Source organism: Empedobacter brevis NBRC 14943 = ATCC 43319 (assembly GCF_000382425.1).
Classification (GTDB): Bacteria; Bacteroidota; Bacteroidia; order Flavobacteriales; family Weeksellaceae; genus Empedobacter; species Empedobacter brevis.
This window is the reverse complement of record NZ_KB908295.1, coordinates 230,686-288,356: the sequence shown is the minus strand read 5'-3', so window position 1 is coordinate 288,356 and position 57,671 is coordinate 230,686. Positions and strand designations below refer to the sequence as shown.

Here is a 57,671-nt window from a genome sequence, read left to right as displayed (position 1 = left end):
TCACGAAATGAAAAAATGAAATCATGAATAATAACGCAGAAATATAGAAATAATATGAAAGAGTATTTCAATAAACAAAAAAATATGAAAAGCATTTTCATGCTACTTAGCATCTTTATAATGAATATTGGAATTCAATCTTGTACAAAAAAAGTAACTTTAAAAGCAGCGAAAGATGATATTATTGAAGTAATATATTATAAAGGAGACTCTATCGATTTGAAGGTAAAAGGTATTTATGAAAAATATTATGTAAATACAGGTTCTATTGTAAAAATTGACAATGAGTTTTATTCTGGTGATGGAAATGACAATAAGCACTTAATGTTATCAACTAAAAAAGATACAATTTTTCAATACGAAAATGAGTTAAAATATAAAGTAGAAATAAAAAAGATATCCAAAGATACCTTTAAATCAACCTCAATTTATGTAAATGAATATGGAGAAGAGTATATCTTACAAGCTATCTATTACGATAAAGATTATAATATTTTCAAAATAGTTCGAAGGAATAGAACATATGTGAAATAAAAGAAATGAAATTGCTTTAGTTCCACGCTGTCGCGAGTACGATGTATTCTTATCGTTAGAATATATGGAAACGCTAATACAAATGGTCATATAGTTTTTGATAAAATCATAAAGCATTAATAATTGAAAATTATGAAAGAAATAAATATCGATTCTTTTTTCAAAAAAGCAGTTAATTATCTCGAGAAAACTATAAATAATAAAGATATAAAAAGTGAATTAAGAGACTCTTTTGGAGAAGAATACTTATTGGATTATATTAATAAATCTATTGATTTAATTATTTTTAATGAAAATTCATATTTAGAAAATAAATATAAAATCACAATAAATATCTTAAATCAAAGTAACAATATAGGAAATTATATATTGTATTTAGATTCAGAAGGAGAATTTATAGACGAGTTTCTTGTATGGCAGTAGGAAGAAATATACAGTAAAGTATTTTACAAAACACAAATTTCTAATAAAACCAAAAGCATATTTTAGTTTTACTATTATTGTTTTTTATAGTTTTAGTGAATCTTTTATAACTAATATCTCCTAAAAAAATTGCACACAAACCCTACAACAAAATTATTGAGCTGGAGAATAAAAACAATTTCAGAAGGAAAATATAACATAGGAAGAATACATGGAGTTAAATAGAAAACCTACAAATCAAGAAGTAAAACTTATTACATTACTTCTTGATAAATCAGGACTTTCATTTCCTGATGATTGGTATAAAAAATTATTGGTTTGTCAAATAAATGATGGTGAAATGAGAAGTCTACATCTCTTTCCCGAAGGGAAAATTATAGAAAACAGAAGTTTCGGAGAACAAATTAGTGAATACCAATTTAAAGATTCTGATGGGGTAGATGTAATTGTTTCATTAAATATAGATGATAATGGAGAATTATTTGAACTTGACATTTGGAAAACTAACTTTGAAAAATTAATTCAACTACCTGATTAAATAGTATGTCAGTACCGTTCTAAACGAATTATTTCAAAACAAAATTCACAATAACACCAAAGGTAGACTAAAGTCTACCTTTGGTGATTTTATATATTCGCTTCATTCTTCAAAAAAAGAATAAACCACTAATAATCAATCATTTACTTTATATAAATTTAAAAGACAGAAGTTCTTTGCATCGATTTTTAAGAAAGGTCTGCATCAAATTTATAACCGCTTAAAAATGATATTAAACTCTTGAAATTAATTAACACTTAAATATTTAACACATGAAAAAAATCTTATTTACTCTTTTTTTAATTTTGGGTTCCCTGCTTTTTTCCCAATCTTCCTACACGATTTACGACCGTATCATTTTCTATGACGGGTATGCAGCAACTGTTGATGAACCTGTTCCAAATGGAGTAACCCGTATGAACAATGCAAAATACACGACTAAGCTAACCAATGACATGATTCATAACCTTTCAAAAGGAATGCTGTCCATGGATGTAACGATTGGAGCTCTTTGTGATAATTATGATCGTTTAGGAGAAATCTTTTTAGCCTTTGTCCCAAAAGGAGCTACTGAATATAATTCAGACCATGTCAGCCGAATTGAAATAGCACGTATCATCACACCGTTTATGAATAAAAACAGAAATCCCAAAGAAGTCCCTTATCACTTTACATTGGATAATGTTTCTGAGATTTTTAAAGACAATACATTGAATACAACTTATGATTTCTGGTTAGAATTTGAGGTTTTTGGTGTTCCTTATGCTGCTCAGACGCAAGTAGCAGGATGTACAGGAAGAATTGATGTATTTGAGGGTACATTATCGTTCACTGTAGATACAGGTGCTGAAATATATGATGACAGCCATTTTCTATTACCATTAGCCGATTATGAATCTTTGAACAATTACAACTCAACAGATGTTCCCGGAGCAACCACCAAAATCATCGAGTTTACATTGGATAATCCTGTTGAAAATGCAATATTATACCTGATTAGTTCCAATCATGGTGCAAATTCAGGAGGAGAAGAATATGCACGAAGAAATCATAATATCTATTTAAACGATGACTTAATACATCGTTACATCCCGGGAGGAAAGTCTTGTGAACCTTGGCGACAATACAATACGCAAGGCAACGGAATTTATGGAGCAAGCCCTAGAACAACAAGGCAATGGTTAAGTTTTAACAATTGGTGCCCTGCCGATAAAATTCCAAACCGAGAAGTGTATATCGGTCATTTGGCAGCAGGAAAGCATACCATAAAATTAGATGTCCCAGATGCCGTATTTAATCAAGGTCAAGGGAATATTCCTTTCTCTATGTACCTACAAAACCGGAAAAGCGGACAGACTATCTGTCAACCCCCAACTGATTTTGTGATAACGGAACAAATTGGAAATACTGTTACGGTAGATTGGACAGAAACCGGGGAGGCTACAACATGGGAAATCATGTATGGAAGGCGTGAAAATATAGCTGATGAAACTTTTTTGGATGATACAGATGGTGAAACCGGATTCCAACTGACAGATTTAAAAACCAATTGGTATTACTCCCTGTTTGTTCGCTCAAAATGTGATGGTGAAATGAACAGCTCCTGGGTTGGTCCGGTCGATACTTCTCGAATAACTCTTTCAACAGATGATATAAATTTATCTGAACTCAAAATTTATCCTAATCCGGTAAAAGATATTTTAGAAATCCAATCGGAAGACAAAATTTCTATGGTTTCTGTTTTTAGTGCTGATGGAAAAAAATTGATAATGGAAAAAACTTCCAGTTTAAATATTTCTTTCCTTCCCGCAGGAAACTATATTGTAAAAATAGAATTGAGCAATGGGAAAATTCTAACAAAAAAAATAATCAAACTCTAATTAATAAAAAAACAGAAAAACCGAATCATATGATTCGGTTTTTCTGTTTTTTTAATTTTTCTGAGAGCAAATTAAATAATAATATTTAACCAATCGTTTTAAACCATTATCAATAATTCAATTGCTACTTTATTTTTTCTGAACATATTTCTTGATGGCTTGCATCATATTTATCCAGGCATTTTCAGAATGTGAACGATCAAATTCATTTACAAAATCTTTTCCTTCTATCGTTAAATAAGTAAAATTTCCCGAAGGTTTTAAGCTAAATGTCACTTCAATTTCGTGGTTAGTATTCTGTTTTTTATAATTGTATCGTAAGCGTTCATTTTCAAGAATAGACGTAATCATCGCTTCATCAACAATAATTTCATTATTTTTTTGAGATTCAAATTTCACCGTCTCTCCTACTCTCCATTCTTTGCACTTCATTTTTATATGCTCAAAGCATTCGTTAAATGTAGATTCATCAACCAAAACTTTCCAAATATTTTCTACAGAACCGTCTATCGAAATATTTAGCAAAACGTTATTATTGTCCATTCTATTCTTCTAATTTAGTATATTGTTCTAACTTGTATTTATAGTTTACCGAAACTCGTATTGCCAACAAACCATTTATTCCTTGTAAATCATCAACCTCTAAATACTCTATTTCTTTCTTCAGAAATTTTTTATCAATCAATAAATTGATGTAGCTGGTATATTCTTCTCGCAAAATATCTTCTGTGTAGATAATACATATTTTTTGAGGCTGGTTGATCCGTTCATTTGTTCCTTTCACAAAAGCTTTGCTTAATCTTTTCTTTATAATCTCATACTTCGCATTATTGTATCCATTCACATCAAAACGTTTTTCATCTAATTTGAATAGAATATCCAATGTTGTATTTGTTGCATAAAGCAAAGAAGCGACTTCTATTTTTAATGGTGTTTTCTTCTGAATCTCTTTGTAAGACTGTTCTAAAGCAATCATTGCTTGCAATTGCCAGTATCTAATTTCTCGAATATTTTGATACGAAAACTTTTTAAGCGGCGCTATGCTTCGCCCAACATAAAGGTTGTAATCAATACCATCTGTCTTGAAACGTTCGTAATAATGTGGAAAAATTTCTTGCGCATCCTTCTGAAAAGTATCCAATTTATTTGACAAAAACGAATTTGTCATCACAATCGATTGATCAAATTTTTTACGTTCTACATAAAATAATCCTGTTGTTGCATCCAATTTTTTCAGGTATTCTTCTATAACTGATTTTTCATCGTCTTGCACATATTTCGGAATTTCCGGATGAATATGAAGAGTAATATAATCAAACAGCTCACTTTCAAAATAGATTTTATCAACATGATCAATTCTCTCCAAGAAATGATTCAAATCATCAATATAATTTAAAAATTGATCTTTCTTTGTCCGATTATACAATTCGTTGCAAACCAATACCAAATAATTGATCTGATTTGTATAATCTTGTTTCAAACACTGATTGCGAATAATAGACGAATTTCTGACATCCAATTCACCATAAATAGGATACACATTTTGAAAAGAAATTTGAGATTTTTGTCTCGAGTTTTCCGGATGCAACAAATGTTCTCTTGCTTTCTCTCTAAATTTCCAATCCACACTTGGATGCAGAGAAGTATATTCCGTCTGTATATAGGCGTTGATTTGATTTTCAAATTCGACTGTGTATCGGTAAATAGATTCTTCTAAAAGCGGTGTGATTTCCCGCAAAAGATTTGCATTAATGCGATTGAATACACTTGCTTCTCTGGATGCAATTTCCAAAATTCCCAAACAAGAGTTTCCATTTTTCAATGGATATAAAATCAAACTTTTAATCCCTGAATTATTTGCAATTCTAAGCATTTTATCTTGTGGATACTTTGACAAAGCAGAATCGACATTAGAAACAACATAATAATCTGATTTTGAAATTTTATGCTCTAAATCCGCACAAGCAATTTCGTTCAGCTTTAACTTTTTGCGGTCATCAACCAATAAACTGTCATTCAACTGAAGAAGATGACTTACTTCTATTTGGTTTTTATCAGAATTATAAGCTGAAAATCCGACTTCTAAATCATTGATTCTAAAAATGGATTTTAAAGCAGAAATAATATCCGTTCGAACCACTTCAAAAGATTCTCCATACGATAAAAGTTTAGTTTTCAAATTGGACAACGCTATCTCCGTTGTATTGTCAAAAAAAGAAACAAGATTAAACCCTTTTGCTATCCACGAACCAATTGGAATTTTTTTCATCCATAATTCTGTGTCTTCGTAATTATTTAATAACTCTTCTATTTCATCCTCTGTTAATTCGAACTTTTTATCAGAAGGGAAAATCTTAAAATAATCATGGTTGATATCTGTTCCCAAATAAGTTTTATACCCGTTTTCATTCTCAATCACCAATTGGTTTGACAGATTAAAATCTAAATTCTTATGGTAATATTTCGATAAAATAAAACAGCTACAAAATTTATAAAGTGTTTCGTAATCAAGGTCTTCATAATTAAATTTCAACCGCGATTGTTTTTTATCAATCAATTCTTTAAGACGATCTGTCGCAAAAATAAATTTATCAGAAAAAGGAAAGGTAATGGCCTTGAGATTGTATTTGACCAAAGGTTTCGGAATAATTTTTTCGATAATCGGCTCAACGTTCTTGATTAATTTCTCAAAATCGTCAAACGTCTCTACCCCTTCTATCAACTCCGGTCTGGCAACTTTCAGGTATTCCAAAAAAGCATTAAATTCTCCGAAGTTGTATTCAGAACGTTCCAATTCTTCGATTAAAGATTCGAACGAGTAAATAATTTTAATGGGCAATATATCGATAAAATTTCCTTCCATATTTTTATTTTAAATAACGAAAGACTACTTATAAAGCAGTCTTCAAGTTTTTACAACTATTTTGTTATTATCTTGTAAACACTAACGTTTCTTCTGAAGAAAGGTTATCATCGTAACGATAACCATCGACATCAAACGCTTTTACTTCATCCAATGTTTCAACATTATTATTCGCACAATAACGTGCCATTGCACCACGAGCATGTTTAAAATACATCATGATTTTTTTTAATTCTCCATTTTTATAATCCTGGAATTCAACATCAATGATTGGAACTTTCAACTTTTTTTTATCTAAAACTTTTGCATATTCATTACTTGCTAAATTTAAGATAAATTCTCCATTTTTCAATTTAGAATTTAAAAATGGAGTCAAAATTTCTCTCCAGAAACCATACAGATTTTTAGACCCGTGTACATCAAGCTTCGATCCCATTTCCAGGCGATACAGCATTACTTTATCTGAAGGACGCAACATTCCATACAAACCAGACAATAAAAAAGCATGTTTGTTAAAATATTCTAACGATTTTCCATCCAGTGTTTCAGCATTCAAACCTCTGTAAACCTCACCTTTAAATGCCAAAGCCGCCGGAATTGCTTGCTTAGCTGTTGGCTTCACATTCCACACCTGATTACGTTCAACATTCATTTCAGCAATCTCTTTCGAAATTTTCATCAATTTCTCAAGATCTGTTCTGTCCATTTTTTTCATCACATCCATAATTTCTTGTGAATGCTCTAAGAACTGAGGTGTCGTTGCTCTCCATTTTGCGTTTGTTTCAAGATTCATCATCTTCGCCGGAGAAAGTAATATTTTCATGTTTTGTTTTTCTTAAAATAAATTATAGATAATCTTCAATATTGCCTTTACCTTCACGCAATACCTCTACTCCGTCTGTCATATCAACAACTGTAGAAGCCACGTTGTCACCATATCCACTATCGATTACAGCATCTACTAGTTTTTCCCATTTCTCAAAAATCAATTCAGGATCAGTTGTATATTCTACAATTTCATCCTCATCATAAATCGATGTTGACGCAATAGGATTTCCTAATTTCTCTACAATCATTTGAGGTACAGCATGATTCGGAACACGAATACCTACGGTTTTCTTCCCTTTATAAGCAACTGGTAAACTGCGGGATGCATTCATAACGAAAGTAAATGGTCCGGGTAAAGCCCGTTTCAAGATTTTGAACGTACTATTGTCAATTGGTAAAGTATATTGAGACAAATGACTCAAATCGTTGCACACAATCGAAAACTGAGATTTTTCGAGCTTAACGCCTTTCAATCTTGCTAATTTTTCCATTGCTTTGAGATTCGTAATATCACATCCTAATCCATACACCGTATCGGAAGGATAAATGATTAAACCTCCATTTTTCAAAATTTTAACCACTTGATCAATTGCTTTTTCTTGTGGATTCTCCGGATGAATTCTGATATAATCTGCCATTTGTAAATCTTTATTCAAAGATACAAAATTGACATCAAATCTATTCGTTCGTGAATTTTAGTTTTTGATTATGCAATTGTTAAAATCAATGGACACAAAAAACTCCTTTGACAGCAAAGGAGTTTTTTATAATAGAATAATCTAATTATTTATTTTTCAATATTTCATGGAATACTGTCTGAGCAGAATAGATACGGTTTGTCGCTTCATCGATCACAATTGAATGATCAGAATCCAGCACTTCATCAGAAACAACAACATTACGACGAACAGGTAAACAATGCATGAATTTTCCATTATTTGTTAAATTCATTTTATCCATTGTAACTTCCCAATCTTTGTCTCCTTCATTCGCTTGTCCATAATTTTCGTAAGAAGACCAGTTTTTGGCATAGACAAAATCAGCATCTTTCAATGCTTCGTCCTGATCATACGAAATAGTTGCTCCTTCTGTAAACTTCGGATCCAATTCATATCCTTTTGGTTGAACAACAGTAAAATCGACCCAATCTACCTTAGAAAACCATTGTGCAAATGAGTTTGGAACAGCTTGCGGCAAACGTCTTGGGTGTGGTGCCCACGTCATCACAACTTTTACTTTTTTTGCTGGTTTTTCAATTGGATTATAGTTCACTTTTTCAGCAATTGTAATTAAATCGGCAAAAGACTGTAAAGGATGTAAAGTTGCACTTTCTAATGAAACCACAGGAACTGAAGACAATTCTTTTACTTTATTGAACATGATTTCATTATAATCCTCATCACGGTCTACTAATTTCGGAAATGTACGAACACCCAATACATCACAATAAGCACTCATCACTTGAATCGCTTCTTTGATATGCTCTTGAGAATCTCCGTTCATCACAGCTCCATCAGCCATTTCTAAAGTCCATGAATCTGCTCCTGCATTCAAAACCCACGCATTTGCACCTAAATTATAGGCTGCTTTAATAGAACTTAAACGCGTACGTAAACTTGGATTGAAGAAAATTAAACCAATTGTTTTGTTTTTACCAACTTCTTGCTGAGCAAATGGATTTGCTTTTATTTCTAATGCTGTTTTTAGTAATTCATCGATGTTTTCTACATCATAAACCGAAGTAAATTGTTTCATAATTTTAGAAGAATCTTTTGTTTTATTTGTCTCACAAAATTAGGGGAAACAATCGAAGTTTAAAGAATTATTTTAACTAATTTTCACTTAAAACAACGTCAATTCATCCTGAGGACCACGAATATTTAAACCTAAATCTTTATTCAATTTTTTAATAAAATATTTGGCTAACATTGGCGATTCTAATTCTAAATTTTGATGAATAAAGAAGTACAATTTCTGCAAACCTTCTGCTTTCCATAATTTGATGATCTCAATCCATTCATCTAAACGTTCGTAATCAGATGGAATATTTGCTCCAACAAAACGCACAAAGGCTTCATTAGAAGTCAATCGCATATGTACCATATCTCTTCTACCTGCCGTATCGACAATGATATTCGAAATATGATGATCTTCAAATAATTTTACCAATTGATTAAAGTTTTCTTCATTTGAAAACCACTCTTCATGACGAAGTTCAACAGCTAAAGGATAACCTTTGGGAAAATTTTCGATGAAGTTTTCTAATTTTTCAAAATCTTTTGGTGCAAAATTTTCGTGCATCTGCAAAAAAATCATCCCTAACTTATTTTCAAATAACGCAACAGCATCCAAATACTGATTCAATTTATCTGTTACATTTTGCAAACGTCCATAATGACTGATACTTTGTGGTATTTTTGGAAAGAATTTAAAATCCTTTGGTGTTTTCTTCGCCCAGGTTTCTACATTTTCTTTGCTGGGTGAACGGTAATATGTCGCATTTAATTCGATGCTATTAAACTGAGTAGAATAATAACTCAATTCGTCTTTTGTTTTGGGAGGATAAAAATTCTTCAAATCCTGCTTGTTCCATTTTGCACAGCCTACATACACTTCAAAATTGTCTGTTTTATCAGCTTTGTTCAACAAATCGATTGTTTCTTTTGGTGTTTTTGGCAAGGTAAAATCAACCAGCTCAGGATTTTCTACTTTTCCGAATTTCATCTTTCTAAATTTTAAAACTAAAATTAAGCAATTATCCGCAGTTGACAAGATCTATTTTAAGACAAAATGTCAGAAATCATTCCTTTGGAATGTCTTTTGAAAATTAAAAAGCGACTGATTAAGTCAACAATAACACGTACTAATTTTTAAAATATATAAAAATACAATAACAATGAATAAAGGTAATATTAATGTTTCGGTAGAGAATATCTTTCCATTAATTAAGAAGTTTTTATACAGTGATCACGAAATCTTTTTACGTGAATTAATTTCGAATGCATCTGATGCGACATTAAAATTAAAACATTTAACAAGTATTGGTGATGCTAAAGTAGAATACGGAAGTCCAAAAATTGAAGTAAAAATCAATAAAGACGACAATACTTTACACATCATTGATCAAGGTCTTGGAATGACGGCTGATGAAGTTGAAAAATACATCAATCAGGTTGCTTTTTCAGGAGCAGAGGAATTCATTAACCAACACCAAGATGCGGATGGTATTATCGGTCATTTTGGTTTGGGTTTCTATTCTGCATTCATGGTAGCAGATAAAGTAGAAATTATTACAAAATCATACAAAGATGAACCGGCTGTGCACTGGACATGTGATGGTTCACCTGAGTTTACCTTAGAAAAAGCGGAGAAAACGGAACGCGGAACAGAGATTATTTTACATATCTCGGAAGATTCAAAAGAATTTTTAGACGAATGGAAGATTCGTGAATTATTGAATAAATACAATAAATTCATGCCTATTCCGATCAAGTTCGGAACGAAAAAGGAAACACTTCCATTACCGGAAGGTGCTGCTGAAGATGCAAAACCGGAAGAAATTGAAGTTGATGATATCATCAATAATACAAATCCGGCTTGGACAAAAGCACCATCTGAATTAACAGATGAAGATTATCAGAATTTCTACAGAGAATTGTATCCGATGCAATTCGAAGAACCATTGTTTCACATTCATTTAAATGTTGATTATCCATTTAATTTGACTGGAATTTTATTCTTCCCAAAATTAGGAAACAACATTAATATCGATAAAGACCGTATACAATTATACCAAAATCAAGTATTTGTAACAGATGAAGTAAAAGGAATTGTTCCCGATTTCTTGATGTTATTACGCGGTGTGATTGATTCTCCGGATATTCCTCTGAATGTTTCACGTTCGTACTTACAAGCGGATGGTGCCGTGAAGAAAATTTCTGCACACATCACGAAAAAAGTAGCGGATAAAATGTCTTCATTAATAAATCAAAATCGTGAGGATTATGAACAAAAATGGAACGACATTAAAGTTGTGATTGAATATGGAATGATTTCGGAAGATAAATTCTTCGAAAAGTCTGACAAATTTGCATTGTATCCAACTGTTGATGGTAAATATTTTACTTGGAACGAGTTGAATTCGGCAATCAAAGATCATCAAACAAACAAAGACGGGAAATTGGTTGTGCTTTATGCTTCTGATGTTGATGGACAAGATCAATACATTCAAATTGCAAAAGAGAAAGGTTACGAAGTAATTTTATTAGATTCTCCTATCTCTTCTCATTTAATTCAGAAATTAGAATCAACGAAAGAGAATGTTACTTTTGTTCGAGTTGATGCCGATCATATTAATAATTTGATTGAAAAAGACGACGTTAAAATTTCTAAATTATCTGATGAAGATAAAGACAAATTGAAAACTGAGATTACGGATTCAATCAATAACAAGTCGTACACAATTCAATTAGAAGATTTAGCAGGAACTGATGCTCCTTTCATTATTACACAATCAGAATTTATGCGTCGTATGAAAGATATGCAAGCGACTGGCGGAGCCGGAATGTTTGGCATGGGTAATTTCCCGGAAATGTACAATGTCGTGGTAAATGCCAACTCTGATTTGGCGACGGAAATTTTAGCCAAAGAATCGAAAGAAGAAAAAGAAGCGTTAATCAATCAAGCATTAGATTTAGCAAAACTGTCTCAAGGATTGTTAAAAGGTAAAGAATTAACGAATTTTATCAACAGAAGTTTTAAGAACATTAAATAATCTCAGAACACTATATTTTAGTCGTCTTAAGCTTAAAATCCAGCACATGATGTGCTGGATTTTTTTATTATCTTATCCTCTATTGATGTGTTAAACTTTTAAAATTACATCTAAATAATTTGCAAAACATGATTTTTGTCATTAATTTTACATCAAGGAATTAATAATTATTCGTTCAGGACTTTAAAATAGTTAGTTGTTTTAAAACAGAACATTAAAATTAATAATTGTTTTTCCCTAAATAACGAAATTTTTAAGCCGACAGAGAATTTCCATAATAAGGTGGAAATTAATTCAAAATCATTATCAAAAATTTCGGGAAGGATTTCAAGGAATTGAAATCCTTTTTTACCCAGACGTTCTTTTTAAATCGATTTTACTCATAGTTTACATATTTTTTTAGTAATCGATCATTTATGAGTATATATCATTTATCATTACATATAGATATTTGTTCTATTTATAAAAAAATTCTTTTTTTATAATCATTTAAAAAGAACAAATTACAATGGACTTATTCAAATGAATGAATTTGACATTGGGAAGGATTTCAAGAGATTGAAATCCTTTTTTTATGTACTTATAAGTGATATAAAATAAAAAAAGAGAGACGAAATAGTCTCTCTTTTATGTAATTATAGTTCAGAATATACTATTCTTGTGATACAATTTTTGCAGATAAATACTCACGATTCATACGTGCGATATTATCCAAAGAAATTCCTTTTGGACATTCTATTTCACAAGCTCCTGTATTTGTACAGTTACCGAAACCTTCTAAATCCATTTGAGCTACCATTTTCTGAGCACGACGAGCAGCTTCTACTTGTCCTTGAGGTAACAATGCAAATTGAGAAACTTTTGCTCCTACGAATAACATTGCAGATCCGTTTTTACAAGTTGCAACACATGCTCCACAACCAATACATGTTGCAGCGTCAAACGCTTCATCAGCATTCATTTTATTTACAGGAATGTTGTTTGCATCTACTGTACGCCCAGAAGTGTTGACAGAAATATAACCACCTGCTTGTTGAATACGGTCAAAAGATGAACGATCAACAATTAAATCTTTGATTACCGGGAATGCAGCTGATCTCCATGGTTCGATATAAATCGTTTCTCCATCTTTGAACATACGCATATGTAACTGACAAGTTGTAACTCCTCTATCTGGTCCGTGAGCTTCACCATTGATGAATAAAGAACACATACCACAAATACCTTCACGACAGTCGTGGTCGAATGCAACTGGCTCCTTTCCTTCTTCTATTAATTGCTCGTTTAATAAGTCAAGCATTTCTAAGAAAGAAGAATCAGTAGAAACATCTTTTAAGGAATATGTTTCCATTTTTCCTTGAGCATTAGCGTTTTTTTGACGCCAAATTTTCAGCGTTACGCTGATTGTTTTTGATGATGCCATAATTCTATATGATATTTTGACATTTTGCTCGAATATTTCTTATCAAGCAAAATGATTTTATTATTTATAACTACGAGTTTTAAGCTCGATATATTTGTAATTCAAATCCTCTTTGTGTAACACCTCTGTATTGATGTCATCTCCTTTGTATTCCCAAGCTGCAACATAAGTATAGTTCGCATCATCACGTAATGCTTCCCCTTCTTCTGTTTGATACTCTTCACGGAAGTGACCACCACAAGACTCATTACGGTTAAGTGCATCAATTGCCATTAACTGTCCTAATTCTAAGAAGTCAGCTACACGTCCGGCTTTTTCTAACTCCGTATTCATTTCATCAGCATCACCAGGAACTTTTACATCACGGTAAAATTCTTCACGTAAAGCAGCAATTTCAGCTATCGCTTCTTTTAAGCCTTGAGCATTACGAGCCATACCTACTTTGTTCCACATAATAATTCCTAAACGTTTGTGGAAACTATCTACAGTCTTAGTTCCTTTATTGTTTAAGAAATGTTGGATTTGATCTTTCACTGCTTTTTCAGCTTCATCAAACTCAGGTGTATTTGTAGGAATTTTTCCTGTACGAATATCTGCTGATAAATAATCTGCAATTGTATAAGGTAATACAAAATAACCATCAGCTAAACCTTGCATTAAAGCAGAAGCTCCTAAACGGTTTGCACCGTGGTCAGAGAAATTTGCTTCACCTGCTACGAAACATCCAGGGATTGTAGACATTAAGTTGTAATCAACCCATACACCACCCATTGTATAGTGAATTGCAGGGTAGATACGCATTGGATTTTCGTATGGATTCTCATCTGTAATTTTCCAATACATTTGGAATAAGTTACCATATTTCTCTTCAATCCATTTTTTACCTAATCTTTCGATTTCTGCAGCAGAAGGATTTTGATCTCCGTTTGCAAATGCAACCTCACGACCTTTTTTCTTGATCTCATCTGTAAAATCTAAGTAAACTCCTTCACCTGTTTCATTTGCTTCGATACCATAACCAGCATCACAACGCTCTTTTGCAGCACGAGATGCAACGTCACGAGGAACTAAGTTACCGAATGCAGGATAACGTCTTTCTAAGTAGTAATCTCTGTCTTCTTCCTTAATATCAACAGCTTTTTTCTTACCAGCACGGATAGCTTCAGCGTCTTCTTTCTTTTTAGGAACCCAGATACGTCCGGAGTTACGTAAAGATTCAGACATCAAAGTTAATTTGGATTGATTTGTTCCGTGAATTGGAATACAAGTTGGGTGAATTTGTACGTAACAAGGGTTAGCAAAATATGCACCTTTTTTGTGAATTTTCCATGCAGAAGTTACGTTAGAACCCATTGCATTAGAAGATAAGAAATAAACGTTTCCGTAACCACCAGTAGCAATAACTACTGCATGAGCAGAATGTCTTTCAATTTCACCTGTAATTAAATTACGAGCAATAATACCACGAGCTTTTCCATCAACAAGTACAATATCCAACATTTCGTGACGGTTGTACATTTGAATGTGTCCTAAGTGGATTTGCTGATTCATTGCTGAATAAGCTCCTAATAATAATTGTTGTCCTGTTTGACCTTTCGCATAGAAAGTACGAGATACTTGTACCCCACCAAAAGAACGGTTATCTAATAATCCACCGTAATCACGCGCAAAAGGAACCCCTTGCATTACACATTGGTCAATAATATTACCAGAAACCTCAGCCAAACGATAAACGTTAGACTCACGAGCACGGTAATCACCACCTTTGATTGTATCGTAAAATAAACGGTAGATAGAGTCGTTATCTCCTTTATAATTTTTAGCAGCATTAATACCTCCTTGTGCAGCAATAGAGTGCGCACGACGTGGAGAATCTTGGTAACAGAATGCTTTTACTTTGTATCCTAACTCTGCTAAAGTAGCAGCCGCAGAACCACCGGCTAATCCTGTACCAACAACAATAACATCAATTTTATCACGGTTATTTGGAGCCACTAAGTTTAAGTGCGCTTTATGTTCGCTCCATTGTTTTGCGATATCTCCTTGTGGAGATTTAGAATCTAATATACTCATTTCTTGATATTATTTAATTATTTAACAAAAAAATGGTAAACAGCAATGATAATGAAACCTGCTGGAATTAAAATAGAATACCATTTTCCGAAAGCAACAATTACTGGTGTGTATTTACGGTGTCTTGCTCCAATAGATTGGAATGCAGACGCAAAACCATGTTGTAAGTGTAATGATAAAAATACAAATGCTACAATGTAGATTACTAATCTTACAAAACTTAAAGCACCTTCTAATGTGAAAACGTGATTTAAGTGATCCATAAAGTAATTACCTTGTGCAAATTCAGGTTTTGGTGAAATGTAATGATCTGTGATTGTCGGAACCCAGAAGTCATACAAGTGTAATAATAAGAAAACTAAGATTACAGCACCAGAAATAATCATATTTCTTGACATCCAAGATGCATTTGCAGCTCCGTTATACTTTTGATAAGCAACCGGTCCACGAGCTTTTTTGTTTTGAGCTTCTAACACAAACCCCATTACAAAGTGGTAAACTACACCAATTAATAAGATAGGTTGCATTAAGTACTGAATAAAAGGGTTGTCACTCATGAAAGCCGAAACTTCATTGAACCCATTCGGATTAATAACAGATAATGCATTAATCACGAAATGCTGTAACAAGAACACGATCAAAAATAACGCTGAAAGCGCCATCGCGAACTTCCTACCAATCGACGATTTTAGTAATGATTCATTTGCCATAAAGCAATTCGTTTAATTTTTTAGATATTTCCACAAATTTAAACATCCCATTGCTGTAATCACAATGAATTATATCATTTCATTAACATAATTGGATAGTTTAGAATCATTCTTAGTTATTTAGGATAGTTTTAACAAATTATCAAAAAAAATAATTGTTTAATACCGAATTAATGTCTATACTTGCAAGTAGAAAAGTAGAACAACTTTTCATAGGTTTAAGTTAGTTAGGTTAATCCTCTTATAGCAATATAAGAGGATTTTTATTTTTGTTGTAACATTTTCCGATTTAACACTACATATAAGGCATCAAAACAATAGTTTGAATAATAAAGCAAAAATATTTACTGAATTAGTCGAAAAAAACCAAGGGATTATCCATAAAGTTTGTCGTATCTATACAGATGAAAAGGATTCTCACGAGGATTTATTTCAGGAAATTGTCTTGCAATTATGGCGTTCTTATGATTCTTTTAAAGGAGATTCTAAATTCAGTACATGGATGTATCGCGTTAGTCTGAATACGGCCATTACTTTAATTAGAAAAAAGACTAAATCTAACGAAACTGATTTTAATGAAGCCCAGTTTATAAATTTAAAATCTGAAGACAAAGATGAATTCTTAGAGGAACGCATTACACTTTTGTATGCTGCAATAAGATTATTAAATGATGTAGAACGCGCATTGGTACTACTCTTCTTAGAAGATTTACCATACAAAGATATTGCTGAAACATTAGGTATTTCAGAAGTTAATGCACGCGTAAAAATGAATAGAGTGAAAATAAAGTTGAAAGAAATAATGTCAAAAATGGAACAATAATGGAGTTAGATGACTTAAAATCAATTTGGGGTTCCATAAAGGAAGAAGAAAAGTTTGACCAAAATCAAATTTTTCAAATGTTAAAGAAGAAATCATCAACTACAATAAAATGGTTGTTTATTTTTACTTTTTGTGAATTTATCATTTTCCTTGTATACAATTTATATATATTGATCTCCGGAAAAAATTTATTTGATAGCAAAGTAACAACCTTGTTAGAACAAAAAACAATCAATAACTATGAAATCACTTCTGTTTTCAGTATTGTCATTACATTTGGATTTCTAATCATGGCTTATCGCTATTTCAAGAAGATAGACCTTAATCAATCTGTTGTCGATTTGATGAAAAATATTATCTCATTTCGTCGATTGGTTAACTTGTTTATCCTTTTTACTGTTTTAAGTTTAATCGTATCTTCTGCTCCTTTTTATTATGAGTTGGGACAATCTATTTACCTTGCTAAACATGCAAACGATATACAACCACTTGCTAACAATGCAGGTATCTATGGCTGGATAGCCATTATAACAGCTGTTACATTTATTGTAATTATAGGAACGCTATATTACGGAATTATTTATTTTTTATTTCTAAGAAAACTTCAACAAAATTTAAAAGAGTTGAAAGAAATGAAATAATATATTACTTTTGTAACTGAAATGAAAAAATTTATCCACTATATCATGCTGACAATATCTCTGTTTATGACAGTGTATCAGTCTGTGCATATTTTGGATCATGCTTTAAATAAAGAACATAAAGAGCTAAAGGATAAATTCTCTAACGTACACGACCACAACTGTACGGTTTGCCATTACAATCAACATTTTATTGAAAATGATTCGAAAATCGAATTATTCGAATGGACGCAATCATATGTTCAAAAAGATAAAAATCTTTACACAACTCGTGTAAAACAAGCAGTATTACTTACTCAAAAAAGTCTTCGAGCACCACCCTACATGATTTAATCTCAAGAAAAAAACATCCTTATTTTTTTAACGTTATTAAATTATTGTATTTATGTCAATCAACATAAAATGTAGTGTTTTTGCTGCATTATTGTGTGGGACTGTGTTCGCACAAAATATTTTCGAAGGTCAAATTCTTGATAAGAATCAAAAACCTATTCCTTTCGCATCCATTTATTTCAACAACAAAGAATATCATGCGAATGCTGAAGGAAAATTTAAAATAGAAAATTTAGAGAAAGGGAATTATCATGTTCAAATAGATGAACAAGGGTACGAACCTTTTTCTCAAACCATCACGTTCGATTCGCAGCAAAAATTCGTTTTTACACTTACATTTCACAAAGCTTACAACTTAGATGAAGTAACTGTTCTAGGACACCATCACGATTTTTCTACAGCAAATATAGCGCGTGTCGACCAATCTTATATTCAGGAAAACTATGCAGGTTCTTTGGCTAAATCATTAGAAAATATTGCAGGAGTTAATGCATCCGGAATTGGTGCTTCTGCCTCAAAACCAATCATTAGAGGACTTGGTTTCAATCGATTAATTGTAACTGAAAATGGTGTAAAACAAGAAGGTCAACAATGGGGGGCTGATCATGGATTAGAAATCGATGCCTTAAATGTGGAAGATGTCGAAATTATTAAAGGTCCAGCTGCTTTAGAGTATGGAAACGAAGCAATTGCTGGTGTCATCAAAATTAATAACAATAATTTACCTGCTAAAAATTCGTTTTCCGGAGAAACGAAAGCATTGTACCAATCCATCAATGATAATTATGGAATTGGGTTCAATTTAAAATCTCGTGGTGATCATTTTTTCTATAAAATAAAAGGTTCTTATTCTGATTATGCAGATTACAGAACGACTACAGATAAGATTTATTACCTGAATCGTTATTTACCAATTTACAATAAACGCGTAAAAAATACAGCCGGACAAGACCTTAATGCAGAAATTCAAACAGGTTATATTGGCGAAAAATTTCGTTCAATTTTAACAATTTCCAACGTTAATCAAAAAATTGGTTTTTTCCCTGGCTCGCATGGAATTCCGTCCGTCGACCGTTTACAGCATGATGGAAATTATAGAAATGTTGAGTTTCCTTATCAAAAAGTAAATCATTTTAAAGTAATTTCTGAAAACGAATTTCGTTTAAATTCGAAAGATGTTCTGAAATTCCTGGCGAGTTATCAAAATAATCGTCGACAAGAAATTAGTTCGTTCCATACGCATTATGCTAATCAGCCGGCTCCAACAAAAAATCCTGATCTAGAATTAGATTTTAATCTTTCTACGTATGATTCTCAAGTAAAATTTGAGCATAATCACAGTAAAAATTTTAAAACAATCATTGGCGCGCAAGCTCAATTGCAAGCGAACAACATTGAAGGGTACAATTATTTGTTACCAAAATATGATCGGAATATTTTCAGCGGATTTTTAATAGAAGAATTCAAAAAAGGAAATACCTGGAAAGTAACTGCCGGTTTGCGTTACGATTACTCTACCTTCAAATCAGAAGGCTATTTTGATGAATTTTTATACAATTATCTAATCGAAAAAGGCAACTCTACCGGAATCGCCGATTATTATGCCAACCGTAGCAAGTCAATCGACCGAAATTTTAGTAATTTAAATGGAATGATTGGTGCTACTTTTCAGCCAAATGAATTATGGGATTTTAACCTTAATATCGGAACAAATTTCCGTTTACCTACTGCGATTGAACTAGGTTCTAATGGTATTCACCACGGCAGTTTCAGACACGAACGTGGTGACGAAAATTTGGATGTAGAAAAAGGAATTGCTGTAGATTTTAAATCTGTTTTTCATAAAAATGATTGGGACATTTCGTTTAGCCCCTATTTATATTATTTCAGCAATTACATCTTCTTGAAACCTTCAGGGCAATTTTCAATTCTCCCTCATGGTGGTCAAATTTATCAATATACACAAAGCAAAGCTTTGTTAACCGGTTTCGAGTTTGAAGTTCGCAAAAAAATTAACGAAAATTTTGATGTTGATTTGGTTTACGAATATTTGTATAACCGTCAAGTTACTGAGAACAAAAAATTAGGAAATTACCTCCCTTTCACTCCTGCCAATAATCTATTTGGGCAACTTAATTATAAGGTAAATCAACAGATAGCCTTTTTAGATGGATTAACTTTTTTTGCCAATGGAAAGTATACATTTGAGCAAGATAGAATTGCACAAAATGAAGACATTACACCAAATTATTTCTTAGTAGGAATCGGAGGAAAAACCAAATTAAAGTTCGGTCATTTTCGTGCAGATTTAAGTATTCAGGTATCTAATTTATTGAATAAAAACTATTACAATCATACCAGTTTTTATCGCGCATTGCAATTACCGGAACAGGCACGTAATATACAAGTAATGCTAGGAATTCCATTCGGAAAATAAGGAATACATGAAAAAGAATGATCCAATTATCGGACTATTCTTTAGTATTATTCTTTTTTCGATACCAATTTTTAATCAATTACATTTTTCTTTAATCGATCATTCGCAAGAATTTTCGAATCAGAAAAAAGAAATGATTCATCATCAGTGTCAGCATTTTATTTTTTACACCATTTTTCTTGACACGCATGATGAACCAAAAATTGAAGTAGAAACCAACGAAGAATTTTATCAAAGAATTAGTTTCAATCAAGTAGAAAAAATTAAATTTTCTGCTATTGAATTTCATTTTACACGTGGCCCTCCGATTTTTAAAGGCTGAATTTCGTCATTCGTTTTTTCGGAATTCATAAAAACGTAAAAAATATAATTCAATTCAAAAAAAATATAACACAATGAAAAATTCAATCTTAAAATATACATTTATTTCAATCGTAAGTTTATTCATCACGACATCTTGTTCAGATGATGATTCAACTTTAGATACAACAAAACCGGAAATCAATTTAATTTCTCCAAAAGATGATGCTCACATCCATTTGGGAGATGTCATCAACATTGAAGCAATTTTAAAAGATAATGTTGAATTAGGTTCTGTAAAAGTTGACATCCATTATGCCGGAGACGGGCACCAACACAGAAATGCGAATGTAAATTGGGAATATAGTAAAGAAGAATCTATCCCTTCCGGACAAAAAGAATATGCTTTTACGCATAAAGTACAAGTTCCGACAGAAGGAATTACGGATGGTCATTACCATTTAGGTCTTTATTTAATTGACAAAGCCGGTAATCAATCTCAAACCTTCATCGAAATCGATGTAGTAGACCATGGTCACGAACATTAATTTTAATTTGTAAAAAATGCCTGAAATTTCAGGCATTTTTTTATGTTCATTGTTAAAAGAATGTTATTTTAGCAATCTTCAATTATATCAAAACAAAAAAATGATTGCAATAGCTGATAGCGGTTCTACTAAAACAGATTGGGTGATTTTAGATAGTGACCTGAATGAAGTGTTTAGAACAAATACAATCGGATTTAATCCATATTTTGTAACAGCAGACGATATTACAGCTGAATTACAAAAAAACGAAGATTTTGCACCCGTTGCAACTGAGTTTACAAAAGTCTTTTTTTACGGAGCAGGAACTTCTAGTGAAGCGATGCACGAAGTTGTAAAAAACGGTTTAAATAATTTTTTCACTAATGCAGAACTTACTGTTGACCATGATTTATTGGCGGCTTGTTATGCTACTTATATGGGAAAACCTGCAATGGTTTGTATCTTAGGAACAGGTTCTAATTCATGTTATTTTGATGGAACAACCATGCGTGAAGAAACAAAATCTTTGGCTTATATTTTAGGAGATGAAGGTTCCGGAAACGATTTAGGCAAACGTGTTTTACGTGCATTCTATACAAAAAAAATGCCTCCGCATTTAGCGAAAGCGTTTGATGACTATTACAAATTGTCGGTGGACGAATTAAACAAAAATGTCTACCAGAATAAGTTTGCAAATACCTATTTAGCTTCATTTAATAAATTTGTGGTAGAGCATAAAAATGATCCGTTTATTCAGAAAATTATATATGATGCAATGTGTTCATTTATCGAATATCAAATTACACCTTATGAAGAAGCTCGTCATTCAGAGTTAAATTTCATCGGTTCTATTGCACATATTTACGAAGATGTTATTCGTTCTGTTGCTGCTGAATACCATTTAACTGTTGGACATATTATCAGAAAACCAATTGACAATGTCGTTGATTATCACAAGAAATATTTGATTAAATAAAATGATACATCAACCAAAAATTGCAATCATCTCTTACAATACACCTCATCGAAAAACGCAGGATGTATTAAATGGGTTGAAAGCCAAAGGCTATCAAAATGTGAGTGTATTTGCTTTGCCTTTTGTACAGCGCGAAAACCCTTTCAAACCAATTTATCAACATCGACCAAGTAAAGCAATTCAAATTGAACCAATTGATTTTTGTCAAAATTTTGGATACGATTTTGAACAAACAACTGCTGACACTTTAAATCATCAGTTAAATGAATTTAATGCCGATTATGTGATTATTGCTGGAGCTGGTTTATTACCGGACGAATTGGTTGAAAATCATAAAATAATCAATACACACCCAGGCTTTTTACCTTTAACACGTGGATTAGACTCGTTGAAATGGGCAATTACAAAAGGTGTAAAAATTGGTGTAACCACTCATTTTGTAGATACTGAAGCTGATGCAGGATTTTTAATCGAACAAAAACATGTTCCTGTTTATGCAAATGACACATTTCATTCCGTTGCCTATCGGCAATACGAAACAGAAATTGAAATGTTAGTCAATTCAATAGAATTAATTCCGACACTTTCTGATTTCAAATCTCTTTCTTCAAACGAATTTGAAGCAACACGCAGAATGCCAAAAGCGACTGAAGAAAACTTGATGCAAGCATTTGAAATTTATAAAGAAAAATATAAAAGGGAATAAATATTTTTTTAGATACAACTTAAAAAATAGGCTAACCTTTTGGTTAGCCTATTTTCATTGTTTTTATAGTAAAATGAAACGTATATTTTATTCATTCGAACTGCTATAATTCTTCCGCTAACAATTGGTCTCCTTTCTTTCTGACACTCTTATAAGCCTTGTAACAAACATATAAAATAATCAACACAAAAATAAACGCCAACGGAGCTAAAACAATCGCTGTAATACTCAAAACAATCGAACTAAAAGTTTCTCCTGTATTGACTAAAAAATTTCCCGCTCCGGCAGTTGTTGTTGTCGAAACTGCTCGTGCAGCAGCAGTGGTTCCGCTAATCGCTGCCGCCGTACCACCACCGGCAATAATTGCCAAAGCCCAGGTTGCAACTTCATTCATCTCAGGCATTGTAATTCCAACAGCTATCGTACCGGCAATTCCTGCCAAAGGAACAGCTATCGTGTCCAGTAAATTATCTATAATAGGGATATAATAAGCTCCAATTTCTACTAACATTGCCACACCAAGTGTAATCAGTGCAGGAGTGCTTCCTACCCACATCCAGCTTTCATCCAGATTCACGAAACTTCCTCCGAATTTTACGGCCAAACTCAATACAAATAGTGGTAAAAAAATCCGAAACCCGGCGGCCGCAGCTAATCCTATTCCCAAAAATAGAGAGAAAATGGTCGTCATTGAAAATAAATCGTTCATAATTTAGTCGTTTATAATAGTTCTGGTATCATAAATATAATGATAAAAAAGATACAATTTTTATTATTTTTTCTTTCCTTTGCATCCGATTAAGAGAAATGAAGTACTGCAAAGTACTTTTTTTATGTAAAAAGACCTAAATGTTTGATCTACACCTAAATAATCGAATAACAGCTCCATCTTTTCTTAAAAAGATTGAAGATTACTTCTTTTCTCAAAATCGCCCAGCCAAAACTTCTTCACAACGACATTTAATATTTTGCAAGAATCAATTTCTTTTTATTTTAATTTCTGACAGGAAAATTTTATCTTTAAGAAAATTTAATGAGAACTCTTGCAATGGAAACATCAAAAAAAATTAAAAAAAATAACAATACAAAAATGCTAGTAATAGGAATTGCAGGAGGAACAGGTTCAGGAAAAACGACTGTCGTTAACAATATTTTGAGAGATCTTAACGCGGAAAGCGTAATCGTTATTTCTCAGGATAATTATTACAAAGATCATCCTGACTTATCATTTGATGAACGTTCTAAAATCAACTTTGACCATCCAAGATCAATTGATTTTGAATTGTTAAAAGAGCATGTTGCTTTACTGAAAAGCGGGGTTTCCATTGAACAACCTGTCTATTCATTTATTACACATAGCCGCAAAGAGGAAACAATTTTGACTCATCCGCAATCTGTTGTGATTGTAGAGGGAATTCTAGTCCTTACAGATCCTGATTTGCGCGATTTATTTGATGTAAAAATATTTGTTCATGCAGACTCTGACGAACGCCTTATTCGTCGTGTACGACGTGATATACAAGAACGTGGGCGCGATTTAGATGAAGTTTTAACACGTTACCAAAAAACGCTAAAACCTATGCATCAACAATTTATCGAACCTTCTAAAAATTATGCCGACATTATTATTCCAAATATGAAAAAGAAAAATTCTGTCGCAATCAAAGTTTTATCAACTGTAATTAAAGAAAAACTCAACTCTAAAACTACTGTATAATGAAAGAAAAATCGGAAGAAATCTTTGACGAAGAGCTTACTCCAAAAGTACCGAAAAGAAAAATTAAAGATACCTTCGTATTCAAATTTGTTTGGAATCGTTACTTTATACTAACGATTGCTTTTGCCGTTTGGATGATTTTTTTCGACCAAAACTCTTTTTTCGTACACCGTGAGTTAGATAAACAAATAAAATTATTGGAAGTTGATGAACAATATTACCAGGAACACTTGGATAAAGAAACTGAAAAATTAAATCAACTAAATAGTAATCCTGCTGAAATAGAACGTATCGCGAGAGAAAAACATTTTTTGAAAAAAGACGACGAAGATATTTTTATCATTCAGCAAGAAAAAGTTACGAAGCCACAAACCCAAAAAAATGAGTAAACTATTTGAAGATTTCAATACGATTTCTGAAAAAGAATGGAAAAATAAAGTTCAGGTTGAACTAAAAGGTTTAGAATATAATGAAACGTTAGTTTGGGGTACAAACGATCAAATTAATGTAAAACCCTTGTATACAAAGGATGATGTAGACTATCCAAACATTCAACCTTTACCAAAATCATCAAAAGATTGGAAAATCATTTCAAAATACACAGGAAATCACAACCAGGATTATAGTTTTTTGTACGGTTATTTAATTGAACAACAAGACATCAATCCTTCGTTAAAACTTCCGGATTATTTAGATTTATTTATCAAATTTGATGGAACTTCAGCTTTAAAATCTCTCGAAAATCTTCCAAATTTAAAATATTTGGATTTGGATGTTTACGGATTTTTAGCCCAAAATGGTTTATGGAAAAATGACACAGAAAAAGCGTCAAAAGAATTAATCAAAGAAGCCTTAGAATTAAAAAATTTTGAAAAGGTAATTTCAATCCAAGGTGATGTTTATCAAAATGCAGGAGCAAATCATGTACAGCAAATTGCAATTACACTTGCCCATGCCGTCGAATATTTGGAAAATTTCGGAGCTGATATTGCAGATAAAATCTATTTCAAGTTTGCGGTAGGAAGCAATTATTTCTTTGAAATTGCCAAATTGAGAGCTTTCCGTTTCTTATGGAAAATGATTCTGGAACAGTACAACAAAGAAAGTGAAGCTTTTATTTTTACAACAACATCAGGACGTAATAAATCGAAACTGGATATTTACAATAATGTTATTCGCTCAACTGTAGAAGCATCTTCTGCCATTTTTGGTTCGAGTGATGCTGTCTTTGTAGGTTCTTATGATGAATTAAATCATGAATCAGATTTTGGCTTAGAATTGGCTGCCAAACAGCAATTGTTACTTCAAAAAGAATCTTATCTCAATCAGTTTTCTGATCCTGCAGCAGGTTCTTTCTACATCGAAAATTTAACAAATCAATTGGCTGAAAATGCATTAGAATTGTTCAAAACCATTCAAAATGCAGGAGGTTTCGTCAATGCTTTACAAAATGAAACCATTCAGGATTTTGTTTATACAAGTGCCAAAAAAGAACAAAAAGAGTTTGATGAACAACTCATTCAATTGATTGGAGTGAACAAATTTAGAAATCCAGCTGATGTAATTGAAAAATCACCGAAAGAAAAAATTATCAAACAGGCACTCTTCATCCCTATTGTTCCAACGCGCCTGGCTGAAAAAGAAGAAAAAAAATAGTTTTTAGAACATGAATTGGACTCCGATTTCGTTAGAAGAACTTACTATTATAATCGAAACTTCAGTAGCTGTAATGGATGCTGAAGTTTTGTCTTTTTGGAATTCAGTCAAAATTATTCCTGAAAAAAGAAAAGCTCCTTTTTATGGTGGTGATGACTTTTTTTGGATTGTTGGAAAAATTGGAAGATTTATTATTTATTACAATGATATTGAGGAAGGGTTTAATATTTCTAGAGAAAATAAACCTCATCAAATTGACATTGAAGCTGCTGAACAAGACGAACTGCATTTTGCTTTACTCAAATTATTAAAAATTTATGAAACCTAGGAAGTACATCTTTCAACGAAGTATTGCCAGTCTTGTTGATTACTCAATAGTTATTATTATTACATCTCTGTATATTTATAAATTTGGAGATTCTACGATTGATGGAAGTTATCATGTAAGTGGAATTATGGTTTTACCTATTTTTGTTTTTTGGTTAATTTATTTTGTAGCTATTGAAACCATTTTGCATGGAACATTGGGACATTTAATCCTAAATTTGCAACCAGTAGATGCAAAAACAGAAAAACCTCTCAATTATTCACAATCTTTAATTCGTCATCTTTTAGATCCTATTGATTATTTTGCATTCTGTGGAATAATTGGTATTCTAGTCATAAATAATTTTAGCGAAAGCCAACGATTAGGAGATCTTTTTGCTAAAACGAAAATGATAAAAAAATAAAAAATTACATTTTGAATCAAACTATTTTAACAAAAGAATTCCAAGCATATTTAAAAACAATTGAACACGAAGATTTCAAATCTATTGGATTAAAAAAATCTCCGTTTGATGCGGTATCTTCTTCAGAGATTGCGCAACAATTAAAAGGAATTCAAGTTTCTAAACATAAATTTCCGACTCTTTATGCTGCAGAGAATATTTATTTCCCTCCTTCTGTAAATTTAGAGCAGGCAAGTTCTGAGGCAACTGCAATTTACAAAGCGAATTTGATCAATGGTAAAACTTTGATTGATTTGACTGCAGGTTTCGGAATTGATACCATGGCTTTTGCCAAGAGTTTTGACAAGGTGTATCACATTGAACAAAATCCTGAATTAAGTCAAATCGTACATCACAATGCACAGATTTTAGCCCCAAATCTGGAAACATATACCGGAACTTTTCAAACTTTTTTTAAAGAAAATCCTGCTTTGGAATTTGATGTCATTTACCTGGATCCTGCGAGAAGAAATTCGAGTGGACGAAAATTCATTTTAGAAGATTTAGAACCTAATATTTTAGAATGGATTCCAACCTTTTTTGAGAAATCCAATCAAATCATGATTAAACTCTCTCCTCTACTGGATATTACTTCTACCTTACAACAAATCGATGCTGTTTCTGAAATTCATATTGTTGCCTTAAAGAATGAAGTAAAAGATTTTCTTCTCATTTTAGATAAGAATAACTCTTCCAAAAACCCTTTAATTCAAGCCGTTAATTTGGAAAGCGAACAACATAAATTTTCTTTCCATTTTGAAGATGAATACAAGGCGAATGCGAGCTTCGGATCTATTCAACGTTATATTTACGAACCGAATGTAGCCATTCTAAAAACTGGTGCTTTCAAGTTATTAAGTGAACAATTAAACTTGTCTAAACTTCATCAGAATACACATTTGTATACATCAAATGAACTTCTGCCTGATTTTCCCGGTAAAATTTATCTGATTAAAAAAGAAGTTCAGCACCCTAAAAAAGAAATTTTAAAAAGTAAAGCGAATCTGTTGGTTAAAAATTACAACCAACCGATTGATGTAATTAAAAAGAAATTTAAAATCAATGACGGAGGTGAAACAACCCTAATTTTCACGCAAAGTATAAACGGTTTTCATATTCTAAAAACTTCGCGTATTTAGTTGGGTTTCGAAAAAAGTTGTGCTAATTTTATACAACAATATTCAACCCTAAAAAAATACATTTGAAACTCAAAAATAAAATCGAAAACTTTATCTACGGAGAAGCTCTTGCAGATGGTATTAAAACATCTTTAGCAATTGTTATTCCTCCTTTGGTTGCAAGTTTTTTCGGTGATTTATACGCCGGTGTTACAATAAGTCTCGGTGCAGTCTTGGCGCATATGACCGATACTCCCGGCCCATTTAAGGAACGTAGGAATTTAATGTGGCTTTCGGTTTTATTGATTTTTATTGTTTCTTATTTCACAAAAACGATCAATCATTTTCCTGTGCTTTTGGGAATCTGTTTAACTCTTGTCGTATTCTGCTCGAACATGTTAACCGTCTGGGGACAGCGTACGAGTGCGGTTGGAATGGTCGTCATGATGACAATGGTAATGAATATGAATGATTTACGTTCTTATTTAAGTCCGTTTCATATCGCGCTTTTTGTAACAGCCGGAGCTGCTTGGTACACTATTTTCAGTTTAGCAATCAGTACATTTCGCCCATACCGAATGGCACAGCAAAATCTTGCAGACGCCATGATTCATATTTCTGAATACATCAGAATAAAAGCCTCAATGTTTGATAAAGATTCCAATTACGATGATATTATCAAAAAGTTGATTGATGAACATGTTGTCATTAATGAAAAACAAAATCTGGTTCGTGAATTAGTTTTCTCCAATAAAAGGTTAGTAAAAGATCAAACACCTATTGGTCGCTCTATTGTATTTATTTTTTCTGATTTAATTGATATTTTCGAAAATATTACAGCGACACAGTACGATTACGAGAAAATCAGAGAAGTGTATGGCGATTCGAAAGCAATGCGTAAAATTTACAACATGATGAATAAACTTGCGCATGAATTGAAAATGATTGCGTATCATATTAATTCTAATAAACGTCCTAAACAACCTACATTCGATTTTGAAGTGGAATTAAAAAAGATTGACGACGCCATTAAAGAATTGTATGCAGAGGGTAAAAAACCCATTGTGTTAACCAAAATCTATATCAATCTAAAACAAGTTGTTTACAAAATTGAATTTATTCATAAGTTTTTTTACGATGATTCTTTTACAGAAAAAAAGAAAAATCCATTGGAACATGCTGAGCATTTTGAACCTACTGTGGATTATTCATGGCGGAAACTTAGAGATCATTTCAATTTAAAATCTCCTATTTTCAGACACGCTATACGTTCTTCTATTGTTATATTATTGGCATATGGCGTTACATTTATTATTCCGATGACTTATCATAGTTACTGGATTTTGATGACAGTTCTGGTCATTTTAAAACCCGGTTTTAGTGTTACTAAAAAACGTAATTTCCAACGATTAAAGGGAACTATAGCAGGAGGTTTGGTCGGAATATTAGTTCTTTTAATTATTCCACAACATGCTATACGATTTGCTTTGATGCTGTTCTTTATGTTAATGGCTTATACCTTTATTCGTCATAAATATGCAATTGGTACATTCTATTTAACCGCTTATATTTTGATTTCGTTTAGTTTTTATTCTCAAAAAGATTCGCTGTATATTATTCAAGAACGTTTAATCGATACACTTGTAGGTGGGTTTATGGCTTTCATTTCATGTTATTTAATTTTACCTACTTGGGAAAAAAATAACATGAATGAGTATATTCAAAAAGCGTTAATCGCCAATTATGAATTCATTTTTCTAGTTTTTAAAAAATTAGCTGACAATGAAGTTTCAACAACTGACTATAAACTTGCACGAAAAGATGTTTTTATTGCAATGGCAAATATCAATTCGGTTTTCCAGCGGGTCATTTCAGAACCAAAAGGTAAACAGGAAAATGCAAATGTGTTGAATAAATTTACCATCTTCAATCAATCCTTTGTCTCTTATTCCGTTGGTTTAGTAAAAATTATTAAAAAGAATAATTCTGTTATTTTAACTTCTGAACATATCCGTTTAATGAAGAAAATTTTGCAATTATTGCTTCAAAATATTCGACTTTACGGTGAATATGAAACCGAAAATTTACCTAAAACAATTGAATTTAGGGATAAAACCATTGCGTATACAGAAATTGAAACAGAAGCTTTACAAAATGACTCTGATTTAATTGAAGATTTACTGGAATATCTATATGAAATCGCTTATGATTTCACAAAAGTCGGACACGTTTTCGTGAAAGATGAACCTTTAAAAGAATAAATAAGCTACATGACAATCATCCAGCTTTTCAAAAATTTACGCCCATTTGTAAAACCTTACCGTGCTTTAGTTGTAGCAACTTTACTTCTAACTTTGGTTGGTTCATTTACCTCGCAAGTCAATGCTTTGATTTTACAATATACCGTAGATTCTATTAATGGATTGGTTGAAGCCGGTGAAGGTTTGAAAGAGGGTCTCCAAATCATTCTATTTATCTCTATTGTCCTGATGACAAAAGAAATTTTGAATGCATTTATTACGTTTGGGCAAAAATATTACGGAGAAAAATTGAGAATTTTAGTTTCTCAAGATTTGGCTCAAGCAATTATCGAAAAGATTTTAACCTATCGAATGGCTTTTTATACCGATCAGGATAATCAAGCCGGAAAATTACAAACTCGTATTGATAGAGGAATAGAAAGCTTGACCCGCTTGGTTCAAAACTTTTTTATTGATATCCTTCCTCTTTTTGCAAATTCCATTGTGGCATTAATTTTAATGTTCAATGCAAATGTTTATGTTGGTTTAGTTGGACTTTGTATTGTTCCAATTTATTTCATCATTACACAACGGCAAGCAAAAAAACTGAGTGGCTGGCGAAGAAACCTGAGAGGTTACCGCGAACAGAAATCACAAGGAATCATTAGTATAATTGACTCTATCACAGTTATAAAATCATTTAACAGAGAAGATATCGAAGGTAAAAAACAACTCGCACTGCAAAAAGAATTGACCAACAATCAAATGCAAACACGCAAAACGAGTTTCTTTTTCGATGGTTTAAAATCTTTTATTGAACAATTTGGAGTGGTGATTATCATTATCTTAACAGCTTATTTGGTATTGGATGGGCAAATGACTATTGGAGCAATTATGTTTCACATTTTATTGTTCAATAATGTTTCGGCTCCGATTCGTCAATTGCACCGAATTTATGACGAAATGAATGATGCCATGATTTATTCGGAAAGTTTTTTTGGTATCTTGAAAGCGGATAACGAAAAAGAATCTTCCGGGACTTATATCCCTACCTATTTAAAAGGAAAATTCGAAATTCAGAACGTCGATTTTTCTTACCCAAATGGATACAAAGCCTTAAAAAATATCAACATGATAATTCAACCGAATAAAATTACAGCTTTGGTTGGTTTGTCAGGTGCCGGGAAAAGTACCATTATCAATTTATTGGATAAATTTTATCAGCCGGATTCAGGTAAAATTTTATTGGATGGAATTGATATAGAAGAATATAATACACAATTTTTACGGGATAACATCGGGTTGGTTTTACAAAAAAATCATATTTTCAACGGAACAATTGAAGAAAATATACGATACGGAAATGTCAATGCTACTTTCGAAGAAATAGAGGATGCTGCAAAACGTGCTTACATTCATGAACAAATTATGGATTTGCCCGAAGGGTATCAGTCCAAGGCTTTATTACTTTCCGGCGGTCAGCAACAACGCATAGCCATTGCCAGAATGTTTCTTAAAAATCCTCCCATTATTTTCCTGGACGAACCGACAGCAAGTCTTGACGCCATTGCGACTGAACAAATCAAAAACAGTTTAGATGCGATAAAAAAAGACCGAACTGTCATTATTATTTCCCATAGTATTTCTCAAATTATTGATGCGGATTATACTTACGTCATGAAACAAGGTGAACTTGTTGAACACGGAATTCATGAAGATGTTTATAAAATGAATGGTACGTATAAAGAAATTTTTGATGCAATGGCGAAAAGTTTGAACATTGAAAAAATCGCCAAAACATTTGATGAAGACGAAGAAGAAAATTATTAAAAAAAACGTATTACATCCATTATAAATTATTATCTTTAAAGGAGTAATAGGTTGGCATATGAAAAATTTAGTTTATTTTGTAATAGGGTTGTTACTTCTAACCCAATCTTGCGAGCAAAAAAAAGAAGCTCCCAAAGAATTAGCCATTAATACCCTAACGTACGAAAGTGCATTAGATGTTCCTGTGAGTAAAGTCGGCGTCATAATTAACATCGACTCTGTTGGCTTTTTTGATCACAACTCACAAAACTTGGATAAAAATATAGAATCGAAATCTATTGAAAATCAACTAAAACAATTGAATTCCAAATTTGATGTTGTCAAAACAATTCGTGATAAATCGGTAAAAATCCTAAATGATAATCACTACAAATATCAAATGATTGATAAATTTGATAAAAAAATTATCCCACATGAACTGATTACACAAGAGAATGTCAATCAGGTAAAATTTAACGATTTAAAAAATACTATTAAACTGGATGATTTAGTTGTAATCAATGTCAAATCCGGGCTTGATTTTGATCCGGTAAATAAACAGAAATATATTGCCAAAACATATGTTTACATTAATATTTTAGACTTAAAAAACAATGTCTTAAAATATAGTGAAACAATTGGCGGAACAAAATATATAGAAGAAACAATCAACAAAACATCTACAGATTATTTAGGACAAATGATGAAAGAATCATTAAACGAAACATTAGACATTATCGATAAGAAATATTAAATACATTGAACTATGCGCCATTTTATTTGGCTTTTTTTTGGAAGTCCTGATACCATAAAAAGTTTCAGGATTTTTATTTTTAATCCTATTCTAATCTAGACTTTTATTCATGGTATATTTTTTGTTAAATTTATCCAAAATATAATAATGCCTACCATCCGTTATTTTTCTCTTATCGCTTTACTCTCTTCCCTATCCGGTTTTGGACAACAGCTGATTGATCCTCAACTTAAATTACCTGTTGATAAAGCCATAGAAACGAGTTATGAATTGAAAAACAAACAGCTCGAAGTTGAAAAAAATAATTATCAATATAATGAAATAAAAGGTAAACGACAACCCAACTTATCTGCCATTGCTTTAGGTGGGTATTTCAACTCACATGGAATTATTGATATTCCTACCAAATCAATCGATTTATTATCAACAGATCTTTTTTCCGGAAATCAACAATTTAATACATCTGCAGGTATTGTAACACTTGGAGTCAATGCCACTCAGGTTATTTTTTCTGGCTTACAAATTCCAAATGCCTTAAATGCTATCCAAGAAAAAAGCGTTGCACTAGACTATTTGAAAGAAGCTGAAAAAGAAAACATCACCAAAGATATTTTACAAACGTATGATCAGCTGATGTTATTAGGAAAAGTAGAAGAGTTAATTTCTAATTCTGTAAAACGTTTGGATAAAGAGCATCTAAAAGTTCAGAAAGCCATCCAAAATGGTTTAGCAATTCCATATGATCGTGAGAAAATAAAACTAGCGATGCTCGAATTAGAAGCCCGGCAAGTTGAAGTAAATGGTAATAGGCAATTACTTTATAAAAAACTGGAAACACTTACTCATCTGACACTACAGGATCTTCAGCAAATACACTATGAACTTATTCCTCTTGATATTCTTTCGTCAACTTATACTTTAGAAAATAAAAAAGAACTGAAAGCACTTGAACATTCTGTGAAAGCGTACGAATTTTTATATCAAAAAGAAAAAGGTTCACATTTACCACAAGTTTTTGCTTTTGCGAACACCAATTACACGTCTATTTTTGGAAGTCGTTTCAAACTAAAAGATGTTGATTTATTAGGAGATGTTAATTTGAAATTGAACCAATTTACTTTATTTCCCAACATTCTGATTGGAATTGGAGCAAAATGGGAATTATTGGACGGAGGTCAACACAAAAACAAATTGGCTCAGGCAAAAACTGATATCATGATCAATGAGAATAAATTGAAAGATTCAAAAGAAAAACTAAACCTTTTATTAAGCAAAAATAAGATTGATTACGAAACCTCATCAGAAAAATTAAAAGTAAACAAGCAACAAAATACCATTGCAACCAATAATTTAGACATTGCTTCGAGACGTTTTCAGGAAGGGTTGATTGATGTAACCGAACGTTTGGCTGCCGAAAATGATTTTTACAAAGCCAATTTAGGTTATTATGCACAGATTTTGGATCAACGTGCTAAAACATACGAATTGCTTCAGACTTCAGGGGAATTATTTAATCAATTATCGAATTAAAATCATGAAAAATACTATACCATTTCTTTGCGCATTAAGCGGATTACTTCTCTTTTCTAACTGCAAATCTTCCGATAAAGAAAATCATGCAGATCATCTTTCTACCTTTCAAGGGAAGATTGAACGTGATCAAATTAGCGTTGTCACTAAAATTCCGGGTAAAATAGATCAAATTTTAGTACATGAAGGCGATGCTGTCAAAAAGGGAGAAACACTTTTTATCTTGCAATTACCTGAAGTTGATGCGAAGAAAAGTCAAGCAGAAGGAGCTGTAAATTCTGCTGAAGCTCAATACAAAATGGCAAAAAAAGGCGCAACCGACAATCAATTAAAACAATTGCGGGCAAAAGTTGCAGGATTGAAAGAACAGTTAGATTATGCTGAGAAATCAAATCATCGTTTACGAAATATGCTTCGAGACAGCCTTGTACCTCAACAAACTTATGATGAAGTCTATGCAAAATATCAAGGCGCTAAAAATCAATATTTAGCAGCTACAGCCGAATTAGCTGATGCTGAAAACGGCGCCCGTATTGAGCAGCAACAAATGGCATTAGGGCAAAAAGAACGTGCGCTTGGTGCTCTTCAAGAAGTTGATGTCGCTGAAGCAGAAAGACACATCAAAGCTCCACAGGATATGACTGTCGAAACCATTAATTTAAAAGTTGGTGAATTAGCTTTAGCCGGCTATTCTATTGCCAATGGAATTTTAGAAAATACTACTTTTTTCCGCTTTACAATTCCAGAAAATAAAATTGGACAACTACAAAAAAATCAAATCGTAACCTTAAAAATTCCATACCAAAATAATAAGGTGTTGAAAGGACGAATCGTTTCGATAAAAGCTCTAAGCTCTTATGCCAATATATCTACAGCCTATCCTGATATTGACCAACAACAATCGCAATACGAAGTAAAAGTAATGCCTGTTGATCCTAAACAAGCTTCTCAGCTATTGACAAAAGCAAATGTTATTTTAGACCTTAACGCCAAATAAACTGCAATGAAAACCATTTTTCATTTAATCATACGCGAATTTAAACTCTTCTTCAAGAATCCTGTTCTACCTGTCTTGTTTTTAGGAGCACCTATTATGTATGGCATTTTGATTGGAAACGTGTATAAAAAAGGAAATGTAACCGATTTGCCCATTATTGTAGTAGATGAAGATCACACCACAACAAGTCAGAAAATTATTCAAATGTTGGATGAAAACGAATCAGTTCACGTTATAGAAGTACTTCCTTCCACTTTTGATTCTAAAAATAAAGCGTTAGCCATAGGAGCTGAAGTTGTCGTTGTAATTCCCCGTAATTTTCAAGCTGATTTACAACAAAAAAAATTACCCGAAATTGCTTACTTTGTTGATGGATCCAATACATTGACATCCAATACTGCTGCAATCGCTGTTACCACTGTTTTGACGACTATGAAAGCCGGTATTTCAATTGAAACAGCTCGTAAGCAAGGTGTACCTGAATTTGTAGCCACGCAAAGTTATGAACCTTTCAAATCGACCATGATTCGGCAGAATATCAGAAGTGGAAATTACCTCTATTTTATGCTTCCGGGTGTTTTACTTACTGTTTTACAACAAGTTTTATTGTTAGGATTAGCACTTTCTTTTGCTTCCGAATTTGAGAATAAAACATTTAATGAACTCATTGGAAAAACATCCAATCCTTTTACAATTCTTTTTATCAAAACATTTCCCTATTTATTGATGTCAGTATTTATCTACCTGCTTTATTATTGGTTCGGAATGTTTTATGAAATGAAATTAGAAACCGAATTTTGGCCGTTCTTCTATGCTTCTCTTGCCTTTATTTTAGCCGTTTGTTTTTTAGGATTCCTGGTAAGTATTTTACTTCCAAATCAATTAAAAGCAACTGAAGTATTGATGGTTGTTGCGACACCAAGTTTCATTTTGAGTGGTTTCACATGGCCATTAAGCCAAATGCCAAAATGGATTCAAACAATTGCAGACTGTATTCCATTAACGCATTATTTGAAAATATTTCGAATTCTCTTCATCGAAAAAGGAGATCCCTCTTTAATTCAACCCCATTTAAATAATTTAATTGTAATAGGAAGTAGTTGCTTTGTCTTATCTTTGGCCATCCTAATCGTTAAAATCAGAAAGGCTAAACAGTCAATGAAGGTAATCGAAACAGAAAAGATTTAGCCGCTATTTTAACTTACAAAACAGATAATATAACATGAATTTTCTAACAGTTGAAAATCTAACCAAATCATACGGAATCCGAACATTATTTGAAGACGTCAACTTCCATGTAAATGAAGGTGATCAAATAGCTTTTGTTGCAAAAAACGGGAGTGGAAAATCTACTTTACTTAAAATTTTAGCTGGATTAGAAACACCTGATTCAGGAGATATCCGCCCAAACAAAGGTGTTAAAATCTTAATGCTGGATCAAAGCGATGATTTTGACGAAAATTTAAAAGGTGAAGAATATATTTTCAACCATTCGAATGAAGTTTTAGACGTTGTACGTCAGTATGAAAACATAATCGAAAATGATCCAACAAACCCTGAATTAGTTAATTTAATGGGGAAAATGGATGTTTTAGAAGCTTGGAAAGTTGAACCTACGATTAAAGAGATTTTATCAAAATTAAAGATTGATTTCTTGGATCAAAAAATTGGAAAACTTTCAGGGGGTCAGCGTAAACGTATTTCGTTAGCAAAATTCTTAATCGATTTAAGCTTCGAGAATGGTTATGTTCTTTTAATTTTAGATGAGCCTACTAATCATTTGGATATCGAAATGGTAGAATGGTTAGAATATTTCTTGAATAAAGAAAATAAAACGTTGATTCTCGTAACACATGATCGATATTTCTTAGATGCGATTTGTACCAAAATTTTGGAAATGGAGGATAAAACACTCTATGTACATGCTGGTAATTACGAAACCTATATCACCAATAAAGCATTGCGTATTGAAAACCAAAATGCAACCATTGATAAGGCGAAAAATCTTTACCGCAAAGAAATTGAATGGATGCGCCGTCAGCCACAGGCTCGTACAACGAAGTCTAAATCTCGAATTGATGCGTTTTATGATACAGAAAAAGTTGCTAAACATAAAATAATCGATCAACAGGTAAAATTAGAGATGGTCATGACACGTTTGGGTCAAAAAATCATCGAGATGGAACACGTTTCGAAAGCATTTGGGGCAAAGAAAATTTTAGATGACTTTTCTTATATTTTTGCGCGTGGTGGAAAAATTGGTTTAGTTGGAAAAAATGGAGTGGGTAAAACAACTTTCTTAAAAATGCTGGAAGGAATTGAACCTGCTGATTCCGGAATGATAGAACGTGGAGAAACATTGAATATCGGACATTTTAAGCAAGATGGTATTAATTTTAAAGAAGATGAGCGTGTCATCGAATTTGTAAAAGACATCGCAGATTTCTTCCCGCTTGCAAATGGAAAAGAAATGCGTGCCGAACAATTCTTAGAAATGTTTTTATTTACACCGGAACAACAACATACTTATATTTCTAAGTTAAGCGGAGGGGAGAAAAAACGTCTTCAATTATTGGCCATTCTATACAAAAATCCAAACTTTTTGATTCTTGATGAGCCTACAAACGATTTGGATTTGCCTACATTAACCGTTTTAGAAAATTTCTTAGAAGATTATCAAGGTTGCTTATTAGTTGTTTCTCACGACCGTTATTTTATGGATAAAGTGGTAGACGAATTGATGATTTTTGAAGGAGAAGGGAAAGTTTCTCGCTATATGGGAACCTACACAGAATACCATATTGAAAATAAAAATAAACCTGAATCCGAAGACAAAAAAGTTGAAAAAGAATTTGTTATTCAGGAAAAAAATGAAGCGAAAGAAAAAATAAAAGATACTAAACCTCGAAAGTTATCCTTTAAAGAACAACGAGAATTAGAGCAGCTAAACAATGATTTACCAATTCTTGAAGCGAAAAAAGAAGAACTCACAAATTTATTATCTGATCCAAATCTGAGTTACGATAAAATCGCAACCATCGGAGATGAATTACAGAAAATTGTAGACGAACTGGAAGAAAAAGAATTTCGTTGGTTAGAATTAAACGAATAAAAAAAAAGGAACTTTTTTAGACAATCCTAAAAAGTTCCTTTTTTTTGCCTATACCAGTACTTGAAATCTGTACTTATAATCATATGATTGTTTTTGAGAGTGGTAGAATACTCACTATTCTACTAAAAATGTCTCTGAACATTTTTCCTATTTTATTTTTCTTTCCATAAAAATACCCCCAACTCGTTGAAAACTTTTTGGAGGCAGTATTATGTTGAACCTTTTTATTCTATTTTGATTTTTTACGACGCTCTAATTCTTTTTCAATTAAAGATAATTCGCGTCCTGTTTGTCCTGCAACAGAAGTATTTTCTTGTGCACGACGAACCAAATAAGGCATTACTTCTTTGATTGGTCCATAAGGTAAATATTTTGCAATATTGTATCCTAAATGCGCTAAGTTAAACGAAATATTATCACTCATTCCAAATAATTGTCCAAACCAGAAATTTGGATTGTTCTTCTCTATTCCGTTTTCATTCATTAATTTAATCAGCAATTCACAACTTTCTTCGTTATGTGAACCTGCGAATAAACCAAAACGTTCTTTATGTAACGTCATAAATTCTAACGCTAAATTATAATCTCTGTCCGATGCTTCTTTATTTGGTTGAATTGGAGATGGATATCCTTCTGCTTGCGCACGAGCACGCTCTTTTTCCATATATGCTCCACGTACAATTTTAAATCCTAAATAATAACCTTCACGTTCTGCTTTCTCATACATTTCTTTTAAGTAAGCCAAACGATCATGACGATACATCTGCAAAGTATTCCATACTAATGCACGTTTTGTATTGTACTTCATCATCATTTCGTCTGTCAAATCATCCGCAGAATCTTGCATCCAAGTTTCTTCAGCATCAATCATGATATTAACATCTAAATCATATCCTTTTTGACAGACAGCTTCGAAACGTTGACGAATATTTGCCCAATGCTTTTCTTCTTCAGCTGTTAACGTTAGCTTCTTTCCTACTTTCTCGAATAATTCAATTCGGCCAAATGCTGTTGGTTTAAAAACAACGAATGGAATCGAAGGATTCGATTTTGCTAAATCAACCAAGTGCAACATTACATCACGCACTTCATCAAATTGTTTTTCTTCTGTCAATCCTTCGATAGAATAATCCAGAATTGAACTTACATGATATTTAAATAGTTCGTTTGCTACTACAACTCCTTGTTCTGCTGTTTCCCCTCCCACAAATTGTTTGTAAATTGTTTCGCGGATAGCTGGTTTAACAAATGGTAAATCTACTGCAAATGGTAAGTTAAAAAACTTTGTTCCAAATTTTGTCAATGCGGGGCTTCCGATCAACTTATATAAGTAATAGGCTTTCTTTAAATCTTTATCTGATTTTGATTCAAAAGCAAACTGTGTATTGTCGAATAATGACATGTGAGTTAATTATTTTTTTGTGTTATAAAACGAGTACAAATTTATAATTAAAACCTGATTAAATTAAAAAAACCTACAAGAATTTCTTGTAGGTTTTAGATATATTTTAATGATTTCAAATAGTTTCCTATTCTTATCCTTTTTTAGCATATTTGTTTCTGAATTTGTCGATACGTCCTGCTGTATCAACTAATTTAGATTTACCTGTGTAAAATGGGTGAGATGTAGAAGAAATCTCCATTTTGATTAATGGGTACTCTACTCCGTCAACAACTAATGTATCTTTCGTATCTGCACAAGATTTTGTGATAAATACTTCTTCGTTAGACATATCTTTGAATGCTACTAAACGGTAATTTGTTGGGTGGATATCTTTTTTCATTTTTTTTAATCTTCTTTGTTAACTTTATTGGAGTGCAAAGATAATATTCTTTTAAGAATGTTACAATCAATTTTATTGAAAAAACAGTTAAAATAATACGTTAAACAAATTTAATTTCGAGTGTAATGGGCTTCTTAAAATTAAATCTGTATTTCTTGTACACATTTTTTTCGTGGTGCAAATATAAACATTTTAGTAATTTACACAAATATTTTTAGAATAATATCATCATAAAATTCTAATATTTTATCTTTGCTTATAAACAATAAATCCCTGTATTTGTTGTTTACTTATTATTAATGAATCATTAATTCTATGAATGTAAAAACATTGATCGCCGGACTTGGTATCGCTTCTTTGATTGGATTTCAATCGTGTCGCGATGATTTTGACTACGACCCGATTACTTCTGAATTGCGTTATAGCAAAGATACTGTTTCCGTAGATACCGTCTATAATTTCTCAAAATCAGAAACATATCTCTTAAAAATTTATAATCCCGAAAATGATGACCGTGTCATTCCAAGGATATACTTAACCCGCGGAGATAAATCTTTTTTCAACATAAATGTAGATGGAAAAGCCGGAACAAGTTTTGAAAATGTACCCATTCGCAAAAAAGACAGCCTGTTTATATTTGTAGAAGTTAATGCCCAAGAAGCTCCTCTTAATCCACTTTACGATGATGAAATTAATTTTGAATCGGCCAACTCTTCTAAGAAAATCAAGTTACTTTCTTGGATAGAAAAAGCAAAAATTCATCCAAAAGATGCCACCATTTCTACTGCAAACTGGAATGTAAATGAGGCACAGGTAATTGATGGTAATTTGACTGTTACAACTGATTTGACTATCGAGAAAGGAACGAAAGTTTATTTCAAAAAAGGAGCTAGTTTAACAATTGGAAACAATGCAAAGTTTACAGTTAATGGGATGTTGAATGAAGAAGTTAAATTTCGTTCGGCACGTCATGACAATAAATATGATTCGATCCCGAACCAATGGAATAAAATTGAATTATCTCCAAACAGTACCTCTACTATTCATTATGCAAAAATTATTGGAGCCGACACCGGATTACATGTTAACCAGGCTAAACTAGCGATTAGCAATGCTAAAATAGTGAACAATCAATCGTATGGAATCTTGGCTACAAATGCGACAATTACAGGTTATAACCTGGTGATGAATAATAGTAATTTAGCAACTTTAGCAATAGAATTTGGAGGATCGTACGAATTTTATCATTCTACTTTTGCAAATTATTTCAATTTCGCAACAGCTGCCGGACCTGCATATTCACTTTATTTAAGCAATGAGAACAACGATAAAAATGTTTCTGCTTTAACAAAAGCTACTTTTGGAAACTGTATTTTCTATAATGAACGTACTCCAAATGCTATTTTATTGGAGAAAAAAGATGGTGCTGTATTCAATTATTTATTTGACACCAATATTATTCATAATGCAGATACCTCTACATTAAATGTGGGAACTTCTTCAAATTTTATGGATAATATTACATTAGATCCTATGTTTGAAAACACAGCCTATCACGCAAATAAATTGTGGGTAAAAGAAACCTCTCCGGCTAAAAATAAAGGAAAATTAACTTTTGCACAACAATACCCATTCGATTATAATGGTCAACCCCGAGGAACAACTCCTACAATTGGAGCCTATCAATAAAATAAAAAGGTCGAGTTTTGCTCGACCTTTTTATTTTTATATTCCTTAGTAAGGTTTCAAATAAAATAATCCTTAAATTCTATTTGTTTTTTCTCTTATTAGTACACCCACAACACCCAGAATTATAATCTCGTCTCCCTCTTCAATTTGGACGCTATTTTTATAGTTCTCATTAAGCGCTATCAATTTATTATTCACTTTATCAAAACGCTTCAATGTGTAATCATCATTATTCACTGAAACAATAATGTCGTCATGATGCAACGGAAGCAAATCTGTCCGTATAACCAAAACGTCATTTTTTTGATAAACAGGATACATTGAATCTCCTCCTACTACAATCAGAAAAGTAGATTCAGGATGTGTTAAATACCGTTCGTCTAAACTTATTCTATCATCTACAAAATCTTCGGCAGGCGAAGGAAAACCTGCATTTACATGCCCAAAATTCGAAATATAATATTTTTTACCTTCTGTATTAATTTCATAAACACGAAGTTCTTTGTCTATTGTTTTTGTTTCTCTCTCCATTCTTCAACTCTTAATAAACCACCAACAAATCTTTCCATTTTGTAGTATAACAGGGAGATAATCTATTTTGACGCATTTTCCATGTTTTACCCAAATCTTGAGAAGCTAACTTAACTTTTGTAGCGCCGAATTTTTTATTCATTAAATCTATTGTTTTCATCAGATTTGGATGACGGTGATTCTCTTCTTCAAAAAGTGATACTTGTCTTTGATCAGACGAAACAATTCCTGAAACAATAACTCCGGCTTTCTTATAGTCGTATCCTTCTTTATAAATTTGCTCAAAAGCTTTGACTGCAAATTTTGATAACGTAATACTCGAATTCGATTGATAAGGTAAATTGAATGAAATGGAGCGATAGTATTGGGGTTTATTTTTATCAAACTTATTGGTCTGAATAAATACTGTTACCAAATGACAAGACGAATTTTGTTTACGAAGTTTTTCAGCACACGAAACAGCAAAGGTAGACACTCGTTCTTTCACGTATTCAACATTATTTGTATATTCTTCAAAACTTCTTGTTGTCACAATAGTTTTCTTAGCCGAAATTGTTTCCAACTCTAAAACAGCTTCACCCAATAAATCTTTTTTTAATCGTACCCCAGTAATAGAAAATTCTTTTCGAAGAAAATTATCTTTCAATTGCACAAAATCAAATGCTTTATTTATTCCCATCATTTTCAAACGCCGTGACATTCGTCTGCCTATTCCCCAAACATCTTCTATATTGAGCCATTTTAAGGCCTTATAAATTTGTTCTTGTGTCTTAATGACATAAACACCTTGATGAACTTCCGCAAATTTCTTTGCAATATGATTTGCTAATTTAGCTAACGATTTTGTTGGTGCTATTCCTACACAGACAGGTAATTTCGTACACTGATAAATCTTTGATTTAATATCTTTTCCATAAGTGTTTAAGTCAAAACAATCAAATCCTTTCAATTTTAAAAAACATTCATCTATCGAATAAATTTCTTGATCCGGTGAATACAGCGAAAGAATAGACATTACACGGTTACTCATATCGGCATACAACTGATAATTTGACGAAAAAACGTTTATCTTTTTTTGTTCAAATATTTGTTGGAATTGGTGTGCTGGTGCTCCCATCGGAATACCTGCTAATTTTGCTTCATTGGAGCGCGATATAACACATCCGTCATTGTTAGACAAAACAACAATTGGCTGATGAAGAAGTTTCGGCTGAAAGACACGATGGCAGCTGGCGTAAAAATTATTACAATCAATCAATGCAAACATGGTACAAAGTTGAGAAGATAAAACGCCACATTGTGTCATCGAAAACGTTAATTTATTTCAAAATTTAAAAAGTCACCCAAATTTGAGTGACTTTTTAACTTATTTTATTTTATACTTCTTGCGTAAATCTTTTATCACAATTCCCGGTTCATACACTGTTTGGTATTTCAATGGCTTGTTATTTTTGAAATATTGTACCTTCAACCATGTATCATTATTATCCAATTTTGTATAACTGTTACTTTTTTCTAAAACTTTGTCATTAACTGTACTTAAAATAGCAAAATAATCAAAGTTATTTCGCTGACCAATTTCTGCAGCTCTCAACAATGCATAATCAAAATTTTTGTTTTTCTTATTGTACTCATTTCCGTCAAAACTCACAATATAAATATCATTCTTTACTTTTTCTTCTGTATAACCGCCACTTCCATTATCTTTTTGGTATGCAACAGCTTTGCTGTTATGACAACTTGCTAAAGTCAAAACAAAAACTCCAACAAATAAAAATTGAATTGCTTTTTTCATATTAATACAAATTAGTTCATAAGCTTTAACAAAAGTTATTCCTTTTAAGATATTTTTTTTAAAATTCTAAATATTTTCTTAATAAATTATTTTAGAATAAAATGACATTCGATTCAAATCTTTATTTAATGAAGTTAAATTCAGTGGATTAAAATCAATTTCATAACTTCTTATTTAACATTCTATTAACTCATCCATTCTAATAAAAATCATTTAAGTTTTAATGCTTTATCTGATAAACTCGCCTATTTTTGTAAATCAATTATAAGTAATGAGTAAAATAGAAAAATATTTATTTTCTACCAGAACCATGACGGTCTTGCTTTTCATTTATGCTGTCGCTATGGGGTATGCCACTTTCATTGAAAATGACTACGATACGGCTACTGCAAAAGCTGTTATTTACGAGGCAAAGTGGTTTGAGGTTTTAATGATTTGGTTGATCGTTTTGTTCTTAATGAACATCAAACGATATCGATTATGGTCGAAGGAAAAACTTCCTTTATTGGTTTTTCACTTAGCATTTTTGTTTATTTTTATTGGAGGAGGAATTACTCGTTACATCAGTTTCGAGGGAGAAATGCCTATTCCGGAAGGAGGAACAAGTAACGAAATCACATCGTACAAATCATATTTCAAAATGATGGTTGATGATGGTACACAGCGTTTAGCGTACGACAATCATCAGTACAACATGACGTATTTTGATCGAAAAGACAGTACAAGCGCGTTGTTTTACAGACAATTTGAAGGTGAATATCAATTCAAAGACAAAGTGATCAAACTGCGTACATTTGATTTTATTCCTCACGCTTTAGATACAGTTGTAAGAACAAAAGAAGGAATCAACGTTTTAGAAATTGTTACCGTTGATCAAGGCGGACGTAATTCGGTATTCATCAGAAATGGTGAAATAAAAAGTGTAAACGGAACGCTTGTTTCTTATAATCGACCACAAGATGGTGCTGTACAAATTACAGGTGAAGGAGAAAATTTAGTCATCAAATCTCCTTTCGAAGGAGAATATGTACAAATGGCCGGGCAGCAAGTCGGACAAATTACAGACATGCAAAAATTGCAAGAAGGTGCAGGAAAGGTACAGTTTAATGTTCCTGCTCCATTAAAATTGCGTTCGTTATATACCATCAACGGTGCTCAGTTTGTGATTCCTAATCCGGCTTTCAAAGGAGAAGTCTTATACCGACAAGGTTCTAAATTTAAGGCAGAAGAAAAAAATCTTCCAGGAGCCATTAAAGCTGAAATTATTGTAGGCGATAAACGCGACACCGTAACCATTGTTGGAGGAAAAGGTACTACAAATTATACAGCTGATGTACAAATTGACGGAATGAATATTTCGTTAGGATATGGTTCTAAAATGGAAAAAGTACCATTTAGTATTCGTTTGGATGACTTTATTCTAGATCGTTATCCTGGTTCTACAAATCCATCTTCTTTTGAGTCTAACATTACAGTTATCGACGAAGGAAAAGAAACAAAACATCACATTTATATGAACAATGTAATGGATTACAAAGGTTATCGTTTCTTCCAATCTAGTTATTTCCCAACAGAGGACGGAACAATTTTATCCGTTAATCAGGATTGGTGGGGAACTAACATTACTTATTTAGGTTATTTCCTATTATTTGGAGGAATGTTCGTTTCATTATTCTGGAAAGGAACCCGATTCATCCAATTAAATTCTTTATTGAAAGGTTTACATACTAAAAAAGTAAATATTTTACTTCCATTATTTTTACTTTCTGGATTCGCTTTCGCTCAAAATCCAAGTACAACTGACGGAGGAAAAAATGCGCATCAAAAAATTCAGACTGACTCAGAAAGTGGCAATGTTCATTCATCAGAACATATCGGAAAATTTTCTACTAAAATGGCGGATGGTGATGAATTAGCTAAAAATGTGAAAATTCCTGATGAACATGCAGAAAAGTTTGGTCATCTTCTGATCCAGGATATTGAGGGCCGTATAAAACCGATTAATACACATGCTTTAGAAATTCTTCGAAAAGTTTATAAAAAAAGTAAATTTCACGGTTTATCTGCAGACAAATGGTTTATTTCTTTGCAATTAGACCCTGCATATTGGGTGAATGCTCCAATGATTGAAGTTGGTGAAAAAGGTGGAGATCGTTTAAAGAAAATCACAAGTGCAAACGAAGATGGTTACACCTCTTTAATGAACTTAATAGATCCTAAAACAACACGATTCAAATTAGATAAAGCCTACAATGAGGCATTCTCAAGAAAACCTTCTGAACGTTCTAAATTTGATGAAGAGGTTATAAAAGTTACAGAACGTTTCAATATTTTAGATCAAACAGCAAAAGGATATCAATTAAAAATTATTCCTGTTCAAAACGATCCTTCTGAACGTTGGACTTCTTGGATTTATCAGACACAAGAAAATCCGGTAGAAATTGATACAATGGCACTCGGAATGGTAAGTGTTTACTTTAACATGGTTTCGAAAGGAATTGAAAACGGAGATTGGACACCTGCTGATAATGCTGTAGATTATATCGATAAATACCAACACAAATGGGGGAAAAATGTTGTGCCTTCTCCTACAAAAGTTGAAATTGAGGTATTATACAACAAATACAATGTTTTCTTTTGGGTAATGGTAGCTTATTCAATGGTTGGTGGAGTATTGATGATTTTGTCATTCATCCAATTGTTCTCAGAGAGTAAAATATTACACCGAATAATCAACGTCTGTATAGGTCTATTGGTTGTGATATTTATTATACAAGCAGTCGGTTTAGGTGTTCGTTGGTACTTAACAGGACACGCTCCTTGGTCAAACGGATACGAAGCCATTGTATTCATCTCTTGGATCAGTGTGCTAGCAGGAATGTTATTATACAAAAACCGAAATGCCTTTATTCCGACTACGGGAGCTATGGTTGCTGTAATTATGATGGGGTTTGCACATGGAGGTTCTATGTTGGATCCACAGATTACACCTCTTGTTCCTGTTCTTAAATCTTATTGGTTGATTGTCCACGTTGCAATTATTGTTTCGTCATATGGTTTCTTTGGGCTAAGTGCTATTTTAGGTGTTTTCTCATTAACTATCATGATGATTAAACCAAATAAAAAGATTGAAATTTCTTTAAAAGAGATGACTTATGTTTCTGAAATGTCTTTAACAATTGGAATTTACTTATTAACTGTTGGTACATTTCTAGGTGGTATGTGGGCAAACGAATCTTGGGGACGTTATTGGTCATGGGACCCAAAAGAAACGTGGGCTTTCGTTTCAGTGATTATTTATGCTGTCGTTTTACACATGCGTTTAGTTCCTGGATTAAGAGGTAAATATGCATTTAATGTAGCCGCTATGTGGGCTATTTGGTCTGTAATTATGACTTATTTTGGTGTGAACTATTATTTATCTGGTTTACATTCTTATGCGGCCGGAGATCCAATTCCAATTCCTTTTTGGGTTCCTGCAACAGCAGTTGGAATGTTAATCTTATCAGCAGCAGCTTGGTATTTCCAGAACAAGATTTATCATGTAAAAACAAAAGAATAATATTTAAATTATAACTAAAAAGCTCCGAAATAATCGGAGCTTTTTTTAATTGTATTCATTCACAATACTAACTATATCATGCCTCTTCTATGCAAACAAATTCTTCTGCGTCTAAACTAAAAAAATCATCAACTTAACGTGCTCCTAACAAAAAAGACAATCTCAAAATTGAGATTGCCTTTTCATTTGAAAAATATTTAAAAAGAATTGTTTCTATTTAAAATCCGCTTCGCTTACATTTTTGTTGACCTCAACTGTATCTATTGTCACTTTTATTGTTTGCGGACCAGCTTCGGTTACCATTTCTGTTGGAAATTGTATTCCGTCAAAAGCTTTATACCATTTATTAATTGTTGTCGCTATTAAATCTCCTTGTGGTGTTTTTTGCTTTTGCTCAGATTTCATCAACAAACCGGTTTTTACATCATAAAAATCTGTTCGATCTAATTCTGCTACGACCACTTTGTAATACTCAGCCCCATTCTCAGAAAAAATCCCATCCACTTTAGCTGTTTTATACCCTTCTGATAAAGGAACAAACAATGAGTTGGTCTTTATTAAAGGTGCTGTCATATCAGCCGGTAAATCCATTTTTTGTCCGGCTTGTGACATATACCCTTTTTGTCCGTCAAAAACTTGTTTAATTGTCATGCCCATAATTGAAAACTCCGTTGCCGTTTTATTTGGTGCTGCGTCTTTTTTTGCATAAGTTCCATTCATTCCCATCGTTTCAATTTTTCCTTTCTGCATCAATGACTTTACAACTTTTACTTTATCCGCTCCACCAATAGCTTTGAAATAGTTCTCTGTAATTTGGGCAACAGTAGTCGTTGTTTTTTTGGCTTCTGAAACTGGCTTTTCTGTTTCATTCCCATACGAATCATAATAATTAACAGGATAACCTAACTTTTCTAAAGCCGGAGCAATTTGCTCTAATTTACCTGTTACATTAATTTTAGCCTGATCCGGACGGAAATATTTTTTTGAAACACGCAATACATCATCTACTGTTACTGCATTTATATTTTTGATATAATCGGCATAAAAATTATCAGATAATTGATTCGTCTTTTTAGTTAATGCCTGATTCGCAACTGTTGAAGGACTTTCTAATGTCAAAATAAAATTCCCTAAGAATTTCGCTTTCACATCATCCAACATTTTTTGGTCGATTTTATTTAGCGTCATTCCTTTTATTTCTTTCATCGTTTCTACAATAGCGGAATCTGTTACTTCGTTACGAACTGTAGCATTTGTATTGAAACGCCCAATATAACGCGAGTCAGAAACTCCTCCACGTGCACCATATGTCCATCCATGAGCTTCACGAAGATTCATATTTAATTTCGAATTGAAATCTCCTCCTAAAATTGACGATGCAATCAAAGCTGCATAATAATCAGGATCTTTTTTTGTTAAATGAACCGGGTACGAAACTGAAACCACAGATTGGACTGCATTTGACATGTTAATCGCATTTAACTCCGTTTTTTTAACTTCCTCTACTTTTGGAAAAGCAGGAATGTTTAATTTTCCTGTTTGCCAAGAATTAAAGTTTTTTTCTGCCAATGCTTTTACATCTTTTGTTGAGATATCTCCAACAACGATTAAATAAGCATTATTTGGTTTGTAGTAGGTCGTATAGTAATCCTTCACATCCTGTAATGTGATTTTCTCGATTTGTTCTGGTGTATCAAACTCTGAGAAAGGATTGTTTTTTCCGTAAACTAAAATATTAGAAACACGAGATGCGGCACTTTCTACAGATTTTTCATCTGCTTTCAAACCTTCAATGTAACGTTTTTTTACATCAGTAAATTCTTTTTCTGTAAAATTAGGATTCACCGCTCCGTCTGCCATGTAACCAAATATTTCATTGAAGTATTTCGTTAAAGAACTTGCTGAAGCTCCTTCTTCCCAAAAATTAACACGGGCACCTAAAAACTCAATTCTTTTGTTGAATTCGTCTTTCGATTTCGTGGTTGTTCCGGTTCCTAACATTTCACTCAATAAAGATTCAGCACCTTTTTTAGCACCTAAAGCGAATGGAGGATTATCAATAGTTAAAGTAGCAGAAACACGAGGTAATTTGTGATTTTCTACAACAATAACCGTTAAGCCATTTTTTAGTTTGAATTCGTTTGATTTTCCCAAATTAACCGTTGGCGCAGGACCTGGCTTTGGCATAGGAATTTTAACTTGAGCATTTAAGCTAACTGCCATAAAAGCAATTGCAAGAGATAATATCTTTGTTTTCATAATTCAGTCGTTTTTTATTTTGCAGCTTTTTTAGATTCTGGTAAATAGTGGATAATTACACGTTGGTTTTTGTTTAAATACTTTTTTGCAACGTTTCTGATATCTTCTCTCGATACCGATTGATAAATTTTCAATTCTTCGTTGATCTTATTTGTATCTCCTCCCAACATATAAGCATCTGCCAAAGCATGTGCTATATTCTGAACGCCTGATTTTGAAGCCACAAAACTATTTTCAATTCCATTCAAGATTTTTTGGTAATCTTCTTCTGAAATTAAATTTGTTTGCACCTTTTCTATATCTTGTTGTAACTCATTTTCTAACTTATCAAACGAAACTTCTCCTTGTGGTAAAATTCCAATTGAGTAAATTCCGTAATCTTCCATTTGACGATTGAAAGCAAAAATTTGCAATGCTTCTTTCTTTTCATCAACATATTTTTTATATAAAACTGACGATTTTCCTCCTGTTAAATAACTTGATAACATTTCTAATGCATAAGCATCTTTCGATTTGTTATCCGGTGTACGGTAATTGATGGCTAATAACGGAATTTGAATATTAGCATCGTATTCAGTTGCACGAATTTCAGAAGTAATAGGGTCTTCTTTAATGACTGTTTTAACAACATCTTTTCCTCTTGGAATTACGCCAAAATATTTCTCGATTAATTTCTTCGCTTCCTCTTTATTAAAGTCACCTGCAACAACTAATACAGCATTATTCGGAACATAATAGGTTTGACTGAAATGTTTAAAATCATCTAATTTTGCATTACTCAAATCTTCAAAAGAACCGATTACGCTCCAACGGTAACCACTTTTCTTGAAAACGTGTGGATTAACTGCTTCTCCATAAGAAAATTTACCATAAGGTTGATTATCTAAACGAGAACGTTTCTCTTCTTTTACAACTTCTTTTTGCGTGTCAACACCTATTTGATTGATAATTGGTTGACGTAAACGATCAGATTCCATCCATAATCCTAATTCTAAGTTATTTGATGGAAAAGTTTCGTAATAGTAAGTTCTATCTGTTGTTGTATTGGCATTATTAGAACCTCCATGAGAAGAAACAATTTTGAACCATTCTCCTCTTTTGATATTCTCTGTTCCTTCAAACAACAAATGCTCAAAAAAGTGAGCAAAACCAGTTTTCCCGACTTGCTCATCCTTAGAACCAACATGATACATAACACCTGTTGTAATTACCGGTGCAGAATTGTCTTGATGAAGGATGACATGTAATCCGTTTGGTAGAGTGTACTCATCAAATTTTATTTGCTGACCAAATAATGCAGATCCCGCAAATAATATAGACATAAGAAATTTCTTCATTTAATAGTTTTTATAAGTTTTTATCTACTGTGCTTATGTAACATTAGTAGCAAAATTCTAGAAAATGTTACAGCAAATTTGCAGTATAAATAAAAAATTGAAATAATAACACGTCTATTGGTTTAGTAGGCATTTGTCTTAATTTACAACATTATTTGATAATATTCCTATAGTAAATGTTTTAGTATTTACTATAGATTTGTAGAAATCGAACGAGAAAAAAATGGATTTTATAGAGTTTTTTGGTTTTGTAGGTGCTTTTTTCATTGGACTGATTATGGGAGTTCTTGGTGGAGGAGGTTCTATATTAGCAGTTCCTATCTTAGCATATATTTTTCATTTCGACGAAAAAATAGCAACTGCTTATTCATTATGCATCGTTGGTTCTACAGGATTAATTGGTGGAATAAAACAAGCTTCTCAAAAAATGGTTGATTGGAAGGTTGTTTATCAATTTGGATTACCTGCTGTAATTGGAATTACATTGGTACGTGCCTTTCTTATTCCAGCTTTACCAAGTAACTTATTTTCTATTGGAGATTTTATCATCACCCGTCGAATGGCAATGTTTGGGTTATTTGCAGTTTTAATGGTTTTTGCGGCAATATCAATGCTAAAAGGTAAAAAAGAAGAAAAATTCATTCAAAAAAATGACAAATTAAATCCAATCCTACTAATTCAAGGTTTTTTAATCGGAGGATTAACCGGAATGGTAGGTGCTGGTGGTGGATTTTTAATTGTTCCAGCATTAATGATGGTTGCCAAATTAGACATGAAAAAAGCTTCGGCAACTTCATTGGTTATCATCGCGATTAATTCTCTTATTGGATTTTTTATTGGCGATGCTCTTCACATCAAAATAGATTGGAGTTTCTTAAGTGTTTTTATCGGAATTTCAATGGTCGGAATTCTTGTCGGAACATACATTAACAAGTTTTTACCCGTACAGTTTTTAAAACGAACATTTGCAATTTTTATTATTTTAATGGCTTTTTTTATGTTTATCGAAGAATTTATAATTCAATAATTTATTAAGATGGAACTAAACGAAAATTTTTGGAATTCTAAATACATTAACCATGAAACAGGTTGGGACCTCAAAGCTCCTTCAACTCCTCTGAAAGAGTACATTGATCAACTCGAAAATAAAAACAGTCGAATTTTGATTCCGGGTTGTGGAAATGCTTACGAAGCAGATTATCTTTTAGAACAAGGGTTTACAGCTATTACATTGATTGATATTTCTGAGGTTATTGTCAAAACAATCAAAGAAAAATTTAAAAACAACCCAGCGATCAAGGTGCTACACCAGGATTTTTTTACATTGGAAGAAGAGTTTGATTTGATTTTAGAACAAACGTTCTTTTGCGCTTTAGATCCTGAATTGCGTCAAAAGTATAGCATCAAAATGAACGAATTATTAGCAGAAAACGGAAAGCTGGTTGGTGTATTATTTAACAGAGACTTTGGAAATGATACACCACCTTACGGAGGAAATAAAGCTGAATATCAAACTTATTTCAACGATTATTTTGATTTCAAAGTGATGGAAAATTGTTACAATTCGATTCCTCCAAGAGCAGGATCTGAATTGTTTATTAATTTAAAAAAGATTAAAAAATAACCTATGATTTCATTCATAGTTTTACACATAACTATCAATCTTATTTGAATTTAAATAGATGAAAAGTATAAGAATTGGCCCTCTAATGGAAAATTCTAATTTTAATTATTCGTATTTTTACAATCTAAATTCATTTTTATGAAAATTGAACAAATTTACACTGGATGTCTTGCTCAAGGTGCCTATTATATAGAAAGCAACGGAGAAGTTGCGATTATTGATCCTTTAAGAGAAACACAATCTTATGTGGATCAAGCAACAAAAGATCATGCAAAAATTAAATACATTTTCGAAACACATTTTCACGCAGACTTCGTTTCAGGACATGTAGATTTAGCGCAAAAAACAGGTGCTTCTATTGTTTATGGTCCTACTGCTGAACCTAGTTTTGATACACATATCGCAACAGACGGAGAGGTATTTACCTTAGGGAACATTACCATTACAGCATTGCATACGCCTGGTCACACCATGGAAAGTACAACCTATTTGTTGAAAGATGAAAATGGTAAAGATTATGCAATTTTTACAGGAGATACTTTATTTATCGGAGATGTTGGTCGTCCTGATTTGGCTCAAAAGTTAAATTCAGATTTAACACAAGAAAAATTAGCAGGGTACTTATATGATTCTTTGAGAAACAAAATTATGCCTTTAGCAAATGATATCATTGTATATCCGGCTCACGGAGCAGGGTCTGCTTGTGGTAAAAATATGAGCAAAGAAACTTTTGATTCATTAGGTCATCAAAAAGAAGTAAATTACGCCTTGAATCCAAAAATGACAAAAGAAGAGTTTATTACTGAATTAACTTCTGGTTTAATGCCTCCTCCATTCTATTTTCCGGAAAATGTACTGATGAATAAATTGGGGGTAGAATCATTAGATGTTGTAAAAGAACGTGCAAATAAAGCATTATCTCCGGATGAATTTATCCAAATTGCTGAAGATACAAACGCTTTAATTTTAGACGTTCGTGATCCTCAAACTTTCACCGCTGGTTTTATTCCAAATTCTATCAACATTGGTATTAAAGGAAATTTTGCGCCTTGGGTAGGAACATTAATTACAGATATTAAACAATCTATTCTGTTAATTGCAGAAGTTGGTGCAGAAGAAGAAGCTGTGACACGCTTGGCTCGTGTTGGTTATGATAATGTTATTGGATTTTTGAATAATGGTTTTCAAGCTTGGCTTGATGCAGAAAAAGATTTTGATGAAATCGTATCTGTTTCTCCAGAAGAATTTGTGGAGTTAGTTGATGAAACTGAATTAAAAGTTTTGGACGTTCGCAAACCCGGTGAATATGAAACTTCTCATGTAGAAGGTGCGATTAGTGCTCCTTTAGATTTTATCAACGAATCAATGAAATTAATTGATCCGGAAGAAACTTATTTAGTTCATTGTGCTGGAGGGTACCGTTCAATGATTTTCACCTCTATTTTACGCGCTCGTGGTTACGAAAACCTGATTGATGTAGCTGGAGGTTTCGGAAAAATAAAAGATGTTGAAGGAATCAAAATTGTAGAAGGAATTTCTCCATGTCAATTGGGAAATAATTCTTGTTCAACAAAATAAACAATTTTTAAGCAGAAATAACGTTATAGCCTTGGAACACCAAGGCTATTTTTGTCTTCGTCAACTCAAATTTCATACATGAAAAATTTAGTATTCATTTGTACCTTACTCCTATGCTCTATAGTTTTTTCCCAACAAAAAATACGTGGAGCAGAATCCTTTGTGTTAACTATTCCAAAGGGATTTCAACGTACAGTTGGATTAAATGATTACGCCACAATCCAATTCGAAAGCGTTACTCCTAAACCTAATTCATACGGTTTTTTAATTTTTGAACATAAAGACGAACTAAAATTAACTGACACCAAATTGGATATGATCGATTATACGTTAAATTCTATTGAGCCGTATACAACCCAAAAGGGTTTCAAATATCTCAAAAAACCCTATGTGTCATACGAACAAGGATTTAATTTCGCTTATGCTGAATTTGAAACAAATGAACCGGAATCTGGCCATATTTATTTTTTACAAACTGTTATCGAAACAAAAAATTTTGTATATCAAATCCTTCAATATTGCAGTTATGAAGATAAAGACTTTATGAAGAATGACTTTATAACAATTGTCAATAGTTTTAAAGTCGAATAGTTTTAAAATAAATTTTCAGCAAAAATACATCAAAGAATAACAAAGGGCAAAGCATTTGTAAATAAAGGTTTTACGACTGTTTTCTGATTTTTTGGTAATGTAGCAATCGGCAGTAATTAGCGAGGTTCGGAAAGAGTAAGGTTACTATTTCGTTACTTTTAAAGACCGAAACAAAACTTTTTATTCCGTTGTATTTCAGCGATTTGCATAGTTTTTCATATTGGTTCGTGGCTCACTAAAGTTTAATTTTACATTAATGAATTGTGAGTATGGAAACGACAAAAAAATCAACGTTTAAGGTATTGTTCTACCTTAAAAAGAACGCCCCGAAGAAAAACGGAAAGGTTGTAATTATGTGCCGAGTTACCGTAAACGGTAAACAGTCTGCATTCAGTACCAAATTGGATATTTCCACAACAAATTGGGATTTGAAGTACGGCAGGGTATTGGGAAAAAGCCGAGAAGCCCAAGAGGTAAACGGTAAACTCGACAAAATCCGTTTGGGTATGGAAGAATGTTATTCCAAAATTCTAAAGAACGAGGGAACGGTAAGCAGTGCGAAATTGAAAAACACTTTTCTCGGAATGGAAAGCGGAGAATTGACCTTTTTCAAATTCTATGAACAGTTTATAGCCGACTTTGAAAAAAAGGTAAACAGCGGACTTCGGGTACAAGGTACACACCGCAGGTACAAAACTCTTTTAAAGCACCTACGGAATTTTGCCCTTGCGAAGTACGGTTATAGCGATATAACCTTTCACGACCTTACTTCCGATTTTGTACAGGATTTCGACTATTATTTACGTGACGATTTAACCCTCAATCATAATACCATTTGGAATTATATGATTGGCTTTACCACGCTTTGCCGATTGGCGATGAGCAGAAAGCACCTTGCGTTTAATCCGTTCAGCGAGTACAAGAATACCAAAAAGGACAAGGACAGAGGTTATCTGTTGCGGAACGAGTTGGAACAGCTTGTAGCGTTCAACTGCGAGAAAAAGAAAGACGAATTGGTTAAAGACCTGTTTGTTTTCAGTTGCTTTACAGGGCTTTCCTATTCGGATATGAAAGGGCTTAAAAACAGTAACATCCAGGATTTCTTTGACGGTAACCAATGGATTATTGTACGCAGAAAAAAGACGGCAACATCGTCCAATGTAATGCTTTTGGATAATCCCAAAATGATTATCGAAAAGTATGCAGGACTGTCAAAGGACGGCAAGGTTTTTCCTGTTCCGTCCAACAGTTCCTGCAATGATAGACTGAAAGCCATATCCGAACAAATCGACTGCCTTAAAGAAAAGAAAGTAACCTTTCATTTGGCACGTCATACGTTCGCTACGCTATTTTTGAGTGAGGGCGTTCCGTTGGAGAGCTTGAGTAAAATGTTAGGGCATAAGAATATTACCACCACGCAGATTTATGACAAGATACTCAACGAGAAAGTTGGTAAGGATATGCAAAAGGTATCGCACAGATTTAAAGGGTTGGAACGTTCTTTTTTGGCTCAACTCTAAAACCAACAAAGCGATTAAAGAAAGCCAATGCAGTTTTTGTATTGGCTTTTTTGTAATTTAGCGGTTGATAAAATAGATATTAGAAACAAATAACTTTCGTCAATTTGGGAGTTACCGGCACCCTTAATAGACCGCCCCTAACAAATAGAAAATGAGGATTAGAAAAATTCAATTAAAAAACGGATACAAAAGATTTCACGATTTGACAATTGACTTGGGTTCCGAGCCAAAAAGAATAATTGCTCTTGTTGGACCAAATGGTTGTGGGAAAAGTAGTGTTTTAGATGGTTTACTTTATCTGAATAATGTTCACGGAATGATAGGAAATAAAGACACAAAAGACCACAACTACCATTCAATGACACAAACACCTAACTACGACTATCAAAATATTGTAGTTGATTTTATAGATAAAGATTACCAAACTGTTAGAACAGAAAAGCAACAATTAGGAAAAGAAAACACCATTTTTTCATTCAGAAGCCCCTATCGTTACAATAACCATTTAAAAGTCACACAATCACAAGCAACCTCAGAGATTAGACTGAATAATTATGGAGCTTCAACCGCTTCAGATTTGGACGACAAAATGATTGAAAATTATAGAAGACTTTACATAAAATATAACAAATACCTAAATCAAACGGACTGTAAGCCAAGTGAAGCCAAAACCAAAATAATTGGAGACTTAAATAATTCTCTGAAAAATTGTCTCGACTTGGAAATAATCAGTATTGGGGATATCGAAACCAATCAAGGTACTTTATACTTTAAGAAAGCAGACCACCCGAAAGAATTTGAATTTAACGTTTTGTCTTCTGGCGAAAAGGAAGTTGTAGATATTTTGCTTGACTTATATCTAAGACAAGATGAATATAACGACACAGTTTTCTTAATTGATGAACCAGA

Annotated in this window: 51 protein-coding genes (1 of these 51 running past the window's edge); 34 read left to right on the top strand and 17 right to left on the bottom strand. The window is 32.5% G+C overall.

Annotated features, from left to right (window positions below):
* Nucleotides 1-84 precede the first annotated feature (84 nt).
* The 4 genes from H277_RS0109950 (at nucleotide 85) to H277_RS20000 (ending at nucleotide 3,375) form a co-directional block, all read left to right on the top strand.
* Nucleotides 85-534: a hypothetical protein gene (locus tag H277_RS0109950; protein WP_154652444.1), complete on the top strand. Its 450-nt coding sequence runs from the start codon at nucleotides 85-87 to the stop codon at nucleotides 532-534.
* 132 nt (nucleotides 535-666) lie between these two features.
* Nucleotides 667-957: a hypothetical protein gene (locus tag H277_RS0109945; protein WP_019975444.1), complete on the top strand. Its 291-nt coding sequence runs from the start codon at nucleotides 667-669 to the stop codon at nucleotides 955-957.
* Between the two features lie 211 nt (nucleotides 958-1,168).
* Entirely contained in the window at nucleotides 1,169-1,495 is a 327-nt protein-coding gene (locus tag H277_RS0109940; protein WP_019975443.1) for a DUF6984 family protein, read from the top strand.
* A 272-nt stretch (nucleotides 1,496-1,767) separates the two neighbouring features.
* On the top strand, nucleotides 1,768-3,375 hold the full coding sequence (locus H277_RS20000) for a peptide-N-glycosidase F-related protein (RefSeq protein WP_019975442.1): 1,608 nt from the start codon (nucleotides 1,768-1,770) through the stop codon (nucleotides 3,373-3,375).
* Between the two features lie 129 nt (nucleotides 3,376-3,504).
* Here H277_RS20000 and H277_RS0109930 read toward each other — a convergent pair whose 3' ends face one another.
* The 6 genes from H277_RS0109930 to H277_RS0109905 all read right to left on the bottom strand — a co-directional run bounded on the left by H277_RS0109930 (nucleotide 3,505) and on the right by H277_RS0109905 (nucleotide 9,790).
* Nucleotides 3,505-3,918 (bottom strand): SRPBCC domain-containing protein, encoded by a 414-nt coding sequence (locus H277_RS0109930; protein ID WP_019975441.1) that lies wholly within the window; start codon nucleotides 3,916-3,918, stop codon nucleotides 3,505-3,507.
* Between the two features lies 1 nt (nucleotide 3,919).
* Nucleotides 3,920-6,238, bottom strand: a complete 2,319-nt coding sequence (locus tag H277_RS0109925) for a GAF domain-containing protein (RefSeq protein WP_019975440.1) — start codon at nucleotides 6,236-6,238, stop codon at nucleotides 3,920-3,922.
* Nucleotides 6,239-6,305: 67 nt separating this feature from the next.
* Nucleotides 6,306-7,061, bottom strand: a complete 756-nt coding sequence (gene yaaA, locus H277_RS0109920; RefSeq protein ID WP_019975439.1) for a peroxide stress protein YaaA — start codon at nucleotides 7,059-7,061, stop codon at nucleotides 6,306-6,308.
* A gap of 22 nt (nucleotides 7,062-7,083) precedes the next feature.
* On the bottom strand, nucleotides 7,084-7,704 hold the full coding sequence (locus H277_RS0109915; protein ID WP_019975438.1) for an L-threonylcarbamoyladenylate synthase: 621 nt from the start codon (nucleotides 7,702-7,704) through the stop codon (nucleotides 7,084-7,086).
* Nucleotides 7,705-7,849: 145 nt separating this feature from the next.
* Nucleotides 7,850-8,821, bottom strand: coding sequence for an N-acetylornithine carbamoyltransferase (locus H277_RS0109910; RefSeq protein WP_019975437.1), 972 nt, complete (start codon nucleotides 8,819-8,821; stop codon nucleotides 7,850-7,852).
* 87 nt (nucleotides 8,822-8,908) lie between these two features.
* A complete protein-coding gene (locus tag H277_RS0109905) occupies nucleotides 8,909-9,790 on the bottom strand; it encodes a DUF72 domain-containing protein (RefSeq protein ID WP_019975436.1) in 882 nt (293 codons plus the stop codon).
* Between the two features lie 172 nt (nucleotides 9,791-9,962).
* On the opposite strand from H277_RS0109905, the gene htpG reads away from it, so the two are divergent.
* Nucleotides 9,963-11,840 carry a molecular chaperone HtpG gene (htpG, locus tag H277_RS0109900; protein WP_019975435.1) on the top strand — a complete coding sequence of 626 codons (1,878 nt, stop codon included), beginning with the start codon at nucleotides 9,963-9,965 and terminating at the stop codon, nucleotides 11,838-11,840.
* A 652-nt stretch (nucleotides 11,841-12,492) separates the two neighbouring features.
* On the opposite strand, the gene H277_RS0109895 is transcribed toward htpG, so the two are convergent.
* The 3 genes from H277_RS0109895 to H277_RS0109885 are packed head-to-tail and all read right to left on the bottom strand — an operon-like array spanning nucleotide 12,493 to nucleotide 16,046.
* The gene (locus H277_RS0109895) at nucleotides 12,493-13,263 is read right to left on the bottom strand and encodes a succinate dehydrogenase/fumarate reductase iron-sulfur subunit (RefSeq protein WP_019975434.1); all 771 of its coding nucleotides are present in this window, start codon (nucleotides 13,261-13,263) and stop codon (nucleotides 12,493-12,495) included.
* 60 nt (nucleotides 13,264-13,323) lie between these two features.
* Nucleotides 13,324-15,336: a fumarate reductase/succinate dehydrogenase flavoprotein subunit gene (locus H277_RS0109890; protein WP_019975433.1), complete on the bottom strand. Its 2,013-nt coding sequence runs from the start codon at nucleotides 15,334-15,336 to the stop codon at nucleotides 13,324-13,326.
* A gap of 17 nt (nucleotides 15,337-15,353) precedes the next feature.
* On the bottom strand, nucleotides 15,354-16,046 hold the full coding sequence (locus H277_RS0109885; protein WP_019975432.1) for a succinate dehydrogenase cytochrome b subunit: 693 nt from the start codon (nucleotides 16,044-16,046) through the stop codon (nucleotides 15,354-15,356).
* Between the two features lie 322 nt (nucleotides 16,047-16,368).
* Here H277_RS0109885 and H277_RS0109880 point away from each other — a divergent pair, with 322 nt between their 5' ends.
* The 8 genes from H277_RS0109880 (at nucleotide 16,369) to H277_RS0109845 (ending at nucleotide 22,789) form a co-directional block, all read left to right on the top strand.
* On the top strand, nucleotides 16,369-16,869 hold the full coding sequence (locus H277_RS0109880; RefSeq protein ID WP_019975431.1) for an RNA polymerase sigma factor: 501 nt from the start codon (nucleotides 16,369-16,371) through the stop codon (nucleotides 16,867-16,869).
* Complete coding sequence (locus tag H277_RS0109875; RefSeq protein ID WP_019975430.1) at nucleotides 16,869-17,510, top strand: hypothetical protein; 642 nt, start codon at nucleotides 16,869-16,871, stop codon at nucleotides 17,508-17,510. Before H277_RS0109880 ends, H277_RS0109875 begins: the two co-directional genes overlap by 1 nt.
* 21 nt (nucleotides 17,511-17,531) lie before the next feature.
* On the top strand, nucleotides 17,532-17,843 hold the full coding sequence (locus H277_RS0109870; RefSeq protein WP_146810386.1) for a hypothetical protein: 312 nt from the start codon (nucleotides 17,532-17,534) through the stop codon (nucleotides 17,841-17,843).
* A gap of 52 nt (nucleotides 17,844-17,895) precedes the next feature.
* Complete coding sequence (locus H277_RS0109865) at nucleotides 17,896-20,280, top strand: TonB-dependent receptor (RefSeq protein WP_019975428.1); 2,385 nt, start codon at nucleotides 17,896-17,898, stop codon at nucleotides 20,278-20,280.
* Nucleotides 20,281-20,287: 7 nt separating this feature from the next.
* Nucleotides 20,288-20,602: a hypothetical protein gene (locus tag H277_RS0109860; RefSeq protein WP_019975427.1), complete on the top strand. Its 315-nt coding sequence runs from the start codon at nucleotides 20,288-20,290 to the stop codon at nucleotides 20,600-20,602.
* A 73-nt stretch (nucleotides 20,603-20,675) separates the two neighbouring features.
* On the top strand, nucleotides 20,676-21,128 hold the full coding sequence (locus H277_RS19725) for a DUF4625 domain-containing protein (protein WP_019975426.1): 453 nt from the start codon (nucleotides 20,676-20,678) through the stop codon (nucleotides 21,126-21,128).
* A gap of 100 nt (nucleotides 21,129-21,228) precedes the next feature.
* Nucleotides 21,229-22,083, top strand: a complete 855-nt coding sequence (locus tag H277_RS0109850) for a BadF/BadG/BcrA/BcrD ATPase family protein (protein WP_026357527.1) — start codon at nucleotides 21,229-21,231, stop codon at nucleotides 22,081-22,083.
* Between the two features lies 1 nt (nucleotide 22,084).
* Nucleotides 22,085-22,789, top strand: coding sequence for a formyltransferase family protein (locus H277_RS0109845; RefSeq protein ID WP_019975424.1), 705 nt, complete (start codon nucleotides 22,085-22,087; stop codon nucleotides 22,787-22,789).
* Between the two features lie 103 nt (nucleotides 22,790-22,892).
* Here H277_RS0109845 and H277_RS0109840 read toward each other — a convergent pair whose 3' ends face one another.
* Complete coding sequence (locus H277_RS0109840) at nucleotides 22,893-23,498, bottom strand: DUF4126 domain-containing protein (protein WP_019975423.1); 606 nt, start codon at nucleotides 23,496-23,498, stop codon at nucleotides 22,893-22,895.
* A 339-nt stretch (nucleotides 23,499-23,837) separates the two neighbouring features.
* Here H277_RS0109840 and udk point away from each other — a divergent pair, with 339 nt between their 5' ends.
* The 13 genes from udk (at nucleotide 23,838) to H277_RS0109770 (ending at nucleotide 38,492) form a co-directional block, all read left to right on the top strand.
* The gene (gene udk, locus H277_RS0109830; protein ID WP_019975421.1) at nucleotides 23,838-24,506 is read left to right on the top strand and encodes a uridine kinase; all 669 of its coding nucleotides are present in this window, start codon (nucleotides 23,838-23,840) and stop codon (nucleotides 24,504-24,506) included.
* Nucleotides 24,506-24,895 carry an FtsB family cell division protein gene (locus tag H277_RS0109825; protein ID WP_019975420.1) on the top strand — a complete coding sequence of 130 codons (390 nt, stop codon included), beginning with the start codon at nucleotides 24,506-24,508 and terminating at the stop codon, nucleotides 24,893-24,895. The genes udk and H277_RS0109825 overlap by 1 nt, the downstream gene beginning before the upstream one ends.
* Nucleotides 24,888-26,162 carry a methylmalonyl-CoA mutase family protein gene (locus H277_RS0109820; RefSeq protein ID WP_019975419.1) on the top strand — a complete coding sequence of 425 codons (1,275 nt, stop codon included), beginning with the start codon at nucleotides 24,888-24,890 and terminating at the stop codon, nucleotides 26,160-26,162. The genes H277_RS0109825 and H277_RS0109820 overlap by 8 nt, the downstream gene beginning before the upstream one ends.
* Nucleotides 26,163-26,172: 10 nt before the next feature.
* Nucleotides 26,173-26,490 (top strand): hypothetical protein, encoded by a 318-nt coding sequence (locus H277_RS0109815; RefSeq protein ID WP_019975418.1) that lies wholly within the window; start codon nucleotides 26,173-26,175, stop codon nucleotides 26,488-26,490.
* Entirely contained in the window at nucleotides 26,480-26,893 is a 414-nt protein-coding gene (locus H277_RS0109810) for an RDD family protein (protein WP_019975417.1), read from the top strand. The genes H277_RS0109815 and H277_RS0109810 overlap by 11 nt, the downstream gene beginning before the upstream one ends.
* 11 nt (nucleotides 26,894-26,904) lie before the next feature.
* Complete coding sequence (locus tag H277_RS0109805; protein WP_019975416.1) at nucleotides 26,905-28,071, top strand: RsmD family RNA methyltransferase; 1,167 nt, start codon at nucleotides 26,905-26,907, stop codon at nucleotides 28,069-28,071.
* Between the two features lie 62 nt (nucleotides 28,072-28,133).
* The gene (locus H277_RS0109800; RefSeq protein WP_019975415.1) at nucleotides 28,134-30,311 is read left to right on the top strand and encodes an FUSC family membrane protein; all 2,178 of its coding nucleotides are present in this window, start codon (nucleotides 28,134-28,136) and stop codon (nucleotides 30,309-30,311) included.
* A 9-nt stretch (nucleotides 30,312-30,320) separates the two neighbouring features.
* On the top strand, nucleotides 30,321-32,120 hold the full coding sequence (locus tag H277_RS0109795; RefSeq protein WP_019975414.1) for an ABC transporter ATP-binding protein: 1,800 nt from the start codon (nucleotides 30,321-30,323) through the stop codon (nucleotides 32,118-32,120).
* Nucleotides 32,121-32,178: 58 nt separating this feature from the next.
* The gene (locus H277_RS0109790; protein ID WP_019975413.1) at nucleotides 32,179-32,853 is read left to right on the top strand and encodes a hypothetical protein; all 675 of its coding nucleotides are present in this window, start codon (nucleotides 32,179-32,181) and stop codon (nucleotides 32,851-32,853) included.
* A 147-nt stretch (nucleotides 32,854-33,000) separates the two neighbouring features.
* Nucleotides 33,001-34,383: a TolC family protein gene (locus tag H277_RS0109785; protein WP_019975412.1), complete on the top strand. Its 1,383-nt coding sequence runs from the start codon at nucleotides 33,001-33,003 to the stop codon at nucleotides 34,381-34,383.
* 4 nt (nucleotides 34,384-34,387) lie between these two features.
* On the top strand, nucleotides 34,388-35,380 hold the full coding sequence (locus H277_RS0109780; protein WP_019975411.1) for an HlyD family secretion protein: 993 nt from the start codon (nucleotides 34,388-34,390) through the stop codon (nucleotides 35,378-35,380).
* Between the two features lie 6 nt (nucleotides 35,381-35,386).
* On the top strand, nucleotides 35,387-36,568 hold the full coding sequence (locus H277_RS0109775) for an ABC transporter permease (protein ID WP_019975410.1): 1,182 nt from the start codon (nucleotides 35,387-35,389) through the stop codon (nucleotides 36,566-36,568).
* Between the two features lie 34 nt (nucleotides 36,569-36,602).
* On the top strand, nucleotides 36,603-38,492 hold the full coding sequence (locus H277_RS0109770; RefSeq protein WP_019975409.1) for an ABC-F family ATP-binding cassette domain-containing protein: 1,890 nt from the start codon (nucleotides 36,603-36,605) through the stop codon (nucleotides 38,490-38,492).
* 229 nt (nucleotides 38,493-38,721) lie between these two features.
* On the opposite strand, the gene H277_RS0109765 is transcribed toward H277_RS0109770, so the two are convergent.
* Nucleotides 38,722-39,894 (bottom strand): proline dehydrogenase family protein, encoded by a 1,173-nt coding sequence (locus H277_RS0109765; protein WP_019975408.1) that lies wholly within the window; start codon nucleotides 39,892-39,894, stop codon nucleotides 38,722-38,724.
* 133 nt (nucleotides 39,895-40,027) lie between these two features.
* Nucleotides 40,028-40,276 (bottom strand): type B 50S ribosomal protein L31, encoded by a 249-nt coding sequence (locus H277_RS0109760; protein WP_019975407.1) that lies wholly within the window; start codon nucleotides 40,274-40,276, stop codon nucleotides 40,028-40,030.
* Between the two features lie 315 nt (nucleotides 40,277-40,591).
* On the opposite strand from H277_RS0109760, the gene H277_RS0109755 reads away from it, so the two are divergent.
* Nucleotides 40,592-41,965 carry a hypothetical protein gene (locus tag H277_RS0109755; RefSeq protein WP_019975406.1) on the top strand — a complete coding sequence of 458 codons (1,374 nt, stop codon included), beginning with the start codon at nucleotides 40,592-40,594 and terminating at the stop codon, nucleotides 41,963-41,965.
* 72 nt (nucleotides 41,966-42,037) lie between these two features.
* On the opposite strand, the gene H277_RS0109750 is transcribed toward H277_RS0109755, so the two are convergent.
* The 3 genes from H277_RS0109750 to H277_RS0109740 form a co-directional block, all read right to left on the bottom strand.
* Nucleotides 42,038-42,496: a LexA family protein gene (locus tag H277_RS0109750; RefSeq protein ID WP_019975405.1), complete on the bottom strand. Its 459-nt coding sequence runs from the start codon at nucleotides 42,494-42,496 to the stop codon at nucleotides 42,038-42,040.
* 10 nt (nucleotides 42,497-42,506) lie between these two features.
* Nucleotides 42,507-43,763, bottom strand: coding sequence for a Y-family DNA polymerase (locus H277_RS0109745; protein ID WP_019975404.1), 1,257 nt, complete (start codon nucleotides 43,761-43,763; stop codon nucleotides 42,507-42,509).
* Between the two features lie 99 nt (nucleotides 43,764-43,862).
* Entirely contained in the window at nucleotides 43,863-44,291 is a 429-nt protein-coding gene (locus H277_RS0109740) for a CC0125/CC1285 family lipoprotein (protein WP_019975403.1), read from the bottom strand.
* A gap of 271 nt (nucleotides 44,292-44,562) precedes the next feature.
* Here H277_RS0109740 and H277_RS0109735 point away from each other — a divergent pair, with 271 nt between their 5' ends.
* Complete coding sequence (locus H277_RS0109735) at nucleotides 44,563-47,853, top strand: cytochrome c biogenesis protein (RefSeq protein WP_019975402.1); 3,291 nt, start codon at nucleotides 44,563-44,565, stop codon at nucleotides 47,851-47,853.
* Between the two features lie 213 nt (nucleotides 47,854-48,066).
* Here the strand turns inward: H277_RS0109735 and H277_RS0109730 are convergent, their stop codons facing one another.
* Both H277_RS0109730 and H277_RS0109725 read right to left on the bottom strand, forming a co-directional pair.
* Nucleotides 48,067-50,112, bottom strand: a complete 2,046-nt coding sequence (locus H277_RS0109730; RefSeq protein ID WP_026357525.1) for a M16 family metallopeptidase — start codon at nucleotides 50,110-50,112, stop codon at nucleotides 48,067-48,069.
* Between the two features lie 14 nt (nucleotides 50,113-50,126).
* Entirely contained in the window at nucleotides 50,127-51,449 is a 1,323-nt protein-coding gene (locus tag H277_RS0109725; protein ID WP_026357524.1) for a M16 family metallopeptidase, read from the bottom strand.
* A gap of 223 nt (nucleotides 51,450-51,672) precedes the next feature.
* Between H277_RS0109725 and H277_RS0109720 the strand changes: the two genes are divergently transcribed.
* The 6 genes from H277_RS0109720 to H277_RS0109695 all read left to right on the top strand — a co-directional run.
* On the top strand, nucleotides 51,673-52,476 hold the full coding sequence (locus H277_RS0109720; RefSeq protein WP_019975399.1) for a sulfite exporter TauE/SafE family protein: 804 nt from the start codon (nucleotides 51,673-51,675) through the stop codon (nucleotides 52,474-52,476).
* Nucleotides 52,477-52,485: 9 nt separating this feature from the next.
* Nucleotides 52,486-53,073: a methyltransferase domain-containing protein gene (locus tag H277_RS0109715; protein ID WP_019975398.1), complete on the top strand. Its 588-nt coding sequence runs from the start codon at nucleotides 52,486-52,488 to the stop codon at nucleotides 53,071-53,073.
* Nucleotides 53,074-53,211: 138 nt separating this feature from the next.
* Nucleotides 53,212-54,651, top strand: coding sequence for an MBL fold metallo-hydrolase (locus tag H277_RS0109710; RefSeq protein WP_019975397.1), 1,440 nt, complete (start codon nucleotides 53,212-53,214; stop codon nucleotides 54,649-54,651).
* Nucleotides 54,652-54,729: 78 nt separating this feature from the next.
* On the top strand, nucleotides 54,730-55,242 hold the full coding sequence (locus H277_RS0109705) for a hypothetical protein (RefSeq protein ID WP_019975396.1): 513 nt from the start codon (nucleotides 54,730-54,732) through the stop codon (nucleotides 55,240-55,242).
* A gap of 269 nt (nucleotides 55,243-55,511) precedes the next feature.
* The gene (locus H277_RS0109700; RefSeq protein ID WP_019975395.1) at nucleotides 55,512-56,762 is read left to right on the top strand and encodes a site-specific integrase; all 1,251 of its coding nucleotides are present in this window, start codon (nucleotides 55,512-55,514) and stop codon (nucleotides 56,760-56,762) included.
* Nucleotides 56,763-56,913: 151 nt separating this feature from the next.
* Nucleotides 56,914-57,671, top strand: the 5' end (the start) of a protein-coding gene (locus tag H277_RS0109695; protein ID WP_019975394.1) for an AAA family ATPase. The gene runs 853 nt beyond the window's last position; 758 of the gene's 1,611 nt are visible here — the first part of the coding sequence; it begins with the start codon at nucleotides 56,914-56,916; its stop codon lies beyond the right edge, outside the window.

What these genes read in the sequence shown, in the direction of transcription:
- H277_RS0109910 (WP_019975437.1), bottom strand. Translation starts at nt 8,821, where the DNA reads ATGAAACAATTTACTTCGGTTTATGATGTAGAAAACATCGATGAATTA.
- H277_RS0109820 (WP_019975419.1), top strand. Translation starts at nt 24,888, where the DNA reads ATGAGTAAACTATTTGAAGATTTCAATACGATTTCTGAAAAAGAATGG.
- H277_RS0109755 (WP_019975406.1), top strand. Translation starts at nt 40,592, where the DNA reads ATGAATGTAAAAACATTGATCGCCGGACTTGGTATCGCTTCTTTGATT.
- H277_RS0109790 (WP_019975413.1), top strand. Translation starts at nt 32,179, where the DNA reads ATGAAAAATTTAGTTTATTTTGTAATAGGGTTGTTACTTCTAACCCAA.
- H277_RS0109950 (WP_154652444.1), top strand. Translation starts at nt 85, where the DNA reads ATGAAAAGCATTTTCATGCTACTTAGCATCTTTATAATGAATATTGGA.
- H277_RS0109780 (WP_019975411.1), top strand. Translation starts at nt 34,388, where the DNA reads ATGAAAAATACTATACCATTTCTTTGCGCATTAAGCGGATTACTTCTC.
- H277_RS0109720 (WP_019975399.1), top strand. Translation starts at nt 51,673, where the DNA reads ATGGATTTTATAGAGTTTTTTGGTTTTGTAGGTGCTTTTTTCATTGGA.
- H277_RS0109940 (WP_019975443.1), top strand. Translation starts at nt 1,169, where the DNA reads ATGGAGTTAAATAGAAAACCTACAAATCAAGAAGTAAAACTTATTACA.
- H277_RS0109730 (WP_026357525.1), bottom strand. Translation starts at nt 50,112, where the DNA reads ATGAAAACAAAGATATTATCTCTTGCAATTGCTTTTATGGCAGTTAGC.
- H277_RS0109825 (WP_019975420.1), top strand. Translation starts at nt 24,506, where the DNA reads ATGAAAGAAAAATCGGAAGAAATCTTTGACGAAGAGCTTACTCCAAAA.
- H277_RS0109795 (WP_019975414.1), top strand. Translation starts at nt 30,321, where the DNA reads ATGACAATCATCCAGCTTTTCAAAAATTTACGCCCATTTGTAAAACCT.
- H277_RS0109760 (WP_019975407.1), bottom strand. Translation starts at nt 40,276, where the DNA reads ATGAAAAAAGATATCCACCCAACAAATTACCGTTTAGTAGCATTCAAA.
- H277_RS0109845 (WP_019975424.1), top strand. Translation starts at nt 22,085, where the DNA reads ATGATACATCAACCAAAAATTGCAATCATCTCTTACAATACACCTCAT.
- H277_RS19725 (WP_019975426.1), top strand. Translation starts at nt 20,676, where the DNA reads ATGAAAAATTCAATCTTAAAATATACATTTATTTCAATCGTAAGTTTA.
- H277_RS0109850 (WP_026357527.1), top strand. Translation starts at nt 21,229, where the DNA reads ATGATTGCAATAGCTGATAGCGGTTCTACTAAAACAGATTGGGTGATT.
- H277_RS0109775 (WP_019975410.1), top strand. Translation starts at nt 35,387, where the DNA reads ATGAAAACCATTTTTCATTTAATCATACGCGAATTTAAACTCTTCTTC.
- H277_RS0109840 (WP_019975423.1), bottom strand. Translation starts at nt 23,498, where the DNA reads ATGAACGATTTATTTTCAATGACGACCATTTTCTCTCTATTTTTGGGA.
- H277_RS0109705 (WP_019975396.1), top strand. Translation starts at nt 54,730, where the DNA reads ATGAAAAATTTAGTATTCATTTGTACCTTACTCCTATGCTCTATAGTT.
- H277_RS0109890 (WP_019975433.1), bottom strand. Translation starts at nt 15,336, where the DNA reads ATGAGTATATTAGATTCTAAATCTCCACAAGGAGATATCGCAAAACAA.
- H277_RS0109710 (WP_019975397.1), top strand. Translation starts at nt 53,212, where the DNA reads ATGAAAATTGAACAAATTTACACTGGATGTCTTGCTCAAGGTGCCTAT.
- H277_RS0109765 (WP_019975408.1), bottom strand. Translation starts at nt 39,894, where the DNA reads ATGTCATTATTCGACAATACACAGTTTGCTTTTGAATCAAAATCAGAT.
- H277_RS0109740 (WP_019975403.1), bottom strand. Translation starts at nt 44,291, where the DNA reads ATGAAAAAAGCAATTCAATTTTTATTTGTTGGAGTTTTTGTTTTGACT.
- H277_RS0109715 (WP_019975398.1), top strand. Translation starts at nt 52,486, where the DNA reads ATGGAACTAAACGAAAATTTTTGGAATTCTAAATACATTAACCATGAA.
- H277_RS0109905 (WP_019975436.1), bottom strand. Translation starts at nt 9,790, where the DNA reads ATGAAATTCGGAAAAGTAGAAAATCCTGAGCTGGTTGATTTTACCTTG.
- H277_RS0109745 (WP_019975404.1), bottom strand. Translation starts at nt 43,763, where the DNA reads ATGTTTGCATTGATTGATTGTAATAATTTTTACGCCAGCTGCCATCGT.
- H277_RS0109810 (WP_019975417.1), top strand. Translation starts at nt 26,480, where the DNA reads ATGAAACCTAGGAAGTACATCTTTCAACGAAGTATTGCCAGTCTTGTT.
- H277_RS0109735 (WP_019975402.1), top strand. Translation starts at nt 44,563, where the DNA reads ATGAGTAAAATAGAAAAATATTTATTTTCTACCAGAACCATGACGGTC.
- H277_RS0109725 (WP_026357524.1), bottom strand. Translation starts at nt 51,449, where the DNA reads ATGAAGAAATTTCTTATGTCTATATTATTTGCGGGATCTGCATTATTT.
- H277_RS0109930 (WP_019975441.1), bottom strand. Translation starts at nt 3,918, where the DNA reads ATGGACAATAATAACGTTTTGCTAAATATTTCGATAGACGGTTCTGTA.
- H277_RS20000 (WP_019975442.1), top strand. Translation starts at nt 1,768, where the DNA reads ATGAAAAAAATCTTATTTACTCTTTTTTTAATTTTGGGTTCCCTGCTT.
- yaaA (WP_019975439.1), bottom strand. Translation starts at nt 7,061, where the DNA reads ATGAAAATATTACTTTCTCCGGCGAAGATGATGAATCTTGAAACAAAC.
- H277_RS0109885 (WP_019975432.1), bottom strand. Translation starts at nt 16,046, where the DNA reads ATGGCAAATGAATCATTACTAAAATCGTCGATTGGTAGGAAGTTCGCG.
- H277_RS0109925 (WP_019975440.1), bottom strand. Translation starts at nt 6,238, where the DNA reads ATGGAAGGAAATTTTATCGATATATTGCCCATTAAAATTATTTACTCG.
- H277_RS0109870 (WP_146810386.1), top strand. Translation starts at nt 17,532, where the DNA reads ATGAAAAAATTTATCCACTATATCATGCTGACAATATCTCTGTTTATG.
- H277_RS0109700 (WP_019975395.1), top strand. Translation starts at nt 55,512, where the DNA reads ATGGAAACGACAAAAAAATCAACGTTTAAGGTATTGTTCTACCTTAAA.
- H277_RS0109875 (WP_019975430.1), top strand. Translation starts at nt 16,869, where the DNA reads ATGGAGTTAGATGACTTAAAATCAATTTGGGGTTCCATAAAGGAAGAA.
- H277_RS0109915 (WP_019975438.1), bottom strand. Translation starts at nt 7,704, where the DNA reads ATGGCAGATTATATCAGAATTCATCCGGAGAATCCACAAGAAAAAGCA.
- H277_RS0109945 (WP_019975444.1), top strand. Translation starts at nt 667, where the DNA reads ATGAAAGAAATAAATATCGATTCTTTTTTCAAAAAAGCAGTTAATTAT.
- H277_RS0109750 (WP_019975405.1), bottom strand. Translation starts at nt 42,496, where the DNA reads ATGGAGAGAGAAACAAAAACAATAGACAAAGAACTTCGTGTTTATGAA.
- H277_RS0109785 (WP_019975412.1), top strand. Translation starts at nt 33,001, where the DNA reads ATGCCTACCATCCGTTATTTTTCTCTTATCGCTTTACTCTCTTCCCTA.
- H277_RS0109770 (WP_019975409.1), top strand. Translation starts at nt 36,603, where the DNA reads ATGAATTTTCTAACAGTTGAAAATCTAACCAAATCATACGGAATCCGA.
- htpG (WP_019975435.1), top strand. Translation starts at nt 9,963, where the DNA reads ATGAATAAAGGTAATATTAATGTTTCGGTAGAGAATATCTTTCCATTA.
- H277_RS0109860 (WP_019975427.1), top strand. Translation starts at nt 20,288, where the DNA reads ATGAAAAAGAATGATCCAATTATCGGACTATTCTTTAGTATTATTCTT.
- H277_RS0109865 (WP_019975428.1), top strand. Translation starts at nt 17,896, where the DNA reads ATGTCAATCAACATAAAATGTAGTGTTTTTGCTGCATTATTGTGTGGG.
- H277_RS0109895 (WP_019975434.1), bottom strand. Translation starts at nt 13,263, where the DNA reads ATGGCATCATCAAAAACAATCAGCGTAACGCTGAAAATTTGGCGTCAA.
- H277_RS0109815 (WP_019975418.1), top strand. Translation starts at nt 26,173, where the DNA reads ATGAATTGGACTCCGATTTCGTTAGAAGAACTTACTATTATAATCGAA.
- udk (WP_019975421.1), top strand. Translation starts at nt 23,838, where the DNA reads ATGGAAACATCAAAAAAAATTAAAAAAAATAACAATACAAAAATGCTA.